The 57,671-nt window shown below is 37.2% G+C and carries 52 protein-coding genes and 1 tRNA gene (1 of these 53 running past the window's edge); 11 read left to right on the top strand and 42 right to left on the bottom strand.

Annotated features, from left to right (window positions below; genetic code table 11):
* The 27 genes from araA to glgA all read right to left on the bottom strand — a co-directional run.
* Positions 1 to 157: the beginning of an L-arabinose isomerase gene (araA, locus tag ACSSV9_RS10335; protein WP_437347180.1), read on the bottom strand. It extends 1,340 nt beyond the left edge of the window; the window shows 157 of its 1,497 coding nt (coding positions 1–157); it begins with the start codon at positions 155 to 157; the stop codon falls past the left edge of the window.
* A 12-nt stretch (positions 158 to 169) separates the two neighbouring features.
* Entirely contained in the window at positions 170 to 862 is a 693-nt protein-coding gene (locus tag ACSSV9_RS10330; RefSeq protein ID WP_437347179.1) for an L-ribulose-5-phosphate 4-epimerase, read from the bottom strand.
* Positions 862 to 2,562: a ribulokinase gene (locus tag ACSSV9_RS10325; protein WP_437347178.1), complete on the bottom strand. Its 1,701-nt coding sequence runs from the start codon at positions 2,560 to 2,562 to the stop codon at positions 862 to 864. Before ACSSV9_RS10325 ends, ACSSV9_RS10330 begins: the two co-directional genes overlap by 1 nt.
* Before the next feature lie 4 nt (positions 2,563 to 2,566).
* Positions 2,567 to 4,336: a sodium:solute symporter gene (locus tag ACSSV9_RS10320; RefSeq protein ID WP_437347177.1), complete on the bottom strand. Its 1,770-nt coding sequence runs from the start codon at positions 4,334 to 4,336 to the stop codon at positions 2,567 to 2,569.
* Positions 4,337 to 4,355: 19 nt separating this feature from the next.
* Positions 4,356 to 5,468 (bottom strand): aldose epimerase family protein, encoded by a 1,113-nt coding sequence (locus ACSSV9_RS10315; RefSeq protein WP_437347176.1) that lies wholly within the window; start codon positions 5,466 to 5,468, stop codon positions 4,356 to 4,358.
* Between the two features lie 191 nt (positions 5,469 to 5,659).
* Positions 5,660 to 7,000, bottom strand: a complete 1,341-nt coding sequence (locus ACSSV9_RS10310; protein WP_437347175.1) for a c-type cytochrome — start codon at positions 6,998 to 7,000, stop codon at positions 5,660 to 5,662.
* A gap of 10 nt (positions 7,001 to 7,010) precedes the next feature.
* A complete protein-coding gene (locus ACSSV9_RS10305; protein WP_437347174.1) occupies positions 7,011 to 7,958 on the bottom strand; it encodes a protoheme IX farnesyltransferase in 948 nt (315 codons plus the stop codon).
* A gap of 3 nt (positions 7,959 to 7,961) precedes the next feature.
* The gene (gene coxB, locus ACSSV9_RS10300; RefSeq protein WP_437347173.1) at positions 7,962 to 8,582 is read right to left on the bottom strand and encodes a cytochrome c oxidase subunit II; all 621 of its coding nucleotides are present in this window, start codon (positions 8,580 to 8,582) and stop codon (positions 7,962 to 7,964) included.
* Positions 8,583 to 8,591: 9 nt separating this feature from the next.
* Complete coding sequence (locus tag ACSSV9_RS10295) at positions 8,592 to 8,873, bottom strand: cytochrome C oxidase subunit IV family protein (RefSeq protein WP_437347172.1); 282 nt, start codon at positions 8,871 to 8,873, stop codon at positions 8,592 to 8,594.
* 9 nt (positions 8,874 to 8,882) lie between these two features.
* Positions 8,883 to 9,524 (bottom strand): cytochrome c oxidase subunit 3 family protein, encoded by a 642-nt coding sequence (locus ACSSV9_RS10290; protein WP_437347171.1) that lies wholly within the window; start codon positions 9,522 to 9,524, stop codon positions 8,883 to 8,885.
* The gene (gene ctaD, locus ACSSV9_RS10285; RefSeq protein ID WP_437347170.1) at positions 9,514 to 11,154 is read right to left on the bottom strand and encodes a cytochrome c oxidase subunit I; all 1,641 of its coding nucleotides are present in this window, start codon (positions 11,152 to 11,154) and stop codon (positions 9,514 to 9,516) included. The genes ACSSV9_RS10290 and ctaD overlap by 11 nt, the downstream gene beginning before the upstream one ends.
* A 6-nt stretch (positions 11,155 to 11,160) precedes the next feature.
* The gene (locus ACSSV9_RS10280) at positions 11,161 to 11,931 is read right to left on the bottom strand and encodes an SCO family protein (RefSeq protein ID WP_437347169.1); all 771 of its coding nucleotides are present in this window, start codon (positions 11,929 to 11,931) and stop codon (positions 11,161 to 11,163) included.
* A 4-nt stretch (positions 11,932 to 11,935) separates the two neighbouring features.
* A complete protein-coding gene (locus tag ACSSV9_RS10275) occupies positions 11,936 to 12,862 on the bottom strand; it encodes a c-type cytochrome (protein ID WP_437347168.1) in 927 nt (308 codons plus the stop codon).
* 2 nt (positions 12,863 to 12,864) lie between these two features.
* A complete protein-coding gene (locus ACSSV9_RS10270) occupies positions 12,865 to 14,040 on the bottom strand; it encodes a quinol:cytochrome C oxidoreductase (protein WP_437347167.1) in 1,176 nt (391 codons plus the stop codon).
* Positions 14,041 to 14,060: 20 nt separating this feature from the next.
* On the bottom strand, positions 14,061 to 15,200 hold the full coding sequence (locus ACSSV9_RS10265; protein ID WP_437347166.1) for a quinol:electron acceptor oxidoreductase subunit ActD: 1,140 nt from the start codon (positions 15,198 to 15,200) through the stop codon (positions 14,061 to 14,063).
* 3 nt (positions 15,201 to 15,203) lie between these two features.
* Complete coding sequence (gene nrfD / locus ACSSV9_RS10260; protein WP_437347165.1) at positions 15,204 to 16,571, bottom strand: NrfD/PsrC family molybdoenzyme membrane anchor subunit; 1,368 nt, start codon at positions 16,569 to 16,571, stop codon at positions 15,204 to 15,206.
* Entirely contained in the window at positions 16,568 to 19,609 is a 3,042-nt protein-coding gene (locus tag ACSSV9_RS10255) for a TAT-variant-translocated molybdopterin oxidoreductase (RefSeq protein WP_437347164.1), read from the bottom strand. The genes nrfD and ACSSV9_RS10255 overlap by 4 nt, the downstream gene beginning before the upstream one ends.
* Positions 19,610 to 19,620: 11 nt before the next feature.
* Complete coding sequence (locus ACSSV9_RS10250) at positions 19,621 to 19,782, bottom strand: hypothetical protein (RefSeq protein ID WP_437347163.1); 162 nt, start codon at positions 19,780 to 19,782, stop codon at positions 19,621 to 19,623.
* An 11-nt stretch (positions 19,783 to 19,793) separates the two neighbouring features.
* Positions 19,794 to 20,363 (bottom strand): cytochrome c3 family protein, encoded by a 570-nt coding sequence (locus tag ACSSV9_RS10245; RefSeq protein WP_437347162.1) that lies wholly within the window; start codon positions 20,361 to 20,363, stop codon positions 19,794 to 19,796.
* A gap of 97 nt (positions 20,364 to 20,460) precedes the next feature.
* The gene (locus ACSSV9_RS10240; protein WP_437347161.1) at positions 20,461 to 21,441 is read right to left on the bottom strand and encodes a polyprenyl synthetase family protein; all 981 of its coding nucleotides are present in this window, start codon (positions 21,439 to 21,441) and stop codon (positions 20,461 to 20,463) included.
* The gene (tatC, locus tag ACSSV9_RS10235; protein ID WP_437347160.1) at positions 21,438 to 22,193 is read right to left on the bottom strand and encodes a twin-arginine translocase subunit TatC; all 756 of its coding nucleotides are present in this window, start codon (positions 22,191 to 22,193) and stop codon (positions 21,438 to 21,440) included. The genes ACSSV9_RS10240 and tatC overlap by 4 nt, the downstream gene beginning before the upstream one ends.
* Positions 22,194 to 22,197: 4 nt before the next feature.
* The gene (gene glyA / locus ACSSV9_RS10230; protein WP_437347159.1) at positions 22,198 to 23,499 is read right to left on the bottom strand and encodes a serine hydroxymethyltransferase; all 1,302 of its coding nucleotides are present in this window, start codon (positions 23,497 to 23,499) and stop codon (positions 22,198 to 22,200) included.
* A 162-nt stretch (positions 23,500 to 23,661) separates the two neighbouring features.
* Positions 23,662 to 24,897, bottom strand: a complete 1,236-nt coding sequence (locus tag ACSSV9_RS10225; RefSeq protein WP_437347158.1) for a tetratricopeptide repeat protein — start codon at positions 24,895 to 24,897, stop codon at positions 23,662 to 23,664.
* A 27-nt stretch (positions 24,898 to 24,924) separates the two neighbouring features.
* Positions 24,925 to 26,169, bottom strand: a complete 1,245-nt coding sequence (locus tag ACSSV9_RS10220; RefSeq protein WP_437347157.1) for a BamG-related protein — start codon at positions 26,167 to 26,169, stop codon at positions 24,925 to 24,927.
* 3 nt (positions 26,170 to 26,172) lie between these two features.
* Positions 26,173 to 27,363 (bottom strand): hypothetical protein, encoded by a 1,191-nt coding sequence (locus tag ACSSV9_RS10215; RefSeq protein WP_437347156.1) that lies wholly within the window; start codon positions 27,361 to 27,363, stop codon positions 26,173 to 26,175.
* The gene (locus ACSSV9_RS10210; protein WP_437347155.1) at positions 27,357 to 27,935 is read right to left on the bottom strand and encodes a D-glycero-alpha-D-manno-heptose-1,7-bisphosphate 7-phosphatase; all 579 of its coding nucleotides are present in this window, start codon (positions 27,933 to 27,935) and stop codon (positions 27,357 to 27,359) included. The genes ACSSV9_RS10215 and ACSSV9_RS10210 overlap by 7 nt, the downstream gene beginning before the upstream one ends.
* Positions 27,935 to 29,422 carry a glycogen synthase GlgA gene (gene glgA, locus ACSSV9_RS10205; RefSeq protein ID WP_437347154.1) on the bottom strand — a complete coding sequence of 496 codons (1,488 nt, stop codon included), beginning with the start codon at positions 29,420 to 29,422 and terminating at the stop codon, positions 27,935 to 27,937. The genes ACSSV9_RS10210 and glgA overlap by 1 nt, the downstream gene beginning before the upstream one ends.
* A 120-nt stretch (positions 29,423 to 29,542) precedes the next feature.
* Between glgA and hutI the strand changes: the two genes are divergently transcribed.
* The 4 genes from hutI to ACSSV9_RS10185 are packed head-to-tail and all read left to right on the top strand — an operon-like array spanning position 29,543 to position 33,682.
* A complete protein-coding gene (hutI, locus tag ACSSV9_RS10200) occupies positions 29,543 to 30,793 on the top strand; it encodes an imidazolonepropionase (RefSeq protein ID WP_437347153.1) in 1,251 nt (416 codons plus the stop codon).
* Between the two features lie 2 nt (positions 30,794 to 30,795).
* Positions 30,796 to 31,812 (top strand): glutamate formimidoyltransferase, encoded by a 1,017-nt coding sequence (gene ftcD / locus ACSSV9_RS10195; RefSeq protein ID WP_437347152.1) that lies wholly within the window; start codon positions 30,796 to 30,798, stop codon positions 31,810 to 31,812.
* 17 nt (positions 31,813 to 31,829) lie between these two features.
* Positions 31,830 to 32,459, top strand: coding sequence for a cyclodeaminase/cyclohydrolase family protein (locus ACSSV9_RS10190; RefSeq protein ID WP_437347151.1), 630 nt, complete (start codon positions 31,830 to 31,832; stop codon positions 32,457 to 32,459).
* Entirely contained in the window at positions 32,456 to 33,682 is a 1,227-nt protein-coding gene (locus tag ACSSV9_RS10185) for an exo-beta-N-acetylmuramidase NamZ family protein (RefSeq protein ID WP_437347150.1), read from the top strand. Before ACSSV9_RS10190 ends, ACSSV9_RS10185 begins: the two co-directional genes overlap by 4 nt.
* Here ACSSV9_RS10185 and ACSSV9_RS10180 read toward each other — a convergent pair whose 3' ends face one another.
* The 14 genes from ACSSV9_RS10180 to thrS all read right to left on the bottom strand — a co-directional run bounded on the left by ACSSV9_RS10180 (position 33,683) and on the right by thrS (position 47,962).
* Positions 33,683 to 35,347 (bottom strand): Ig-like domain-containing domain, encoded by a 1,665-nt coding sequence (locus tag ACSSV9_RS10180; RefSeq protein WP_437347149.1) that lies wholly within the window; start codon positions 35,345 to 35,347, stop codon positions 33,683 to 33,685.
* Positions 35,323 to 36,369 carry an endolytic transglycosylase MltG gene (gene mltG / locus ACSSV9_RS10175; protein ID WP_437347148.1) on the bottom strand — a complete coding sequence of 349 codons (1,047 nt, stop codon included), beginning with the start codon at positions 36,367 to 36,369 and terminating at the stop codon, positions 35,323 to 35,325. Before mltG ends, ACSSV9_RS10180 begins: the two co-directional genes overlap by 25 nt.
* The gene (tsaD, locus tag ACSSV9_RS10170) at positions 36,369 to 37,403 is read right to left on the bottom strand and encodes a tRNA (adenosine(37)-N6)-threonylcarbamoyltransferase complex transferase subunit TsaD (RefSeq protein ID WP_437347147.1); all 1,035 of its coding nucleotides are present in this window, start codon (positions 37,401 to 37,403) and stop codon (positions 36,369 to 36,371) included. Before tsaD ends, mltG begins: the two co-directional genes overlap by 1 nt.
* On the bottom strand, positions 37,400 to 38,311 hold the full coding sequence (locus ACSSV9_RS10165; protein ID WP_437347146.1) for a proline dehydrogenase family protein: 912 nt from the start codon (positions 38,309 to 38,311) through the stop codon (positions 37,400 to 37,402). The genes tsaD and ACSSV9_RS10165 overlap by 4 nt, the downstream gene beginning before the upstream one ends.
* 10 nt (positions 38,312 to 38,321) lie before the next feature.
* Positions 38,322 to 38,924 (bottom strand): dephospho-CoA kinase, encoded by a 603-nt coding sequence (coaE, locus tag ACSSV9_RS10160; RefSeq protein WP_437347145.1) that lies wholly within the window; start codon positions 38,922 to 38,924, stop codon positions 38,322 to 38,324.
* A 77-nt stretch (positions 38,925 to 39,001) separates the two neighbouring features.
* Entirely contained in the window at positions 39,002 to 40,567 is a 1,566-nt protein-coding gene (rny, locus tag ACSSV9_RS10155) for a ribonuclease Y (RefSeq protein WP_437347144.1), read from the bottom strand.
* 245 nt (positions 40,568 to 40,812) lie between these two features.
* The gene (gene zapA, locus ACSSV9_RS10150; RefSeq protein ID WP_437347143.1) at positions 40,813 to 41,112 is read right to left on the bottom strand and encodes a cell division protein ZapA; all 300 of its coding nucleotides are present in this window, start codon (positions 41,110 to 41,112) and stop codon (positions 40,813 to 40,815) included.
* Positions 41,113 to 41,143: 31 nt separating this feature from the next.
* Positions 41,144 to 41,452, bottom strand: coding sequence for a hypothetical protein (locus ACSSV9_RS10145; RefSeq protein WP_437347142.1), 309 nt, complete (start codon positions 41,450 to 41,452; stop codon positions 41,144 to 41,146).
* Positions 41,452 to 43,845 (bottom strand): phenylalanine--tRNA ligase subunit beta, encoded by a 2,394-nt coding sequence (gene pheT, locus ACSSV9_RS10140; protein WP_437347141.1) that lies wholly within the window; start codon positions 43,843 to 43,845, stop codon positions 41,452 to 41,454. The genes ACSSV9_RS10145 and pheT overlap by 1 nt, the downstream gene beginning before the upstream one ends.
* A gap of 13 nt (positions 43,846 to 43,858) precedes the next feature.
* Positions 43,859 to 44,848 carry a phenylalanine--tRNA ligase subunit alpha gene (gene pheS / locus ACSSV9_RS10135; protein WP_437347140.1) on the bottom strand — a complete coding sequence of 330 codons (990 nt, stop codon included), beginning with the start codon at positions 44,846 to 44,848 and terminating at the stop codon, positions 43,859 to 43,861.
* A 70-nt stretch (positions 44,849 to 44,918) separates the two neighbouring features.
* Positions 44,919 to 45,266 (bottom strand): 50S ribosomal protein L20, encoded by a 348-nt coding sequence (rplT, locus tag ACSSV9_RS10130; protein ID WP_437347139.1) that lies wholly within the window; start codon positions 45,264 to 45,266, stop codon positions 44,919 to 44,921.
* A gap of 13 nt (positions 45,267 to 45,279) precedes the next feature.
* Positions 45,280 to 45,474 (bottom strand): 50S ribosomal protein L35, encoded by a 195-nt coding sequence (gene rpmI / locus ACSSV9_RS10125; protein ID WP_437347138.1) that lies wholly within the window; start codon positions 45,472 to 45,474, stop codon positions 45,280 to 45,282.
* A gap of 12 nt (positions 45,475 to 45,486) precedes the next feature.
* Positions 45,487 to 45,993 (bottom strand): translation initiation factor IF-3, encoded by a 507-nt coding sequence (gene infC, locus ACSSV9_RS10120; protein ID WP_437347137.1) that lies wholly within the window; start codon positions 45,991 to 45,993, stop codon positions 45,487 to 45,489.
* A gap of 31 nt (positions 45,994 to 46,024) precedes the next feature.
* Complete coding sequence (gene thrS / locus ACSSV9_RS10115; RefSeq protein ID WP_437347136.1) at positions 46,025 to 47,962, bottom strand: threonine--tRNA ligase; 1,938 nt, start codon at positions 47,960 to 47,962, stop codon at positions 46,025 to 46,027.
* A 959-nt stretch (positions 47,963 to 48,921) separates the two neighbouring features.
* On the opposite strand from thrS, the gene ACSSV9_RS10110 reads away from it, so the two are divergent.
* The 7 genes from ACSSV9_RS10110 to ACSSV9_RS10080 are packed head-to-tail and all read left to right on the top strand — an operon-like array spanning position 48,922 to position 56,835.
* Positions 48,922 to 49,599 (top strand): PTS sugar transporter subunit IIA, encoded by a 678-nt coding sequence (locus tag ACSSV9_RS10110; protein ID WP_437347135.1) that lies wholly within the window; start codon positions 48,922 to 48,924, stop codon positions 49,597 to 49,599.
* A gap of 1 nt (position 49,600) precedes the next feature.
* Positions 49,601 to 51,586, top strand: coding sequence for a proton-conducting transporter transmembrane domain-containing protein (locus tag ACSSV9_RS10105; RefSeq protein WP_437347134.1), 1,986 nt, complete (start codon positions 49,601 to 49,603; stop codon positions 51,584 to 51,586).
* On the top strand, positions 51,583 to 52,503 hold the full coding sequence (locus ACSSV9_RS10100; protein WP_437347133.1) for a respiratory chain complex I subunit 1 family protein: 921 nt from the start codon (positions 51,583 to 51,585) through the stop codon (positions 52,501 to 52,503). Before ACSSV9_RS10105 ends, ACSSV9_RS10100 begins: the two co-directional genes overlap by 4 nt.
* Positions 52,500 to 53,135: a hypothetical protein gene (locus ACSSV9_RS10095; RefSeq protein WP_437347132.1), complete on the top strand. Its 636-nt coding sequence runs from the start codon at positions 52,500 to 52,502 to the stop codon at positions 53,133 to 53,135. The genes ACSSV9_RS10100 and ACSSV9_RS10095 overlap by 4 nt, the downstream gene beginning before the upstream one ends.
* A gap of 2 nt (positions 53,136 to 53,137) precedes the next feature.
* Complete coding sequence (locus tag ACSSV9_RS10090; RefSeq protein ID WP_437347131.1) at positions 53,138 to 54,571, top strand: proton-conducting transporter transmembrane domain-containing protein; 1,434 nt, start codon at positions 53,138 to 53,140, stop codon at positions 54,569 to 54,571.
* 11 nt (positions 54,572 to 54,582) lie between these two features.
* Complete coding sequence (locus tag ACSSV9_RS10085) at positions 54,583 to 56,067, top strand: hydrogenase large subunit (protein ID WP_437347130.1); 1,485 nt, start codon at positions 54,583 to 54,585, stop codon at positions 56,065 to 56,067.
* A gap of 9 nt (positions 56,068 to 56,076) precedes the next feature.
* The gene (locus ACSSV9_RS10080; protein ID WP_437347129.1) at positions 56,077 to 56,835 is read left to right on the top strand and encodes an NADH-quinone oxidoreductase subunit B family protein; all 759 of its coding nucleotides are present in this window, start codon (positions 56,077 to 56,079) and stop codon (positions 56,833 to 56,835) included.
* 394 nt (positions 56,836 to 57,229) lie between these two features.
* Here the strand turns inward: ACSSV9_RS10080 and ACSSV9_RS10075 are convergent.
* Positions 57,230 to 57,303, bottom strand: a tRNA-Val gene (locus tag ACSSV9_RS10075).
* Positions 57,304 to 57,671 lie beyond the last annotated feature (368 nt).

The raw sequence follows: 57,671 nt of genomic DNA, 5'->3' as shown, positions 1-57,671 counted from the left end.
CATCTTTAAAAACAATTTTGATCGGAATTTTTTTATCAGCATTTAATTCATTTACAATTTTTGTCGAATTCTCTTTTACCTTTGCAAGTGTTTCTTGACCATACAAATGTTGACTGCCAGTGGCAAACCATATTTCGTATTTATTAATATCAACCATAAATCCCCCCTTTTATTTCTTTTGTCCGTAGTAAGCCTTAGGACCATGTTTTCTTAAAAAATGTTTATCTAATATGTAATCGGGCAAATTTTTTATGTCTTTGTTCAATGAAAGAGTTTTAAAGGCAATTTCGGCAATTTTTTCGAGAATCAAATTTTTTTCTACAGAATCGGCAGCGGATTTTCCCCAGCAGAAAGGTCCATGCCCGGCAACCAAAATACCCGGTACCGATTCTATTTTCATATCTGCCAGTCTTTCGATTATTACCAGTCCTGTATTCTTTTCATAATTGTCTTTTACCTCATCTTCTGTTAAAAATCTCGTGAGTGGAACGGGACCATAAAAATTATCTGCGTGAGTAGTTCCCAGGCACGGTATTTCCATTAACGCCTGAGCGAATACAGTGGCATAAGTACTGTGCGAATGAGTTACGCCTTTAATTTCCGGGAAAGCCTTATAGAGCTCAAGGTGAGTGGGAGTATCGGAAGATGGTTTTAATTCGCCTTCAACAACATTACCATCCAGATCGACTACCACCATATCGTCCGCAGATAATTCATCGTAGTCGACGCCGCTTGGTTTTATAACGATCAGGTTATTATTTCTATCGATACCGCTTACATTTCCCCATGTTGAAATTACCAGATTATAATCGACCAGACGAAGATTGGCATCGAATACTTCTCTTTTTAGATTTTCGAGCATTATTCACCACTCCTCACTTTATCTCTAATTTTTAATAAATCTTTCATTACGTTATAAAGATTTTCTCTATAATCTTTAGTTCCGAAACTATCATGCAGCTGTGAATAAAGCCGATAGAGCTCTTTATATATTTCGTGATTTTCAGGATTCGGATTGTAAACCTTACTAATTCCTGTCATTGCATTTTGTGCATCGATAATGTAATCGTAACCGCCAGCTGACTTTCCTGCCGCCACGGCAGCAAAGATAGCGGCTCCGAGTGCGGGAGTCTGTTCGCTTCTCGAAACTTTCATTGTTCGATTGGTAATGTCGGCATATATTTGCATTAATAATTTATTTTTGACAGCGAGTCCTCCGCAATTAACAACCTCTTCAACGTGAACGCCATATTCTTCTAACCTGTCGATAATTTTCAAAGCGCCGAAGCCGGTAGCTTCTATTAATGCTCTATAAATTTCCGGCGCTGTTGTATGAAGCGTCTGACCGATTAAAAGTCCGGTTAACCGAACATCAACAAGAATTGTTCTATTGCCGTTATTCCAATCGAGAGCCAGTAAACCACTTTCACCTGGTTTTAATTTTTCAGCTTCTTCACCTAATATTTTAAATTTTTCGTCGAGTGTTTTGCCGAATTTATCGGGTACGAGGTTATTGACAAACCAGAGGAAAATATCACCCACGCCCGATTGACCAGCTTCGATTCCAAAATAGTCCTCCATAACCGAGCCATCAACAATTCCGCACACACCTTCAATATCGTTCAATTTTTCTTTACAAGGATGTATCATGATGTCGCAGGTACTCGTACCAATTATTTTCACCAACGTACCTTTTTTAATTCCTGCTCCGACAGCTCCCATGTGGGCGTCGAATGCACCTACGGCAATTGCAGTATTCCTGCTCAAGCCCAACTTCTCTGCCCATTCGGAAGAAAGACTTCCTATTTTCACGTTAGAAGGGTATGCCGTGTCGTAGAGTCTATCCCTTAAATTTTCCAGACCGGGTGACAACCTTTTCAAAAACTCTTTGTCGGGTAGACCTCCCCATAGTTTGCTGAACATTGCTTTATGACCTGCTGCACAAACGCTTCTTTTAATTTGTAACGGATTTGTATTTCCTGCAAGAGCAGCCGGAATCCAATCACAAATTTCCACCCAGCTGAAAGCTGCTTCGTAAACTTCGGGATCAATATTTTTACAATGAAGTATTTTACTCCAGAACCATTCCGAAGAATAAACTCCTCCAATTTTGGATAGATATTGAGGACGTATTTCCTGAGCAACTTTTGTGATGTAAGCTGCTTCTTCATAACTTGTGTGATCTTTCCAGAGCCAGACATATGCGTTAGGATTGTCCTTGAATTTTTCGTAGGTGCTCAATGGTCGTCCATTTTCATCTACGGGCATTGGACTGCTACCTGTGGTATCAACTCCAATTCCGATTACATCTTCATTTCTAAATTCAGGATTTTTTTCTTTTGCGATACGTAGAGCTTCTTTTATTGTAACTTCAATGCCCGTTAAATAATCGGCTGCGTTTTGTCTTGCCAGTTCGGGATTTTTGTGGTCTACAATCACTCCGTTTTCCCCTGTGGGGTACGGGAACACATAACTGGCTAATTCCGTACCGTTCCCTAATTCAACAATAAGGGAACGGCAGGAATTAGTACCAAAATCTAATCCTATTGTATATTTGGCCATAATTTTATCCGCTGAAATAGATATAGGCTCCCAGAATCATCAGTATAACAATAAGGGAAGCAATAACATCCATTGCGTTCCAGCTTGCACGCGATTCCTGTCTCTGTTCATCTGTAATAGTACCAAAAGTCAATCCTTTTATTCTTTCATATTCCGGTTCTTCTGTAGCATAACTTACCACATACATAACTACGAGACTAACCAGGAAGATCAAGAGGCTATAATATTGGAAGAAAATATTATTAACAATCCACAAGAATGAGCCCTGCTCGTAATGGAATCCGGAGACAAGTTTAACAGGAGTATCAATAGCAAGTCTGAATATACCGAGCGCAAAACCGCTGAATAATGCAGCCAGTGCACCTTTAGCATTAAGGCGTTTATTAAATATGCCTGCGAAGAATACAACAAATATCGGAGGTGCAAGATAAGCCTGAACACCCTGCAGATAGTCATACAAACCTTTGCCTCCACGAATTACAGGCAGCCATAACAATCCAATAATTACCATTACAGTCGTAGCAACTCTACCTACCCAGACAAGTTTTTCCTGAGTAACGTGAGGTTTTAATCTTGAGTAAAAGTCGATTGTAAAAAGAGTTGAACAAGCATTAAAAACGCCGGCCAAAGAACTCATTAATGCAGCCAGAAGACCTGCCACTACCAATCCTCTGACACCGATCGGTAAAATATTAGCAACCATCAGTGGGAATGCCTGTTGCGCATTGTCGCGAATAATCTTTCCGTCCGGACCGATTAATTGTTCTTGAAAAACAGGTACCTTCCCACTTACAGCCAGAGCATAAAAAATTATACCCGGGATAATGAAAATGAAAACAGGCAATAATTTAAAGAAAGCTGCAGCAATCGACCCTCTTCTGGCTTCTCGTTCGTTAGGTGCCGATAAAACGCGTTGAACGATGTATTGATCGGTCGTCCAGTACCAGAGCCCGATTATAGGAGCACAAAAGAGCATTCCAATCCAGGGATAATTATCGTTAAAATACCAGGCCATTTTGCCTGCTTCTTTTACAGGCGCCCATGTAGCTTCTACGCCAGCGGGTACAAGGGGTTTCCACAAGTTGAACATTTCCGAGCCAGCAATAGCTTTAAGCTCGCTCCAGCCACCCAGATAATGCAATCCAAATGCAGTAACAAGCAACGATCCGATGATAAGAATAATCGTTTGTAAAGCTTCTGTATAAGCTACCGCAGCCATTCCTCCCAAAACCGTATAGATACCAGTAATTACAATTACGAGTATCGAACCGATCCAGAAACTATCGAGTCCAAGAAAATTTATATCCGGAAGGAGTACAGAAAAAACAATGCCTCCTGCAAATACACCAACAGCAATTTTAGTTAAAACATAGGCTACCAATGAGATTCCTGAAAGGACTGTACGTGCAGTTGGAGAGAATCTACGTTCAAGAAACTCAGGCATTGTATAAACTCTGGAACGAAGATAGAAAGGCACCATTACCCAACCTAAAACAAGTAAACACCATGCGTGGAGTTCATAGTGAGCCATTGCAACTCCGTCGGTTGCACCTGAACCAGCCAACCCAACAATATGCTCCGACCCAATATTCGATGCAAAAATCGAAGCTCCTACAATAAACCATCCCAAATGCCTGCCCGCCAAAAAATAATCGTCGGTGGTCTTTTTCTGTTTCTTGATTACCCACCAGGCAAGGCCCAGTATGATAGCAAAATAAAGAAATATTATTATCCAGTCGAGTGTGTATAGTGCGCTCATAGCTGTACCATCCATTTTTTTTGTGAAATATTGGTTATTTCATAATATCGAAGTGATATACAGTTTTTTGGCGATAGATATCACCAGGTTTTAAAATAGGCGAAGCAAAGTTTTCTTTATTTGGAGAATCAGGGAAAAATTGTGGTTCTAAGCATAGAGCCGTACGGTATTTATATTTTATGCCGCCTTTACCAGCAATTGTGCCGTTCAAAAAATTACCTGAATAAAACTGTATACCAGGCTGGTCGGTATAAATTTCGAGTACTCTTCCACTTTGCGGATCGGTCAGCGTAACTGCTTTTCTCACTTTCCCATTATAATTATTTAAAGCCCAGTTGTGGTCATATCCTTTTCCATATTTCAGCTGAAGATAATCGTCGTTAATTTTCGAACCAATGGGTATTGGTTTTCTAAAATCCATCGGTGTATTTTCAACCGGTGCAATTTCGCCTGTTGGAATCAACTCCGAATCGATCGGCGTAAAATTATCAGCATTAATACTTAGAACATGATTTAATATTGTGTTTTCGAAATTACCCGATAAATTATAATAGGCATGATTGGTAAGGTTTAATATGGTAGGTTTATCTGTTGTACCTGTGTATTCAATAATCAAATCGTTATTATCTGTCAAAGAAAATTTTACTTCGACATTTACGTTACCAGGAAAACCTTCGTAACCGTCTGGACTTTGCAGTTTCATAACCACACACGAAAGGGTGTCGTTGGAGACAATTTCAGAATCCCATACCAATTTATGAAATCCTTTCATACCTCCGTGGAGATGGTTTTTGCCATCGTTAATTGTCAATTGGTATTCTCGATCATCGATTTTAAATTTTCCCCTGCCAATACGATTTGCATACCGTCCTACTGTAACACCGATAAAGGCATTATCATTAATATAGCCGCTCAATGAATCGAATCCAGCTATAACGTCGGCAAATTTTCCCTCTTTATCGGGCGTTACAATCGATACCAATGAAGCGCCGTAATTTGTAAGTTTGACCGTCATTCCATTCGAATTTTTCATTGTGTAGAGATAGACGGGAGAACCGTCAGGTGCAGAACCAAAATTTTCTTTGGTTATTTTGCTTTCATTTGCAGAAGTGCAAGCAACTACCATTGCAGCCAGCAGAATAATCATTATTTCCCCCATAATAATTCCTCATTAATTTAATAAAACAATTAAAGATTACTTAAAGAGTTAAAATAAATCGAAAATTTTGATATGAATAATAAAATTATAATTACTTTTTTCAAAATTATTTTTAGAAGCCAGGAATGATATGGGAGAACAAAAAGGTACTCTCGAATTATAAGAGTACCTAAGAAAATTTACTTTTTGTATGTACTCAACAAAAAGTCGGCTACAGCTTCTGCTTCCGCAGGCTTAAGTCCCTGATTTGGCATTGCGGGATAGTCGGGATTGATTTTTACTGGGTTCAAAATAAATTTTACCAACTCTTCTTTTTTGCCTTCGTATTTAGGAAGAGTTTCATTGTAAGGCGGTCCAACCAATTTTTTGTCGAACTGATGACATGCAATACATTTTCCATTGTAAATATCTGCACCGTTTATTACAACTTTCTTCAATCCATACTCCTCTTCCAATGAAGATTTATATTCTTCATAATTTGCGGCTAAAATTGCAAATTGTTTTTTTGTAGCCGTGTCCAGAGAAGAATATTCCTGCAGTACAATAAAGAATAGAGCGAGAACAAATAAATAGATCAAAGACGATGCGTATTTAATTTGTGCGTCACGAATCATTAAATAAAACATCAGACTGATAAACATTACAACAAAGAGCGCTAACAATGTATAAGCAAACAGATTGTATGACAATGCATAACTTGATTTAGCCAGAATCGAAAGAATAATAAATAACGGCAGAATAACAGAAATAACCAGACCGGTCTTCAATCCAATATTCTTAATAAAATTGTAATAACTTTCATCTGTCTTGAAGTTGTCGGAAGAATACAATTTATAAATGATAAAAGCGGCAGTTAATCCGAATGAGAACAAGACAATCTCAATGAATCCAATTATAGTCTGCAATGAAAAAATAATTTTAATAAAATGAGTTTCAGTATTCCAGTATTCCGGACTTGACGCCAGATGCAAAGAGGAAACAAACAGGTATACTGAAAAAAGCAGCAATGCTAATCCAACCACACCCGACTTTTTCAAAAGTTTATTTGCACGTACTAAATAAAAAGAAGATTCTTTTTTAATTTCTTCGTCAATATTGTTGCCTTGCGAAACTGCCCCAAGTATATCTTTAATATGGAAACTATATTTGTATGTATAGATAAATAAAAGCGCCAAAACATAAATTAATGAAGCAATCAGCAGGTAGCCGGCCGCAGGAACATTTGATAGATGCAAAAGCTGTGCTAAACTGAATGTTATACTCAAAAGAGGTATAAGTCCCAGACCGAAAGCAGAAACCTTATTGAAGGTTACCATATCAATCAGGAACTTTGAAAATTTATAATAAGTTTTACTATCGTTCTTAACACTTTTATTCTTAAAGAAAAGAGATAAAGTCATCGACCCAATCAGCAAACTGATGTATGGAATAAAAATCAGCAATGTTAGAACAAAAAGATATTTCAGTAGAACCAGATGGTGTGCAGACTGGGGTAAAACATATTTGTCTAAGAATTCCATATACGAACCATTATATTTCTGTTAGGAATAATTTACTTATAGAAATTATTACGGAGACCACAAGAACGAACAGGTTAATTTTTATAAACGCTTCTTTGAATAATACTTTTTTTGTGCCAATAGTTTTATTGTATAAGAAGGATTTAAGCATACATCTTGTATCGAAAATAAGCCAGCCACTGAGTAATAGAAAAGCTATAAAAGTGTAAATTCTGAAATTGACAGAATAGAAAGGAATAAATAAGCTGCTAACAGCAAGTGCTACAATCCAGACATAAGTTATTCTGCCTAACTGAGACTCGGAAAAGTTTGTCGTAAGTACAGGGAAACCTGCTTTTTCGTAATCTTTGCTATAAAGCAGTAATAGAAGCCAGAAATGTGGAATTTGCCAGATAAAGAAAAACAGAGCAAGCGACAAAATTTGCAAATCGATGGGGCTACCACCTGCGGCAGTATAACCAATAACAGGAGGGATTGCTCCTATAAGCGAACCTGGAATTATTGCCAGAGCATTTACCCGTTTCAAAGGTGTGTATATAATGTTATACCAAATCAACGCAATGAATGAAAAAATCAATGCGGTTAAGTTTGCGCTGTAAAAAATTATTATTCCAGCTGCGATTATCAAGAGGATTGCAATAGTACTGGCAGCTTGAACCGAAATTCTTCCTGAGGGCAGAGGTCTTCCTTTTGTCCTGTCCATCAATTTATCTTTTTCCCTCTCCTGAATTTCGTTAATAATCGATGAACCGCAAGCCATTAAAAATACACCGAATGTAACTATTAACATTTGCCAGCTAATTGTTTCAGCATAAAGGATATACCCGACTGAAGTGGACATCGCGACAAAAGCAGTTATCCTGACCTTTGCCAGTTCAAAAAATACTTCCCACATATTTTTCAAACTGGCAATTACTAATGTTTTCATATCAGTCAATCCGTAAGATAATCCTGCCATATACTACTTACTTTCTTCCGATGATTGATTATTGTACCACTTTTCAAAATTGGATTTTTCCATTGCAACAACTTTAGTATACATCATCGAATGGTTTAATCCGCAATACTCAGCGCATGCGACGTCGTAATTCCCTGGTTTTATTGCCGTAAAAGAGAGGTAGTTAATTTTATTTGGTATCGCATCTTCCTTGATTCGGAAAGCTGGAATATAAAATGAATGATTTACATCCATCGATTTTAATTTCAGAACAATTGGCTCGTTAACAGGTACATAGAGTGTATCTGACCGTAGTCCATTCTTATAATTAAATTCCCACGCCCACATTCTTGCCGTGACATCAACCTCAAAAGCATTTTCAGGTATTTTTCTAATTTCACTGAATCCAGTATATCCGTAATAGAACATCGACAGAACAATAATAGTAGGAATGGCAATCCAAACAATTTCAAGCCAGATGTTCCCGTGAATATCAACCGGCTTACTTCCTTTTTTTCTGTTATACTTGATAACAAAATAAATCATTGTAATTGTAATGCCGAGAAGAAGAACAACTGAAATCCCGACAATATATAACATTACAAAATCAACAGTTTCCGTATGTACTGACGGTACAGGCGACATGTTTTAACCTCAACGATAAATGAAATCGAAAAATGTTAACACAAAAATTACCAGTAATGTAAATCCACTAAGACCCAGAAATACCTTAAATATTGGTTCGTCGAATTTTATGTGCATAAAAATATTAATTACTAATGTCGATTTAATTGCAGCGATGAACATTGCAATCAGTAATGTATAATCACCTAAATGGATACCGGCAATTGATACAGTAATAGTAGTCAGAGCCAGCAGGGAAATCCATACTAAAATATAAGTGTTGTAACCAATTATATGTTTTTTGTTTTCCATTTCGATGCCTCACTGTATGAGATAAAAAAGCGGAAAAAGAAAAATCCAGATTAAGTCAACCAGATGCCAGTAAAGACCTGCATTTTCAAGTTTGTTATAATTTTCGTGGGTTATGTTATTTCTTATAAGAAAATAGAGCATAAACATCAAAACTACAACACCAATTATAACATGAAGCCCATGTAACCCAGTCATAACATAATAAAGACCGAAGAAGAGAATTTGACCGTTAGGTCTTCCCAACAATTCTTCGGAACCGGGGAAAATACCATGGTCTATTTTTGCCATCCACTCAAAATATTTATTTACCATAAACATTAATGCAAAGACAATTGTCATAGTTAACATCAGTATCGATAAGAATTTATTTTTTTTCTGAATAGCAGCAATTGAAAGCGCAACAGTAAGACTGCTGGTAAGTAGAATTACAGTATTGAGTGTACCTATACCAGTGTTAAGTTCCATAGCCGCCAAACGAAACTGTTCAGAATATTGATATCGATAGACTGCATAAGCTAGGAACATACCTCCAAATAAAAGTACCTCTGTAAAGAGAAAGAGCCACATGCCCATTTTAGCACCCACATCGTCACGGTGGACGTGCTCTACTGAATGGTTATATTCGTTGCCTACAATGGTGTTATGATTCATTCTTCATCTCCTTGAGCTGGCTGAAATCGTAAGGTTCATGTGTAATGGTTGGGATTTCCTTAAAATTTTCCAGTGGCGGAGGAGAAGGAATATGCCATTCAAGAGTAACACCGCCCCATGGATTTGCCGTAGCTTTTGGACCTTTTCGTAAAGAGTAGATTAAATTTCCAGCCATTAAAAAGATTGCAAGTGCAAGAATCCATGAACCGACAGTTGAGATTTCCTGTAAAGTAGCAAATTGCGGCAGATAATCGTAATATCTTCTTGGCATTCCCATATATCCCATAATAAATTTTGTAAAATAGAGCATGTTGAATCCAATAAAGAAAAGCAAGACAGCTATATTTGCGACTTTTTTGAAATACATTTTACCAAACATTTTTGGGAACCAGTAATGAAGGGCAGCAAAAAAGATTGTACCCGTTCCTCCGAACATTACATAGTGAAAATGAGCTACCACAAAATAAGTATCGTGTAAATGAACATCTGTTGCCAGAGAACCAAGAACCAAGCCAGTCAATCCTCCTATCGAGAAAAGAAAGATGAACGCCATGACCCACAGGAATGGAGTCTGAGGATCGATTGAACCTTTATACATTGTTGCAACCCAGTTAAAAACTTTTACACCGCTTGGAAGTGCTACAATAAAAGTAAGAAGAGAGAAGACCCAACGAGCCGTGTCGCTCATACCGCTTGTAAACATGTGGTGTGCCCAAACGAGATAACCGACAAATGCAATTGCCAGCGACGATATCGCTATTGCCTTGTAGCCAAAAATGGTACGCCGTGAAAATGTTGGAATTATTTCGGAAACCACACCCATTGCAGGCAGTATCATAATATAAACAGCCGGATGCGAATAAATCCAGAATAGATGCTGATATAATATCGGGTCACCACCCCGTGCCGGGTCGAATATTCCCACTCCAAATGTGCGTTCTATAATTACTAATAGTATTGTAATTCCGATGACTGGAGTTGCAATAATCTGTATCCACGCAGTTGCATATGTAGCCCATACAAAAAGTGGCATTTTGAAAAAAGTCATTCCAGGAGCTCTCAGACGATGAACAGTTGTAATAAAATTAATTCCTGTTAATATTGAAGAAAATCCCAGTACAAACGCAGCTAATATTGCCATCGAAACATTAGTTGAACTTCTGACACTATATGGAATGTAAAATGTCCACCCCGTATCAATCGGTCCTCCAGGTAAGAACAAAGAAATAAAGACAAGAATTGCGCCAACAACGTAGACATAATATGAAAGTAAATTCAATCGAGGGAATGCCACATCGCGTGCACCTATCTGGATAGGCAGGAAGAAGTTTCCAAATATGGCTGGTAAACCTGGAACAATAAAAAGAAAAATCATTATTACGCCGTGAAGAGTAAAGAGTGTATTATAAGTTTGTGCATCCACTATAGTCTTGCCAGGTGCAATCAGCTCCAGCCTCATCAATATTCCAATTATCACACCTACGAGAAAGAAAAACGAAATGGTGTATAAATACATCAAACCGATTCTTTTATGATCGGTTGTCAACAGCCAGGACAAAATTCCAGAATATCTATTTGTGCTCTGCTGATAAAAATTCTTCTCTTCTATTGCAATTACTCCGTTTGCCATGTTACTTTACTCCGTTGTCTTACTTCTTTTTTTAAATAATAGTATAACCGCAAATAGTCCTACTCCCAGCAGCATAACTGTACCGACAATTCTCGTTATGTTTAATGTATACGAGCGTCCTTCAGGGTCATAGCTATAACAGAACTGAAGTACTTTAGTTATAGTCGGATTGGCTTTGCCTGCTTTTGCTTCTAACATTGCCATTTTAACATCGAAAGGATTGAACGTAACTCCGAATAAATAACGTGTAATCTTCCCTTCAGGTGAAAGAGCAATAACAGTTGCAGGGTGAACATATTGATTATCTTTTGTAGGCTTATAGTAAAAACCTGCAGCATCTGTAACTTTTTTGATGTTAATGCTATCCCCCGTTAAAAAAATCCAATCTTCTGGTGCAATTTTCTTTTTAATCGAATTCAGGTAATTTACTTTCCACTTTGCTGCAACTGTAGGATTTTCTCGGTGGTCAAAACTGAGCGAAATTATTTTGTAATCTCTGCCAGGAATTAAGTCCATTTTATCGATTGTCCATGCTAATTCGTTAAGCATTGGACTACATATACCGGGACATTCATAATAGACTAATGCCAGAAGTACAGGTTTGTCAATCAGACTTTTTAGGTTGACACTATCTCCTTTCGATGTAACAAACCAGGTATCTTCTGGTATATATTTGCCGAGCTGTTCGTCAACTCCAATTTCCACATGCTTTTGTGCAGAAGCAGAACCGGCAACTAATACAATTGTGAAGAATATATTTAAAAGCAACTTTACCATTTTATCAACTCATCGATTTTAAGTAATCATAAATCTTTTTCAAGTCGTCTTCACCTACTTTCCCAATTCCGGGTTTTAATCCAATCGAGAGCGGGTAGTTATTTATAATTGTCTTGAATTTTTCATATGAAATATTCCTGTCCGATAAAAATAGATAAACCAGTTTATTCAGGTCAGATGCTTGTTCAACGATCATTTCAGCAATATAATTATTCGTTTTTGAGTCTTTTATTCTTTTTGCTAATTGCGTAGTTCTATCGACGAATGTTTGATTCTCTTTAGAGAGAATATCAATAGCTTTGCTTACAGGAATTTTATTCGGGATTTCGATGCCAGCTGTTACCTTATAAATGTTATCGATATTATTTAATTCTTCGTCTGTTACGGGTGGAAATTCTGAAAAAGTTCGGATATAATGGATAATTGCAAATCTATCTTCAGGCGGAAGGTATTCGTATGCTGCCATTCCGTTTTTAATTATCCCCTCCTGCAATGTCTTATACATCATATCGATTGTTCGGCCGTTTGTCCAGCCATCTTTCTGATGGAAATTACGAGGTTTCGGATTAAGGGCTACACCTGCTGGACCGTCACCACGACCTTCGGATCCGTGGCACGATTGACAATTAGCGTCATAAAGTTCTTTGCCACGCGCTATCAATTCATCCGAAGGCGATTTGACTTTGTTCAGATCGACTGCCGGCATTATTCCACCCTTTGTCTCAACAATCTCTTTTTTTACAATAGTGCTGTCTTTAAGTCCAGCTGGCATTTCGTTAAACGAAATATTTATTAGATTCTGACCGAAATAAATCCCACCGATTAAAAGAATCAATAAGAAATAAGGGAAGAACCAACCGAACAAACGCACAGGATTTTTCAGAAGTTCTCTGAATTTAAGTTCGTCTTCAAATTTTATCTTTTTTTCCATAACTATAATCTGAAATCTATTCCACGTTTTAATTTCGGGTCGCCTATTGCGACCATGTTGTGCTTATTTGCCATGAAACTGAAAATTGAAATTAACAGACCAGCTGCAAGTATTATAAATCCAATCTCTATCCAGCCAAAAACAAAACCGTGTTTTGAATATGTTGGCATAACCATCCAGTATAGATCGTAATAGTGTGCAAACAATATAATAAACGACATAATTACTAATCGTTTCGGATCTTTTTTAGAAGGCTGCGAAAGAAGACCAAAATAAGGTATTACAAACTTTATAAAAATCAGTCCTATACTAATAAACTTCCAGCTACCCTCCCATCTTGCCAGGAACCAAAAAGTTTCTTCAGGCAAATTTGCATACCAGATCAACAGGTACTGTGAAAAAGCAATATATGCCCAGAAGTTTGTAAAGGCAAATAGTAAAGCTCCCAAACTGTAATAATTATCCTTCGAAATGCCTTTTACCAGATAGCCTTTTTCAGATAATAATATTATTGCAATTGTAGCGGTTGCTAATCCTGCAAGGACAGAACCTGAGAAATAATAGACGCCGAAGATAGTCGAAAACCAGTGCGGTTCTAAGCTCATCAGCCAGTCAATTGCAGTAAACGTAATTGTAATTGCGAAGAATGGCATAAATGCAGCTGATAATCGTGTATTTGCTTTTGTTAATTTTTGATCTTTTGTCTGGTCCTGCTTTAAAGAATTTCGAGTAAAAAGAAAATAGAACAGCCACCAGATTGCAATAAAAGCAGCCACTCTTATAATAAAAAATTCAACATTGAGATATGGGGCTTTACTTTTCAAAAGTTCGTCCATTTTCACAACTTCTGGATGCATCCAGTGAAACAACTGTTCCATATTTGCAAGTACGGGCAAAGCAATAAATGGAACGAGCAGGATTGAAGCAGCCACAAACTCAACAATTCTTCTAAATGGTACGCTCCAAACTGCACCTGAAAGGTATTCTGTTCCAATAAAAAACAGAGCTCCCATACCTACACTTATAATGAATGTCAACAAGATAATATTATTAAATGCGCTTCTTTGCAGGTCAGTTAAATATCCGAAAAGAGAGAGTAGAATTCCTGCCACCAGCAGAATATATCCCGTTCTGGTAATCTTAGACGGTACATATTTTTTCTGATAAACTATATCCATAATTTTTCCGAATTTTTTACTCAATTTAGATCAGCATCTCTGGCATTCAAAGCTTTTTGCAACGCTCTGATATAATTTATAACCGCCCATCTTTCTTCTTCGTTCAATTGTGTTGAATAGGACGGCATAGCGTTTTGACCTTCTGTAATAACATGGAAAATTCTACCGTCACTCCAGTTCCTTACTTTTTCTGAATGAAGCGAAGGTGGATTAGGAAATTGACCTCGTAATCTGCTGTCTCCCTCTGCATGATAACCATGACAGGGACTACAATAAATGTCATACTTCTTTTCGCCGAGTTTAAGAACTTTCATCGACATAGGGAGAGGATTTATTAATTTTTCAGCTGCCTCTTCAGGCATATTTTTATAAGGATAAAATGCCTCGCCTCTTGCGACCACCCCTTCGACAGGGGTTCTCATTCCAAACCCGTCGGCGAAAATTGCACTCGTCGATTGAGGCGTTAATTTTTCCTGCTCCATCATCCAGTTAAATGGTACCATATACAATAATTTATTGAGCGTAAAATATGTTGCGCCCGATGTAATTATAGCGGTAGCAAACAAAAACATGATAAATTTGGGCTCAAACAATCTCGGTTTGTATGCAACTTCATTTTCGTCATAAAATATTGGAATGATTTCTTTTGCACCTATCGAAAGGAGGAAACTATTTACTTCCTCTTCATTAAATTTTTCATCCTCTGCTTGAATAAACAAACCATATTTATCGGATGAAACTTGCTTCATGTAGCTGGTGCCATGCAGTGGATGAGCATTGTTCGGAAGTTTGAAAAAGATAAAGAGCATTGTAAGCACTGTTGCAATTGAAGCCGAAAGGACAGTCACCTCGAAAATTACCGGCACGTATGCGGGAAAAGAAAAGAGCGGTTTCCCACCAATCATAATCGGATAGTCGACGGCGGAAATCCAGTACATCAATAGTAATGCTGTCAATGCTCCTGAAAGTCCAACGACAAGAGCAACATATCCAAGCTTCGACGGCGGCAATTTCATGGCTTCTGGCATTCCGTGAATTGGATACGGAGAATGAACGTCGTATTTTTTATAGCCTGTTTCGGCTGCCTTTTCTGCTGCATTAATTATATCATCAGGATTATCAAACAGTGCTGCATATCCGTATAAAATTTTATCTTTCATCTATCAATGCTCCTTATGAGAAGGTTGAGAACCATCGACAACCGCTTTTACTTCTGCGATTGAAACGACTGGCAGGGCTTTCGTAAAGAGTAATATCCAGGTAAAAAAGAATCCAAAGCTTCCAATTAAGATCATAAAGTCAACCAAACTCGGTGTAAAATACTGCCAGCTCGAAGGCAAATAATCTCTCGACAAAGATGTAACAACAATTACAAATCGCTCAAACCACATGCCGATATTTACAAAAACAGCTATAACAAACATCACTGGAATAGTTCTTCTTATTTTTTTGAACCAGAATAATTGAGGTGCCAGAACATTACATGATACCATAATCCAGTAAGCCCATGCGTAAGGTCCAAAAGCTCTATTTATAAACGTGAACTGTTCAGGCTGAACTCCGCTGTACCATGCAATAAAAAACTCCATCGAATATGCATACCCGACCATCGAACCTGTAAGCAAAATTATTTTATTCATTCTTTCGAGTGTATCAATTGTAATAATATGCTCGTAATTGAAAATTTTTCTGACGAAGATCAGAACGTTCTGAACCATAGCAAAACCAGAGAAAACCGCACCGGCTACGAAATATGGCGGGAATATTGTAGTATGCCAGCCGGGTAAAATCGATACCGCAAAGTCGAAACTTACGATCGTGTGAACAGAGAGGACAAGTGGCGTAGCAAATCCGGCTAAAATTAAATAAACCATTTCGTAATGCTGCCAATGCCGGTTTGAAAATCTCCAACCAAGACTAAATATTGAATAAACTATTTTTTTTATTTTATTCGAAGTCTTTTCTCTTAAAGTGGCAAAATCCGGGATTAAGCCTACGTACCAGAAAATTAAAGAGACAGTGAAATAAGTTGAGACTGCAAAGACATCCCAGAGGAGTGGTGAAGTAAAATTAACCCAGATTGAGTGTTGATTTGGATAAGGGAAGAGATACCCAGCCAGCCAGGGTCTTCCTGTATGGATAAGAGGAAAGATTCCTGCAGTCATTACGGCAAATATGGTCATCCCTTCTGCAAAGCGAGCAATTCCTGTACGCCATTTCTGCCTGAGCAAAAAAAGAATTGCCGAAATTAATGTGCCTGCATGACCAATACCAACCCAAAAAACGAAATTCACAATTCCAAATCCCCACGCTACTGGAATTTGATTGCCCCAGGTTCCAATACCGTAATAAAAAGTCATAAAGAGACCAATAACAAACAGTCCAAGCATCGACAGCGTAATTGAAAGAGCAATATAAAACTTTTTATCTGGTCTGGTCTCCAGCGGTTTTGAAATTAAGTCGTCAAGGGACCTGAGCGGCGGTCTTCCTTCTATAACCGAAACTTCATGCGTATAGTCGACTGAACTCACTGAATTTCCTCCGTATGGATATTCCTTATTTTTGCTAAATATGAAATATTCGGTTTGACATTCAATATTTCCAGCACATGGTATGCAAGTTCGTGCTTTCTTAATTTTGCGATTTCAGAATTCGGATCATTTACATTACCAAATACGATTGCCTCGGAAGGACATGCTTGTTGACAAGCTGTTTGAATATCCTTTCCGTAGAATTCCTCGCCTCTGGCTATTGCATCGGAACGCGCTTCCATTATTCTTTGAATACAGAAAGTACATTTTTCCATTACACCTCTGGAACGCACTGTTACTTCAGGATTATTGACCAGAGAAGTTAATTCGTTTTCGTAATATGAATCGGCGAAATGATCTCTGTAGTTATAAAAATTAAATCTTCTTACTTTATAAGGACAGTTATTTGAGCAATACCTTGTACCAACGCAACGATTGTATACCATCTGATTCAAGCCATCAGGGCTATGATTTGTTGCATTAACAGGACATACATTTTCGCACGGCGCATTGTCGCAATGTTGACATAACATAGGCTGATTACTTACAATTGGCTCATCTGGTGTTCCGGAATAGTACCTGTCAATTCGAATCCATTGCATTTCTCTCCCTTTTGCAACCTGATCTTTTCCAACAACAGGCACATTGTTCTCGACACTACACGATGCTACACATACATTACAACCTGTACATTTATTAAGATCGATTGCCATAGCCCATTTTACACCGTCGTATTTATACTCTTCGGTAATGTTAAAGAGTTCGTGTTTTTCTTCATGCAAGAAATGATGATTTTTTTGGTACTGAGGTAGCGTCCCTTCCTGAATAATTTTTCTGATACGATGAAAATCTTTTACAAATGTATCGTCAAGTGAATGATGTTCCTGAGTTGAAGCTAAAGTGTATTTACCTTCAGCTTTCTTAATACTCACCCCCGTCAGTATGAAAGGTGAATTGTTTGAATTTTTTGTAAGGAATACCAATGGATTAAACCCAATTCCTTCACCTACAACTCCCACACTTTTTCTGCCATAACCTGCTTCGATGTGAAAAGTATCGTCACTCATGCCAGGTTGAATAAATATTGGCAGCTTAAGGCTCGTACCATTGTACGCAACTTCTGCCATATCGTTCATATCAAGATTCATTTTCTTAGCTGTTGCAGGAGATATCGATAAATAATTGTCCCAGGTTACTTTTGTTACCGGATGAGGTAACTCCTGCAACCAGCCGTTGTTGGCATATCTTCCATCGCCTACGAAATAACTTTCGGTAATAATTAATGTGTATTCCCCCTCCAGAATTTTAGCCTTCATGAGCTCATCGAGAGAACGAGTGTTATATTCAGGTTTATCAAAAATTTCATTAAATTCGACAAATCCATCGTGGAGAGCTGCATACCAGAATGCTTTGAAATCTGATGCAGGTTTAATTTTGTTATAAATTTCTTCTCTGCACGTTTCAGCAATAAAATCGCGGTACCTGCTGTCATTAAATTTATCTTTTATTCCTTCCGTCCATCTTAAAAGGATAGCCTCCTTCTGGCGTGTATCAAATATTGGTGCAATAACTGGTTGTTGTAATCCATAAACACCCTTACGCACATAGAAATCGCCCCAGCTTTCGAATTGAGTACTTTCAGGTAGCACATAATTACTCAGATCTGCAGTTTCACTTTTTGTACTTGTAATTGTAATTACTGTCGGAACAGATTTCAGAGCTTCATAGTAACCATAATCTAAGGGCAGATGAAAAACAGGATTTGTATCTAAATGAATAACCACACCGACATTCCCTGCCTTCATTTTGTCACATAATTCCTGTATGTCATTCATTCCCGATAGAGGCAGTAAATTTACAAACGAATATTTAGAGTCATATAAATCTGTATTATCCAAAATTTCATTCAATAAATTCACAGCCAGATGGATTTCGACAGCTAAATTACTTCCTGCATAGACGATAGATTTACCTCTATTGCTGTCCAGATCATCGATCAGTAGTTTTACCTTCTCATTATTCTTAAACTCTGCGAGGTCAAATTTATTGAGATACGATTCGAAGTAGGGAGGTAATTTAATTTTACTCCCCTTTTTATAGAGATTATTTACCAATCCCATTAAAAATTTGAATTGTTTAGTTGGGCTCAATCTCAATCTGTAATCGGCCATCATTCCGGTTACACTCATTCTGCTTTCAGCTACATACAACCTGTTAAGTTTACCGGTATTAACGATATTTCTACCCTGCGAAAATTTTCTTGTATTCTCGATGTAATTACCTTCATTGCCCAAAAAGTCGCCTTCGATACTTAAAATCACATCTGCCTTTTCCCAGAGAATTGCTGGATATTCATTCGTGCCGTAAGTAATTTCCCATGCCTTTTGGCGTGTCGTTTCATTGAAAAGTTGATAAGAATAAATTTTAGTAACAGGATATCTATTTTTAAAATTTTCCAGAACTCTTAAAGTGGAAGGGGATTTAATACTTCCAACAAAAAGAGCAATTTCTTTATTTTCATCCGAAGCTTTTTTCAAAGCATCAACTATTTCCGAATCGACTCTATTCCAGCTCGATTTTTTTCTATTAATCAGTGGATACTGAAGTCTTTCGGGATCGTATAAATTGTAAATCGAAGCCTGACCTTTAGCACAAACTTTACCGCGATTAATTGGATGTTCTGGATTTCCGTCCACTTTTATTGGTCTTCCTTCTCTTGTCTTAATCAACAAGCCGCATGCATTTGAGCAGCCTGCGCAGGAAGACGCATAGTAGTTTGCCTTTCCGAGAAGAAGATATTCTGGCTTTTTGTTATAGGGAACAATTTCCCCTTTATCGCGATAATCCGTACACGCAGTTGTGCCTATAGCAGCCGTTGCAGAAACGAGTGCAAGAAATTTTCTGCGTGATAGTTTCGTTAATTTACTAAGTTCAAAATCGTCCGTAACTCCTTCCATAAATTCGTTCTCTTTAATCTTACGTATATCGTCACTATCGTTATAGTCTTTTAAGCTTTTCCAGAAATCTTTTTTGTTCATGATTGAAAACCTTATTTTACTCTTTTAACAGCGTCTTTATGAATACTTACTTCTATTTTATTTTTACGCATAAACTTTAATAACTTTTTAGGTAGCAGACCGGCAACTAATCCTGCCAACGACAAAATGCCGAACGTTTCAAAAAATTTTCTTCTTTTATAAATTTTTTCCATTTGCTCTCCATTTATCTATGACATGCATAGCAATTTTCCGGACCGTTGTTCACCACTTTAAGATATGGTAAATTTTCATGTGGATTTCGATGGCAATCAAGACAGGCCGCCATGGTAAACTGCCTTACCTGGGAAATTTTTTCCATCTGAGTAACATCTCCGTGACAGCTTTCGCATTGAATTCCTTTGTTAACATGTACGCTATGGTTGAAATAAGCGTAATCGGGTACTTTATGAATTCTTTTCCACGGAATTGGTTTGTTTTCTTCGTAGTATTTTGTGAGTTTAATTATTTCGGGACTATCCTTGCGGGCATAAGTGTGGCAATTCATACAAATATTGACCGAAGGAATAGAAGCATATCTTGATTTCTCGACGCTAATATGACAATACTGACAATCGATTGCCATATCGCCTGCGTGTAGTTTGTGCGAAAAGTTGATCGGTTGTTCGGGTTTGTACCCAAGTCCGTCCCGTTCAGGACGAGAAACGTAATAGGTAATGATAAATGTTGAAATAATTACAAATAATGTCAGAGGCAACCGAACTTTTAGAAGATAATCCAAATATTTTTTTTTCATCAATGTCTCTGAAAGTAATAAGATATTGAGTATATTTATCTGAATTCAAGATTCAAATATACACAACAACAAGATTCCAACAAAAATTCATTTAAAATTATTTTTTTCGTTCAACTACAAAATGAACGAGCCCTGAGAGAGAATGCTTGGCGTTTGAGTCCTCGAAAATATCGAGACAGCTCAATGCCTTACGCGCGTATTCATTAGCTTTTTCTTCTGCGTAATTAATACCGTCGTATTTTTTTACAAATTCTATTACAGTATCGACGTCTAAATTTTTGCCTCCGTTTTTAATTAAGTTCAAAACGGATTTAGATTCATCTTTGTCGGCTTTACTTAATGCATATATCAAAGGCAAAGTAAGCTTTCTTTCTCGAATGTCGCCTGCAAGTGGCTTCCCAAGTATACTCGATTTGCCGATAAAGTCGAGAATGTCGTCGCGTATTTGAAAAGCAATGCCGAGGTATTCACCAAATTCATGCATGGCTTTTATTTTATTTTCGTCCTTCGTAGCAGCCATAGCCCCTATTTCACAACACGTCGACAATAGAGAGGCCGTTTTATCAGATATAATCCTGAAATAAGTAGCCTCGTCGTTATTGAGTTTTCTTGTCTTCCTGATCTGGAGCAATTCACCTTCCGACATTCTTTTTACAGTATTGGTAATTACTTTTAGAAAATCGTGGTCTTCATACTCAACTGCTAACATTAGTCCCTTTGCCAGCAGATAGTCTCCCATTAAAACTGCAATTTTATTTTTCCATATAGCATTGATCGACGGGAAATTTCGTCTCGTATCGGCGTTATCCACAACATCATCGTGCACCAATGTAGCCGTATGCAGTAATTCAACAAGTCCGGCACCTCTGTAGCTTCGTTCTGTAATACCTCCAGATATTTTGCTGGAAAGTAATACCAGAAGGGGTCGAATTTTTTTGCCCTTTTGTTTAAGGATATATTTTGTTACAAGGTCTACAATGCCAACATTCGATTTTAATGACTTTTTAAATACGGCATTGAATTCTTTTAGTTCTTTATCGACGCTGTGTATTATATCGGAAAGCGTATTTATGCTCAATTTTTCTTTTGGAATATTTTTGAGACTAAAATACTTATTTCATATAAGAAAACCAATGGAACTGCCAGAATAATCTGAGATACGGGATCGGTACCAGGAGTTAAAACTGCTGCGAGTATTAAAATTGCTACTATTGAATGTCGACGATAACGTCTCATTATGCCTGGATTTAGTATGCCAATTTTGGTCAGGAAAAATGAAAGCATTGGAAGTTCGAAAACCAATCCGGCACCTATAATTACGCTCAGGATAATCGAGAAGTACTCGTCAATTGCAAAATTATTTTCAATCGCCTCGGAGCCAAATTCCGCTGCAAATTTCAGCGTCAATGGCAGCATTACAAAATATGCAAATACGACGCCCGCAAGAAAACAAAATGTGGTAAAGAGAACTATCGATGTAATATATCTTTTTTCATTTTCCTTTAATGCCGGAGCAATGAATTTCCAGAATTGGTAAACAACGTTCGGAAAACTGATTATCAAGCCAACGATTATCGCTACCTGAAAATATAAAAATAATTGTCCGAACGGTTTTAAATTCTGGAGTTTTATATTTGACTGACGCGCGGGCAACAAAAGAATGCCGTCAATAATAAAATCAATAAATACCCACGCGATTATTGTTCCAATTAATATTCCAATCAAAGAGTAAATTATTCTCCACCTCAATTCTTCGAGGTGTTCCAGAAAAGTCATTTCGACTTCGCCAGACGCGTATTCATCATTCCGGAGTTTTGTATCTTCTGCCACTTAACTAACCGTTTATTAATTCCGGATAGAGCGGAAATTTCGAGCAAAGTTCTTTAACTTCTGAGTTAATGCGATTTAATTCATCTTCGTTATCCGCATTTTTAATTGCCCTGTCGATAAACGAAGCAATCATCTTCATTTCATTTTCTTTCATACCTCGCGTAGTAACAGCTGGTGTGCCAATTCTAATTCCGCTGGTCACAAATGGACTTTTCGTATCGAAAGGAATCATATTTTTATTGACCGTCATGCCAGCTATTCCAAGGGCATTCTCAGCTTTTTTGCCGCTGATATTTTTACTGGATAGATCGATAAGCATCAGATGATTATCCGTTCCGCCCGATACAACTTCGTATCCTAAACTCTTTAATTCTGCGGCAAGAGTTTTTGCATTCGAGATTACCTGTCGAGCATAGATTCCAAACGAATCCTGAAGAGCCTCGCCAAATGCAACCGCTTTTGCCATAATAACGTGCATTAGAGGTCCGCCTTGAATGCCTGGCATCACCATACCGTCGAATATTTCGGACATCATTTTTAGCCGATCGCCTTTGAGAGTTTTAATACCCATTGGATTTTCTCTGTCTTTTCCGATCAGTATGACGCCACCGCGAGGCCCTCTTAAAGTCTTATGAGTAGTCGAAGTAACAACGTCGCAGTAAGGAAGTGGATTGTTGAGCAAACCCTTTGCAATAAGACCTGCCGGATGCGCCATGTCGCACATTAAAAATGCACCCACTTTATCTGCAATTTCCCGGAATTTTTTGTAGTCCCAATCCCGCGAGTAAGCACTTGCACCTGCAACAATCAATTTTGGTTTCTCTTTTTTTGCAATATCTTCAATAATGTTATAGTCGAGAAGTTTAGTTTCCTTACTTAAAGTATATGAAACAGCATTATAAATTTGTCCGGAAAAATTGACCGGGGATCCGTGCGTAAGATGCCCGCCCTGGTCGAGGCTTAAACCAAGAATTTTATCTCCAGGCTTAAGAAGAGCCATAAATACCGCCATATTTGCCTGAGAACCGCTATGAGGTTGAATGTTAACATATTCAGCACTGAACAACTTTTTCAACCTTTCACGCGCTAAGTCTTCTGCCATATCGACATATTCACAGCCACCGTAATATCTTTTACCGGGATAACCTTCTGCATATTTATTAGTCAGAACAGATCCCGTAGCTGCTAAAACTGCCAGACTGACAAAGTTTTCAGAGGCAATTAATTCGAGATTATTTACCTGTCTTCCAATTTCTAGATTTAATATTTTTGAAATCTCTGGGTCATTAGTAAGATAATTAAGCATAAATTTTTCCTAACTTTTTTTTAACACACAAATATAAAGCTTTCCTTTCGGTTAAACTAACATTAATTTGAACTGCGTTAGAAACAGTAGAATTGCTTAAGAATAAAAAAAATGCCGCCCCATTTTACGAGGCGGCAATTAATTTTTTAGTTTGTGAATATTTTACGGAACCTGAATTGACCTATCGATCCAAGCATAGCAGGGACCTTCAATTTTGATAACGTCGCCAGATTTAAGTTTTCTGAAGAAATAGTCCTCTTTTGTGGGGACTGAATTTTGTAAAGCTTTAATACGATCTACTGCTATGGTAGCGTATTGCCCGCCTAAAGAAGCTGCTTTTCTATAAGTATCGACTGCTAATTGATAAACACACTTAGCCATAAAATCGTAGTCGCATGAACGAGCAGCTTGTTCATACAATTGAGCTTCGATAAGATAAGGATAGTCCCATTGAGGATCGATTTTCAACGCTCTCTGCAGATAAGTTCTGGCTACAGAAAGCTGGTCCAATCTTTTATAAATCAAAGCAAGATTAACATAATTTTCTTTTCCGTCGGGTTGAAGTTCAATTACCTTTTTATAAGCGTTAATTGCTTTGTCGGTCTTATCGAGTTTATCATAAACGCTTGCAAGTTGTTTCCAGTAATTAATTACATCAGGAGATTTTTGTGTTAAAAATTCAAGCGGCTCAACAGCTTTTTCGTAATTCTGTGCTCTCATGCAGGTTGAAGCATATTTCCAGGCTTTTTCAAGATTTTCCTTGTCGAGTTCCCACGACTTTTTAGTAATTTCAACCAGTTCATCAATATTTTCAGCAATCGATTCTAATTTCTGTATCCAGACAGGATTATCAGGCTCAGCTTCAGAAAGTTTGGAATAAAGGTCTAATGCTTTCAACTTATATCCATTTTCATCAGTTGCATTTTTGATATAAAGTACTCCGAGTCGATCTTTATAAAACGCAGGTAATTCAGGGTCTTTAGCAATCGCTTCTTCGTAGATTGGGATAATCTTGTCGCTGGATTCGTTTGCCCATACTTCCATAACGTAAGCTTTACGGGCTAAATAATACCCTGCAAGATCCGTTTCATATTGAATAGCTTTATCGTAGAAGTAATAGATTGTGTCTGTAAGCGCTCTCTTTTCTTCATCGGTAGCATTTGTACTATCGTGCAAGTACCAGAGTGTTTCTTCCATTTTGGGAAATATTTTGTATTTAAGAAATTGCGTTGGGTCTTCATTGATCACCTTCCACCCGAAAGGTGCAGCGCTGACATAATCTTTATTCTTGTGGTATTCGTAGAATAAGGAAAAATTAGCCATCAATTGATTCTGGGCATATAATGAAGAAACGCCTAAAAGATAGGTCATTATCAGCAAATATTTTAAGTGTTTCAATTTGTAAATCCCCTAATTTGTTTTCTATTATCTATCTTGTCTAATAAACCAGATTTCTCCGATACTTAAACTTACTGAAAATTTATAAATATTTTCGAGTAATAAATTATTATCTTTAGTACCCCGTCGACCATACTGGAACGCAAAGTCAAGTCTGTTTGCTACATCCAGAGGGATCGAAAATCCAGTATAAATTGAAATCTGATTGATTCCTTCTCCGTTAATTTTATATTGAGATTGTTCGTAGCTTAAACCAAGACGGAGCATTACCAGTTCCCAGAAGCGGCTTGATCGAACGTCGGATTTTCTGTATTCAAATCCGAGACTGTATTTATTTATGTCCTGCATCACATCGGATCTGAGATTGTTATGCGTAAAATCGCTAAATGATTGATGAAAATAATCGACAAGTATACGGTAATCGTTTTTCAGTAAAAAAGAAATACCTGCGCCGTAACGGACGGGAAATTTTTCCGATATTGTTCCTTCAGAAGAAGTTACTGTCCCGATTACGGTAGTGGCACTATTGACACTATCAACTTTAACATTGACTGGACTGGAGTAAAAAGCTCCCAATCGCAGGTCGCTGAAAATATTCATTCCCAAAACTTTCGATAAATTTTGCGAAATTGCACCTATTGTTAATCCAGCTGCAATATAACTATACTCGTCCGAAAAAGAACCATTTATTAAGTCTTCGTTTGATGTAAAATCAATTGAAGTTGTTCTTGAGATCTTTCCATTATAATAATCGAGCGAAAAACCTAAGGCAGTTCCAGATGGAAGCTGATAAGTTCCGCCTATCATTACTTTCGAAATTCCGCCTTTGCCTTCATAATCGGTCGTATATCCGCCTACAATTGAAGAGTCGGTTACCACTCTAAGCTTGTAATCGACGTTCGAATACGGAACAATTCCAGCAACGAGGCTCATTCCATATTTCTGATAAACCGGGAATCCAAGCATGAATCCCGGAATGATTAAATCAGAGTGATAAACTGATGAACTATTCGAAGCAATATTGTTGCCGTGATAAACAACACCGGTTTCGAAGCGCGTAAATTTGAGGGCAGACCATCCTGCTGGATTTATAGAGCTGAGATAATCAATATCTTTCAGGGCTATTCCGAGTTCACCAATTGACATTCTACGTGCATCATAGCTAAAAAATAAATCACCTATTCCAAACCGTGAATAAACCGAACCACCTGATGCATGTGAAATAAACGGCAAAATTAATATTATAAAAAAGCCAATGAATATTCTTTTCATAAACTATCTACTCTTTAAATAAGTAATTTTTAGTTTCGGACGGGTGTCGGCATTCACTGAGTGGGTGCCATGAATCCAGATTGTTGCAAGCGATTCTTTTTCGTCCGCAAGATATAATTCGAGTCCCTGATTTGTGTAAGAAGTATCGGAAATCCATTTCTGAACAATCCAGGCAATATCTCCCGAGAATTTATTGCCACTCCTCGATAGAATTGTCGTGATTGTACTGTCGGATGTATAAGTTTTTTTAGTACTGTCCCCCAGCACTTTAACTATAATTGAATCGGAAGCCGGTTCGCCATCAAAAGTTTTTAATTCATCTACATATAACTCAAGTTCTGCTTTGTTAATAATTATATTCTTAGGCAATACAGCAAGGTCAAAATAGAGGAAGCCTCTATTGAACAAACCGCCCTGTAATACGATGTCGTTGTCCGACGTTTCCGGTTCGCCCTTAATGGCATGTAGATCCATAGATGGAAGCGTCGATAGAGTATCCGTTACTTCATTTCTACCATACATAATTGTCAAAGATGGCAGGTCGGAATCCGTAAAAAGTTGATATGCATTAAAACCTACAATCCTCTGAGTATCATGAGTGGGCTTTATCAGAATTCCATAATTAGGTTCGGCAGAGTTTGAATCCACACTGAACTTAATCCATTCGAGAACTACGGAAGGGTCAATTTTAAAGGCAATCGATGTATCGTCGATTGCTTTTTCGTATGCAATATCCCGGGATTCATACTGTAACAAGTTGAGACTGTCGGTATTAAAACTTGCAGTACTCCAGCTGCTGGTTATACGGTGAACAGTAAAGTTGAATGGCAGGGATTTACCGCCGAGATAATACTTCAACTTTACGTAAATTGAAGCTTCGGCGATGTTCAGATTATTCTCCTTTACCAAAGTAATAACGGAGTCGGGCAGTGAAAATTCATATCTCAGCAGTGCCTGAGCTTCATATTTATCGTTCTTACCCAAAAGTAATTTGCTGGCTACACCCAGCGACAAATTGCGCTGAAATGTATATGAATTCAGTCTCACATTAACGGAATCGGTGTCAAACTGGTGAAATGAAAGAGTGGCATCATCTTTTATTAAATCGTATCCCACGGAGGTCGGATCCTGATTACATGAAACCAACAAAAATCCGAAGATAACTGGAATAATCAGTTTAATTTTACTTAGCAATTATTATCCTCCTCAAAACTTTGGGTAATAAATTTGTTGATTTCATAAAAATCAGTGGCTACAAAATTGGGTTTTTTACCGTCATTAATCAAGTTTTCAATCTCCGTCTTACAGTTTTCATTTGCAATCAATATTGTTTTAATTTTGGCATTGATACCGGCTTCAATATCGCTTGCTCTGTCGCCAATCATAAAAGATTTCGAAAGATCAATATTATGATCTTTAGCAGCTTGTAAAATCATAAACGGAGAAGGTTTCCGACAATTTGATTTTTCTGGTGGGTCAAAATCGGGATGATAAGGACAATAGTAGATGGCATCAATAACCACACCGCATTGTTCGAGTAAATCTTTCACTCTTTTGTTAACCGCTTCGACCTCTTCAATGGTCATCAGTCCCTTTGCCACACCAGCTTGATTTGAAATTATAATCAGTTTGAAACCAAATCTCTCTTTGAGATTTTTCAGGTTCTCGGCAACACCTTCAATCAAACGGACTACATCCGGGTCGCGTATGTAACCCGGATCATGATTTATTGTTCCATCTCGATCCAGAAATAAAGCAGGTCGCATTAATCAATTAACTTTTTATAAAGTTCAACATATTTTTTAGCCGAACTCAGCCAGCTGTAATCCCCTCTCATCCCAATCTTCATCAATTCCGTCCACAATTCTTTGTTTTCATTATAAAGTTTAAGAGCTCTCTTTACGGCTCCGAGTAAATCGGTTACAGTATATTTTTCAAATACAAACCCGTTTCCGGTTTTTGTCTTTTCATCAAATTGAATAATTGTATCTGCCAGACCACCGGTTTTGTGCACAATCGGAACTGTGCCATACTTAAGACTATAAAGTTGATTGAGTCCACATGGCTCGATTTTCGACGGCATTAGGAACATATCGGCGCCAGCTTCGATTAAATGAGCAAGGTCTTCGTCGAATCCGACGAAACACGAAAATTTACCTCGGTATTTTGTCGCAACATCACTGAAAAATTTTGTATATTTTTTATCGCCTGTTCCCAGTAATACCATCTTAATATTTAGTTTCATCAATTGAGGAAGAGCTTTCTGAAGTAGATCCATTCCTTTTTCATCCGTCAGACGCGAGATTACTCCAATGATTGGAACGCTTTCTTCATATTCAAAGCCGAAATTTTCCGACAATATTCTTTTATTTTCTTTCTTATTGTCGAGTTTTTTGATAGAGTACTTCTGGGGTATTTTTGTGTCTTTTTCCGGGTCCCAGATCAATCTGTCGATACCATTTACGATTCCCAATAAATCTTTACTTCTTTTTTTAAGATAGTGATTCAAACCTGCACTGTTGATCTTTGACGTTGTCAATTCCCTGGCATAAGTTTCACTTACTGTATTTATTTTGTCTGCAAATAAGATACCGCCTTTTAGAAAATTAACTTTGTTATTGTGGAACAATCCCTCTTCGGAAGCCAATTTTTCAGGTAATCCTGTTTTTTCGAATGAGGAGAGAGGAAATTCCCCCTGCTGAAATATATTGTGGATTGTAAGTAAAGTTTTAGTAGATGAAAATTGCGGCTCGTCTTTATAAATTGTTTTCATATAAACAGGCACCAGACCACTCTGCCAGTCGTTACAATGGATCACGTCAGGAGTCCATCCGAGCTTGAGCATCAGTTCGAATACAGCTTTTGCAAATAATATAAAACGCTCGTCATTGTCAGGAAATTCTTCGCCGGTAATCGGATCGGCATAAAGACTGTGACGATTCCCGAAATATTCGGGATTATCAAGAAAATAAATTTGTACGCGTGCCTTTGGTCCCACTAAAAATGAAGATCTCAGCGAAAAAACGACATCTTTATCGGCAATCTTAACCGTAATATCCTTTAATCTAACCACCTCGTGAATCTTAAATTTTCGTTCGTCAATTGCACCGTATTTGGGCAATATAATACGAACGTCGTGACCCATTTCCTGTAAACGCTGGGGGAGCGCAGAAGATACATCGGCCACACCACCAGTTTTAACAAATGGGACTGCCTCAGGGGTTACAAAAAGGATTTTAAACGTTGAAGGCATTTTGGTAAGATCCTTTTTTTTATTTTCGAAAAATACGAAATATTATGCCCTTTAACAAAAATTAGAAATAGACGACTTTATTCTATATATTAATTCAAACAAAAATTAAGGTATTTTTTGGTGAATCTTTTAATCAAAAATCCAGATCAGATTGTTACTGTTAATACATCTGGACAAAACTCAAAATCGGGCAAGCGAATGAATGATCTGGATATTTTGACAGGACATTCGATTTATATTGAAGACGGATGGATAAAAGATATACTGCCGAACTCATCGCTCTCTCGAATTAATGCAGACGAAATAATCGACGCCGAAGGTTTATTGGTTTTGCCCGGTTTTGTTGAATGCCATACGCACAGCGCTTTTGCCGGAAATCGTTCAAAAGAATTCTTGATGCGATTATTGGGCAAATCCTATGAAATAATTGCCGAAGAAGGTGGAGGTATTATTTCAACTGTAAATTCAGTAAGACGGGCTTCGCACGATGAATTAATTCGACTCCTTTCTCCCCGAATAAAAAAATTTATTTCTCAGGGAATTACAACCCTCGAAATAAAAAGCGGATACGGCTTGAGCTATTACGACGAAATTAAACTTTTGCAGGTAATAAATTACTTCAAAAAAAATTCACAGATTGATATTATTCCCACATTTCTCGGAGCTCATACTTATCCACCTGAATACAAAAACGATCATTCGGCGTACTTGAAATTAATCACCGATGAACTTTTACCTTATATCAGCAAAAATGCTCTGGCGGATTTTACAGATGTATTTTGCGAAAAAACAGCTTTCAGTCCAGAAGAAACTGATTTAATTTTTAAAAAGGCAAAAGAGCTGGGATTTAAACTGAGACTTCATACCAATCAATTTCACAGCATAGGTGGAATCGAAGTGGCTCTTAAACATTCGGCCTATTCGGTTGATCATCTCGAAATAGTTGATGATAATGAGATCGATAAAATTGCAAATTCAGAATTAACGGCTGTTTTGCTGCCTGGAGTATCTTTTTTTCTTGACTATAATTACGCTCCCGCCAGGAAATTAATCGATCGTAACGCTACGGTTGCATTATCAACGGATTTTAATCCAGGCAGTTCGCATATTGCCGATTTTCATTTTATTATGAGTCTGGCGGCATTAAAAATGAAAATGTCAGTCGAAGAGATAATTTCTGCCACTACAATTAATGCAGCAAAAGCAATTGGAATGAACAACCTTCTCGGTAGTATTGAAATTGGAAAACAGGCTGACTTTGCCTTATTGAAAGCAAAAGAAATTTCTGAAATAATTTATAGTATCGGCAATAATCTAAACGTAATGACCATTAAGAAAGGGAAAATAATATATAAACGCGAAATGGAGTAATCATGAAAATTATTGAATGCGTTCCCAATTTCAGCGAAGGGAAAAACCAGATAACTTTTGAAGCAATAAAATCGGCAATCGATTCGACAAAAGGAGTAAAGTTATTGAATCTCGAGCCGGATGAAGATTATAATCGGGTAGTTGTAACCATGGCAGGCACAGACGAGGGAATTCTCGAAGGAGCAGTCAATGCGAGTATAGCTGCAGCAGAACATATTGATATGAGATATCACAAAGGCGAACATCCAAGAATCGGAGCTATCGATGTCGTGCCGTTTATTCCCATTTCCGACAGTACTATGGAAGAATGTGTAAAAATATCTGAAAAGTATGCTGAAATTATTTCAGAAAAACTAAACGTCCCGGTCTATCTCTACGAATATTCAGCACGCAAACCTGAAAGACAAAATCTTGCTAACATTCGAAAAGGTGAATATGAAGGACTCGAAGAAAAATTAAAAGACCCTGAATGGCAGCCTGACTACGGACCAGCAGTCTTTAATCCAAAATTGGGAGCAATTGTAACGGGTGCTCGCTTTTTCCTTATTGCTTATAATGTAAACATCGATTCCACTGATTTATCTTATGCAAAAGAAATAGCCGAAGTATTGAGAGAAAGCGGCTATCCAAAACGCGACAAAAATGGCAACATACTCAAAAAAGATGGCAAAACCATTAAAGTTCCTGGCAGATTAAAATCAGTTAAAGGGATGGGTGTTGCACTCGAAAAATTTAATTTGACTCAGGTTTCTATGAATCTTACTAATTACAAGGTTACCCCTCTCCATGTAGCTTTTGAAGAAGTTAAAAAGGAAGCAAACCGCTTAGGAGTCAAAGTAAAAGGGAGTGAAATTGTCGGTCTTGTTCCTAAAGAAGCTCTCTTAATGGCAGGAAAATTTTATACAAAGGACAAAACCAATAACGAAAGAGATCTAATCAATGCGGCAATTGAAAATCTCGGTCTGAATTATTTAGCCCCCTTCAAGCCCGAAGAAAAAATTATCGAATACATGATATAAAAAAAGGAAATTTTAATATGGATATTAAAAAAACAATTGAACAATACCTTGATGAAATTGCATCTTCATCTCCAACTCCTGGTGGAGGAAACGTAGCTGCATTTTGTGGAGCCCTCGCTTCGAGTCTCGGCATTATGGTTTGCAATTTAACAATCGGGAAGAAAAAATATGCCGACGTAGAGAAAGAAATCGAAGAGACAAAAGATAAGCTCAGCACTTACCAGAAAAACTTTTTAATTCTGGCTGAGAAGGACAACGAAGCATTTAACAAAGTTATGGAATCTTATAAACTTCCCAAAGAAAATGAAGAACAGGCTGAGACAAGAAAAAAAGAAATTCAGAATGCAACACTCGAAGCAGCTGCTATTCCGATGGAAGTTTTAAAAAACTGCTCAGCTGTTTTTATTCATATTAAGACCGTGGCCGAGAAAGGGAACCGGAATTCAATATCGGATGCGGGCGTTGCAGCTACACTTATAGGCGCAGCAGCCAATGGAGCTTATTTAAATATTTTGATCAATTTAGGCTCGCTCGATAATAAGACAATTGCACACGAAATTCTTAAAAGTGCCAATGCTTTACTCGACGATGTTAATCATAACGTAAGATTAATAACCAACATTATTAAAGACTCACTCACTCTATGAGAAAAATTTCTGTTTTACTCATAATACTATTTATAAACTATGGGTATACAGCTCAAACGGTTTTACCGGGAATCGATGTGTTGGTCAGAGACAATTTTCGCGAGCTATCGGGAAAACGCATCGGCCTGATTACTAATTCCACAGGAGTCAATAAAGACTTAATCTCTACTGTAGATATTTTTCTCAATACAGAAAAGATTAATCTAAAGGCAATTTTTACACCCGAACACGGACTACGTGGCAGTAAAAGTGCAGGGGAATATATCAGCTCGGAGGAGTATAAAAATATAAAAGTATTCTCGCTCTACGGCGAGACCAAAAAACCGACCAAAGAAATGATGGAAGAAATTGATATCCTTGTTTATGACATTCAGGATGTAGGTCTGCGTTCTTACACTTACATTACTACACTTGGAATGGCGATGGAAGCAGCGGCAGAAAATAATATCGAATTTGTAATTCTCGACCGCCCAAATCCGATTAATGGTCATAAAGTCGAAGGCCCACCGCTCGATACACTCTTCCAATCATTTGTTGGATATTTCCCGATACCCTATGTATACGGACTGACACCAGGTGAACTTGGGAGTTTTATAAACGAGGAAATCCTTAAACCGAAAGGTAAAAAATGCAATCTGAAAATAATTCCAATGGAAGGCTGGAAGCGAACAATGAATTATAACGAAACAGGATTATTATGGGTCCCCACTTCAAATCACGTCCCCGATTCCGATACCCCATTTTATATGGCTGCTTCAGGCATACTGGGAGAACTCAACGTAGTTTCGATCGGAGTTGGCTATACGCTCCCTTTCAGGACATTTGCAGCTGAATGGATTGATCCAGATCTACTCGCCGATAAGATGAATGCCCTCAACTTAAAGGGAGTTAAATTTCGGCCTATTTCTTACAAACCCTATTATGGTAAATGGAAAGATGTGGTACTCAACGGTGTACAATTTTATATTACTAATAAAGACGCAGCGAATTTATTGTTAGTCCAGTTCTATTTTATGCAAGTTCATAACGAACTGTATCCCGATAAAAATCTTTTCGCTCTCGCCGATTCTTCACGAATTAAAATGTTCGACCTGGTTATGGGTACCGACAAAATAAGAAAAGCATTTATAAAAAATTATAAGGTGGAAGACATTAAAGAGTTATTAACTGAAGGATTGGATAGATATAAGAGTGTAATTAAGAAATACTGGATTTATAAATAATTATTTACAATATAAATTAATACCTCCAACAGGCCAACGTGCTCTCAGATTTAATGTATCCGGATAATAACTGAATTTCTCAGCATATCTATACGGCTTAATACTTCCATAAGAATAGCTACCGTTACCGTCTGAATCGACAAAGTTCCACATTACGTATTTACCAGGTATTACTTTGTTTATTTCGAATTTATTAGCTACAGCTTTTTTAATATAATTTTTTCCCGTGTCGACACTTTTTAACACGATATAAATATTCGAACTGTCTCTATTAGATATGACGTTTCCAGATACAGCAGAAAATTCAAGTTCATTTGCCGTTGTAAAATTTACCGAGAGAACTGAATCGGCTTTATTTCCTTGCAGATCGGTTATTTTACTCAGATTGATTTTCAATTCATATTCGGATGCCTGACGAAGTCTCGATTTGAGGATTATATTGAAAGCCGCATCGTCTATTTTTTCGAGTCGATATGAGAAACTATTACCTTTTTTATCGGAGACAACAATAAAACTATCGGGGAAAGCAAAACCTTCGTCGAAAGTGCATCTAATTACAGGATTTTCATAATCGATTTTATTTTCCGGATAAACGCCTTCGATACCGATAAATGCGGGGGCTGAGGTATCTTCCTTAGAAATTGGCGTTATTGGAATAATATCACGTGTATTCAAATTGCCATTTAAATCGGGAATATTTTCCGCTACGAGAAAAGTTTTACCACTTTTAGGCAATGTGTCCTGCAAGGAAATATAAAATTGATTTTTCTTCCCTTTCCCTTTATAAAAGAAGCGCGGATCAAATCTCTTTTCTGTCAGCGAATCGACTAAATAAAAATTAGTGGAGTTTATCTTAGTGCTATCAACTGATTCGTTAAATTCTATTAAATACCGATAACTATCTATAGCTCTGGCATCGGATAATTTGGGAGGGATTGTGTCGCCCAAAGTTAACATAAAATCGAGATCGTTAATTTCCTTATTCCCCTCGTCGATTATAACTCTTTTAAATTGTACGCCGTAATAATCATCATTAATTTGATATTTCAGGTCGTTCAGTTTATCTTTAATCGCTATTACATCATATTCACCATTACTCAGTCCGAGTAGCATGTAACGCCCATTCTTGCCAACTTGAGAAATATAATCGGGTTCTTTCATAGAAAGATCTTCCGTCCCTGCGTTGTGTTTAAATGCTAAAATCATAACGCCGGAGGGATTGTCATCGTAGACTTTCCCGGCAACTTTTCCAACATCAATTGTATTGCCAGTTGAGAAAGCAAACGTATAAGGCTCGAGCATTTTATTTCGGCTATTATAGTCCTCAACTTCAGCTCCAATTGTAATCGTATAGGTCGTATTCCTCCTAAGTGTATCCCTCAATTCGAGTCGTAATGTTGTACCACTCCACCTGTATTTAATGGGATATTTCAGAGGTGGGGAAACAAAGATGGCATTACGCACAGAACTTTTATTAATGTATTCGCTAAAAGTAACCTCGATTGAATTTCCATTAAAATTTGTGGAGCCTGGTGGAGGATTGACTTCGACTACAGACGGCGGCATTGTGTCTTCGGGTCCACCTCCTGGAGGTAGTTGATTGGCGCAGCTTTGCAAGAAGATGAAGATCAGTAATACTATTAATTGTTCTGACTTCTTCGCCATTGTCTGTATTCCAGTACGTTTTGTTCGTGTTCACTTGGAGTGGAAGCAAATTTATGACCACCATTGCCATCTGCTACAAAATAATAATAATTATGCTTCTCCGGATAAAGTGCAGCCATTATTGCATCTTTGCCGGGATTATTAATGGGTCCTGGCGGTAAACCAGGATATTTATATGTGTTATATCTCGAATCGATTTCCAGATCTTTATAATAAACTTTTTTATTTTTTCTGTGGCGTATTAAAAATTGAACTGTCGGGTCGGCTTGCAGCAGCATTCCTCTTTTCAAACGGTTATGATAAACTCCCGAAATTGTTTTGAACTCTGAGAAATTATTAGACTCTGCATCGATTATCGAAGCGAGTGTAAGAATTTCATGTTTATTCATTCCTAATTCTTTCATCCGTTTTTGAACTTCAGGTTTATTGAACAAAGTGTCCATTTCCGATTTTAATTTTCTTAATATTTCTTCTGCCTCGCTCGCAGGATAAAAATAGTATGTTTCAGGTAAAAGATAACCCTGGAGAGAATTAATATTTTCATCAAGTCCAAGTGACCTCAAAAACGACCTGCTCCTGCTGAGTTCCATCACTTTTGCCGAATCAATATTCAATTCCTTTTGTAGAAGTGATGCCAGATCTTTCATCCATATTCCTTCTGGAATAGTAACCCTTATCTGCGTAGCTTGACTGGCATCGATAAAAAGTTCAATCAGGTCGAGATAACTTAACCCGTTGGGAATTTTATATTTACCGGCTTTAATTTTCTTATCGGCTCCATAAATAAATGCCGCCACTTTTATGTTGAATTTACCCTTAATAACTTTTTTTGAATAGAGCGAATCGATAACTTGATTAAGGGTAGCACCTCTGGGAATTATTAATTCTATAGGTTCATCTGATTCGTAATAATTTGGCGAAAAGAATGTGAAAATAAACACAGAGAGCACAAAAGCAAAAACGCCGGCGATAAGATAAATTTCATTGTTCGAAAAGTATTTATTCAGGTTTATTTTTTGCATTAATCTGCACTCTTGTATTCTTTAATGAAAGGATTTTCTTTTAAACCGGGATAAGCATTAAAGTCAAAGTTGAAACGGTAGCCACCTTCATAAAGCTTCATACCTCTGTAAGCAATCATGGCGGCGTTATCCCCACAAAAATCTATCGACGGAACAATAAATTTTTTATTGTATTTCTTAGCCATTTCATTCAATGTATTCCTCAAATGGATGTTTGCTGCAACACCTCCCACTAGTGAAAGTGATTTAGGATTAAATTCACTTATTGCCACTTCCGTCTTTTCTGCTAGTGCTCTAACTGCTGCACTCTGAAATGAAGCTGCAAGTAATGGTAACTCTTCAATCGGTACGCGCCCGACACCGCCGTATTGTTTTTCGATAAACCGTAATACAGCAGTTTTCAATCCACTAAACGAAAAATCGTATTTATTTTTACAGCGTGATACAGGGAAATCAATTAATTCGCCCTTATACATTTCCGCATACTTTTGAATCATTGGTCCTCCAGGATAACCAAGTCCCAGCATTTTCGATACTTTATCGAATGCTTCGCCTGCGGCATCATCAATTGTAGTGCCAAGTTTTATTATTTCATAATCGCTTTTAACTAGCAATAATAAAGTATGCCCACCCGAAACAACCAGACAAAGATACGGGAAGTCAGGTTTTTCCTCCATCAGGAATCCTGAAAAAATATGTCCTTCAATATGATTGACCGGAATAAAAGTTTTGCCCAGTGAATATGCCAGTCCTTTGCCAAAAGTAAGTCCCACCAATAGAGCTCCTATCAATCCAGGTCCCGCAGTTGCTGAGATAACATCCAGCTCATCGAGCTTCAAGCCTGTTTTATCGAGTGCTTTATTAATTAAAGGCATTAAAATTTGTAAGTGCGCGCGGCTCGACAGTTCAGGGACAACTCCACCGTAGTTAGTATGAAAATCTTGGGACGAAATTAAATTTGCCATTAGTCTCCCGTCGGAAATAACGGCAACCGATGTTTCGTCACAGGAAGTTTCGATTCCTAAGATATTCATCTTGATACCGTATTTGGCATAAAAATACTTTTTGTTATATACCAGGCAACCATCGGATTTTCCTGCAAACGTCTGATCGAATAGTTATACCAGTGTTTCCCGAACGGAACATATATTCTAATTGTGTCTCCATTGGAATTAATACGGTCTCTTAATTTTTCTTTAACTCCGTATAGCATCTGGAATTCATATTTTTCTTTTCCAATGTTTTTATTATTAATCATCTCATATGCTTTATTGACGAGGTAATCGTCGTGAGTAGCAATTCCTACATAATTTCCGTTGTCCAGTAAATATTCGAGTATTCTCAAATAATTATTGCGAATTTCTTCTTTGCCTTTATAAGCTATTTCATCCGGCTCGATATAAATTCCTTTACAAAGTCGATAATTAGCATCTTTCATCTCGGGTTGTTTGATATCATCCATTGTTCTTTTGAGATAAGCCTGGATAACAATACCAACATTGGAATATTTTTCTTTTAATTTTCTGTAGACATAAAAAGTATCGTCAGTAGTGGAAGAATCTTCCATATCGATTCTTAAAAAATTATTATAAAGTCGGGCTCTCTCGGCTAACTCGGCAATTTGTTCATAACAAAATTCCCTGTCGATATTGAGTCCCATCTGTGTCGGCTTAACTGATATATTCGATTTCAATTTGTGTTTTTCGATAGCATCCAGTACTTCGAGATATTCTTTTTTTGCCAGAATTGATTCTTCCTTGTTTGTAACCGATTCACCGAGTACGTCCATAGTTGCAACAATCCCTTTGGAGTTAAGTTCTTTAACGACTTTTACACCATCGACTAATGATTCGCCGGCGATATAGCGATTCGCAAATTTGCGTACTACTGCTTTTGGCAGCAGCTTTACAAATTCAACAATTGTACGATTAATGGGATTCACTTTTTCACCTTTATGATTGTGTCATTGAAATCAGTTTAAGAATAAAATTCAATTTCTCTTGTAAATCTTCAATCGTTGAATTGTTTTCAATCACAAAATCGGCTTTAGATTTTTTAATTTCGTCTTTCATTTGATAATTCATCCTTCTGATGATATCTTCTTTAGTCATTCCCTTTTGCATTGCCCTTTTTATTCTCAGTTTTTCTGGTGAATAAATAAGGATAACATAATCGAATAAATCCTCCATATTAGCTTCGTACAAAAGAGCAGATTCCACAAATACAATATCATGTTTATTAAAATATTTTTCAGCCAGATTTAAAGTTGCTTCGATGGTTGGTGGATGAACTATTGAGTTGACCTGGGACAGTAACTCATCTGAATTGAAGATTTTTTCAGCAAAAAATTTTGTATTTAATTCTCCATTTACATAAATATCGTTTCCCAACAGGCGTATTAATTTTTCTTTAATAGAGTGGTCATTTTTCATCAGGTCTTTGGCAAGTAAATCGGAGATAATAACGGGAAAGCCTTTCGATTCAAGAAATTTGCAGGCAACCGACTTGCCAGCTCCAAGTCCCCCGGTAATGCCAATCAGTAATTTATCTTTCACAAGAATTCCGGTGATAACTGTAACAATAAAGGCTGCATTATAATCCTCATACAAGGATTATAAAGCAGCCGTCTAATTTATTTAGCGTATGCAATTTTTCTTACTTCTCTTATAACAGTAACTTTAATTTGACCAGGATATTCCATTTCTTCTTGAATTTTTTGGGCAATTTCGTAAGAGAGCCGATCGGCAAGAGTATCGTCCACGTGGTCGGGTTCTACAACCACTCTTACCTCTCTGCCGGCTTGAATTGCATAAGTTTTGGCAACGCCTTCGAACGATTTAGCAAGTGCTTCGAGATTTTCGAGGCGTTTGACATAGCTTTCGAGAGGTTCGCGACGTGCACCCGGGCGTGCGCCGCTGATCGCATCGGCAGCCTGCACCAAAGCTGCAATCGGATGTTCCATTTCAATATCTTCATGATGACTGCCAACAGCATTTACAACGATTGGATGTTCGCGATATTTTTTTGTAAGTTCATAACCAAGCAGAGCATGAGGACCTTCAACGTCGCGATCGATTGTTTTTCCGATATCGTGAAGCAATCCAGCACGTTTAGCCAGATTAACATCGAACCCCAGTTCGGCAGCCATAATGCCCGTCAGATAAGCCACTTCGATGCTGTGCTGTAATAAATTCTGGCCATAGCTCGAACGATATTTCATTTTACCGATGTGTTTAACGAGTTCAGGATGGAAACCGTGCAATCCAAGCTGGATAATTGTATTTTCACCTTCTTTTTGGATTTCCTCTTCGAGTTCCTGTTCAACTTTTGCAACCACTTCTTCAATGCGAGCAGGATGAATTCGCCCGTCGGCAATTAAACGTTCGAGGGCAATACGGGCTACTTCTCGTCTGAATTGATCGAATGCAGACAATATTACCGCCTCTGGTGTATCATCGACAATTACATCGACGCCAGTTGCAGCTTCGAAGGAGCGAATGTTTCGTCCTTCACGACCTATAATACGACCTTTCATTTCGTCGTTCTGAATTTGAACGACCGAAACTGTCGATTCGACCGAGTGGTCGACTGCCGTCCTCTGGATAGCCTGAATAATTATTTTTTGAGCTTCTTTTTTAGCTTCAATTTTTGCCTGGTCTCTAATTTCTTTAATCATCTGAGAGGCGTCTGCTTTGGCTTTACTTATCATATTATCCATAAGCATTTTTTTAGCCTCTTCCGAAGTCAGACCGGCAATTTTTTCTAGTTTTGCATTCTGTTCTACGAGTAAACGCGAAAGCTCTTCCTGTTTCTTCTCAATTTCTTCTTTTTGAAGCTGAAGTTGTTTTTCTAAGTCCTTTAATGCTTTTTCTTTTTGATTAACGACGTCATATTTTTTTTCGAGATTTTCCTCTCGGGATTCGAGCTGCTTTTCGTAATTCTGAAGTTTCTGTTTTTTTGTGTTAACTTCGTTATCGAACTCTTGCTTTTTTTTAAGCCACTCGTCCTTAACCTCGAGAAGTTTTTCTCTTTTTATATGTTTGGCTTCTTTTTCAGCTTCTTCAACAATTTTTTGAGCTTTTTCTTTAGCAAGTGCAATATTATTCTTGCCGATTTTAGAATTAATAAACCAACCGAGCAAGAAAGCCAGCGCAAAGACTATTGCACCGATTAACACCAGATACAACTCCAATTGCATAATTCCTCCATAAATAAGAATATAATAATCCGCAGGAGCCGGAGTTGCTTTATAGGAAAAGAACCCTTTCCTAAGCAATGCGGGAAATTGCCCGACGCTTTTTACTTCCACTGTCCCGTCAAAAGACGAGATCCCGGTCGAAACCGGGCGAGGCCTGTAATACACGCCGTGAGTCAATAACCCTTTTAGTTATTATTTGTTAGTTCTTTTTTATAAATTCACCGGCTCTGCGGAAAAACCTTGGATTATGATGGTGAGGATATAAAACTGGACTCGTCTAAAAGAAGCTTTATTTTCTTTATTTTATCGGTAGCCTGGATACTAAATTCACGAAATTTATTCCTTTCAACGAATAAATCATATGCAATATTTAATGCTGCAATTATTGCTATCGTATCCTTCGGTTGATCGGGCAGCTCTTCCTGTGTCTCTTCCATCATTCTATTGACATACTCTGCCAGCTCAGCTGCTACTTCCTGATTTTCTACTAAAAGAGAATATTCTTTATCAAATATTTTTACTTTAAGCTTCTTTTTTTCGGCCATTTTATATCGTTTCCATCATCATACATTATTTTTAAGAACGCAAATGATAGTCAATCATTTCTATCAATTCGCTAATTTTACTTTTTAAAGCTTCCCTTTCCTCCTTATTTCCACTAACAATTAATTGAGTTCCACTTTCTGAAACTCTACTCAACCTGCTTTCAATATCGGAAATTTTTTTCTTTAATTCACTATTTTCTCTTTCGAGAAGATTTATTTTTTCGTTTAACAATCGATTTGCTTCTACGAGTTCCTGACCTTTTTGCAAAAAATAGTAGATTTCTTTTTCGAGCGAACCGAGCTCGTTGAGAAACATATCGTATTTGTTTAAGTCGGGCATCAAATGCCTCTTAATTTGGCATTAAATTTTTCTTCGACGGCTTTTATTGCTCGTCTGAATTCTTTGTCAACTTCTTCTTCTGTCAGTGTCCTATTTCGATCGTAATATTCGAGTCTAAATGCAAGACTCTTTTTATTCACCCCTAAACTTTCACTTTGAAAAATATCAAATAACTTAACATGATGCAACAAGTTACTGCTTTCATTCCTTATAACTTTAATTACTTCATCAGCTTCAATTTCGTTATCGAGAATAAATGCAAAATCCCTGAATACTTTGGGGAATTTCAATAATTCCTTGAATTCAGGAATTTTTTTCTCGATCGACTTAATTTTATCGAGATCAAAAACCGCTGCAAAAACATCCTGATCTATTTCAAAAGGTTTAAGTAATCGCTCCTCTAACTTACCACCCCAGGCAATCAACTGGCCAGATTGGAGTATTTGCATGCCGTATTGAAATTTGTCTGAATCGAGTCGTTTAAATTCAAATTCTGCGCCCGGCAAATATTTATTTAAAAATGTGGTTGTAAAACCCTTGAGATCATAAAAATCAAATTTCCTTTCTTTCTCGTACCACTCGTCCTCGACCGCATTTCCCGTCAAGCTGATGATCAGGTGCTCGTTCTCTTTAAAATCTTCAAATGTTTCAATTCGATCGTTGATTTTTTGGAATACCTTACCAATTTCAAAAAGCTGTAAATTTTTTTCATTTACCTTGATGTTATTCGAAATTGCCTGAAGCATACCCGGAATTAACGAGGGCCTCAAATGCGACATTTCTGCACTTTGTGGATTAAGCACTCCGAGTGGATTTCCATAATCACTTGCAATTTCTTCCTTGAGAAGTGAATTCGTTAAAATCTCGTAGAATCCGAGCGAGTTAAATATATTTCTGATACGGTCGTTATTTTCGGACTGATCAATTTTTTCTTCTAAAGTAACAGAAATTTTTTCTACCTCTGGAATTTTATCGTAACCATAAATTCTGGCAACTTCTTCAATTAGATCAATTTCCCTATCGATATCATGCCTGAAAGAGGGGATATCCAGCTTAAGTGATTTGTCCAGCTCTTTTAATCCGAAGCCGAGATTTGTAAATATTTTTTTCACTGTCTCTTTTTCGATGTCGTAACCAAGAATTTTTTTTATTCTTTCGTATCTCAATTCGACAGATTTTTTTTCGAATGGTCGGGGATAAATATCAATTTCGGATTTGCATACTTTTCCGCCAGCAGTCAGTGAAATCAACTGAGCTGCTCGTTTTGCTGCCCAGACGGTAATGTTGTAGTCAGCTCCGCGTTCGAAGCGATACGAAGCGTCTGTTTGAAGCCCCAACCTTTTAGCTGTTCTACGCACAGAAGACGGATTAAAGAATGCGCTTTCGATCAAGATGTTTTTAGTTTCATTTGTGACTTCTGAATTTTCACCACCCATAACGCCTGCGATTGCCACGGGTCTTTCGGCATCGCAAATCATTAAGTCGGACTCCGAAAGTATTCTATCCTTCGAATCGAGTGTCACAAATTTTTCGCCTTCACTTGCTTTTTTTACTATAATTTTTTTCCCCGCTAATTTATCAAGATCGAATGCGTGTAGAGGTTGACCAACTTCGTATAAAACAAAATTCGTTACATCAACAACGTTATTGATTGGACGTAAACCGATACTTTCGATTCTCTTTTTCAACCAGTCGGGTGACTCTTTAATTTCAACATTTAAGACAACTTTAGCAACGTAACGTGGACAATTTTCAGTGTCAATAATTTCGACAGAAGCATATTTAGCAGAATCCTCTTCAATTTCTTCAAGTTCAATCTGGGGCATTTTTAATTTTTTTTCAAACAATGCAGCTAAATCCCTGGCAATACCGATGTGACTTAGTGCATCTGCTCTGTTTGGAGTAATTGCAATATCGAGAATTACATCATCCAGATTCATTACTTTCGAGAAAGGTAAACCCGTCTCGAAAGACGAATCGAGCACCATTATACCCTCGTGATTGTCGCTTATGGAGAGTTCTTTTTCGGAACAAATCATTCCTTCCGACATTTCGCCGCGTAATTTAACTTTTTCAATTTTTAATCCGTTTGAAGGAATAACCGCTCCGATTTTTGCGAAAGGTACTTTTTGACCTTGCGCAACGTTTGGTGCGCCGCATATGACACTGTAGTCCCTGCTGCCGTCGTTTACAATACAAAGCGATAATTTGTCGGCATTGGGATGTTTTTTTCTTTCTTTAACATAACCAACCACAATATTTTCATACATTTTAGCCTGATCGATTACTTCTTCAATTTCCAATCCAGCGTATGTAAGCTTATCGACAATCTGTTCAATCGTAATGCCATCGAGGTCGATATAATCTTTGAGCCAGTTAAGAGAAACTTTCATTTAACCACCTTGATTAGAATTGATTTAAAAAGCGTAAATCGCTGTCGAATAAAATTCTGATATCGTCGATGCCGTATTTTCTCATTGCGGTTCTTTCGATGCCCATGCCGAAAGCATAACCAACAAATTCTTCCGGATCGATGCCGACATTTTTTAAAACATTCGGGTCGACCATACCGCAGCCGAGGACTTCGAGCCACCTCCCTTCTTTCCCTTTCGGTTGCCACCATACGTCCATTTCTGCACTCGGTTCTGTAAAGGGGAAGAAGCTGGTTCTAAAACGGTACCTTACGTCGTTGCCAAAGTATTGTTTTATAAACGATACCAGTGTTCCTTTCAATTCGGCAAAGGTTACATCTTTGTCAACATAGAGTCCTTCTACCTGATGAAAAAGGCAATAGCTTTTGGCGCTTATTGCTTCGTTACGAAATACTTTCCCGGGCATAATAGCTCTGATTGGCGGTTTCTTTTGACTCATCAATCTGATTTGTACGGGCGATGTATGAGTTCTAAGAAGAAACTTGTCGTTGATAAAGAAAGTATCTTGCATATCTCGTGCAGGATGGTCGTCTGGAAAATTCAGAGCTTCGAAGTTATTGTAATCCGATTCGAGCTCGGGCCCTTCGTAAACGGAAAAACCGAGTCCTTTAAAAATTGATTTAATTTCGTCGAGTGTTTGTGTTATCAAATGCTTGCTGCCGATTGGTCTTTTCCTGCCGGGCAATGTAATATCGACGAAGTTATCGGTCTTCTTTTTTTGAGATTCGAGTTTTTCTTTGAGTTCGTCGTAGACTGTCTGAGTGTAATTTTTCAGTTCGTTGAGAATTTTTCCGACGTTTCTTTTTTCATCGGGTGGAAGATTTTTGAATTCCTCGAAGAAATTCTGGATAATACCTTTTCGACTCAGGAATTTAAGGCGCAATTCTTCGAGGGTTTTAAGGTCGTGAACATTTGATACGAGCGAGTCGAATTCTTTTCTGGCTTCTGTAATTTTATCGATCATAGCCTTACCTGAGAATTTAAAAAAATCCCTTCTGAATCATTCTAATTCTGAAACAGAAGGGAGCGTAAAATTAATTAATCGCGAATTTAACTATTTCTGAAAAAGCTTGCGGATTTTCCACAGCCAGATTAGCTAATATTTTGCGATTGATAAGAATTCCTTTTTTGTTCAAAGCATCTATCAGTCTTGAATATGTAGTGCCGTTTTGACGGGCAGCTGCATTAATACGAATAATCCAGAGCGAACGGAATTCTCTTTTTTTGGCTTTACGATCTCTATAAGCATATTGCAGAGCTTTTTCGACATGGTGCTTTGCAACAGTATAAACTTTACTGCGGGCACCCCAATAACCTTTGGCTAACTTAAGAATCTTCTTACGTCTTTGTTTCGACGCAACGTGATTTACTGAGCGTGGCATTTCTTTTCCTCTCCTATTGTTGTATCAAAACTTTTATTCGTTTTGAATCGGCTTTAGAAACCAAAGTCGATTTACGCAAGTTTCTTTTTCTCTTTCTCGACTTTGTAGTTAGAATATGGGACTTGTAAGCTTTGTTACGTTTGATTTTACCGCTACCAGTAACTCTAAAAGTTTTAGCGGCTCCTCGATTACTTTTCATTTTTGGCATCTTGTCACCTATCTATTTTTTTCTTTTCCCTTTTTGCGGTGCTAATATGGCATGCATCGCTCTGCCTTCAAACTTTGGTTCTTGTTCAACTTTTGCCACATCTGACAATTTATCGATAAATTTCTTCAAGAGCTCTTCACCAATTTCAACATAAGCCAGTTCGCGACCTTTGAAAATTACCGATACCTTAACTTTGTTGCCATCTTCAATAAATTTTGTGGCATGTCGTGCCTTAAATTCAAAATCGTGAGTGTCCGTATTTGGATGTAATCGAATCTCTTTTAATACGCTAACTTGCTGTTTCTTCTTTTGCATTTTTTCCCGTTTCTGCTGCTCGTATACAAATTTACCGTAATCAATTATTTTGCAGACCGGCGGTTTAGCCTGCGGCGCTATTTCGACCAGATCCATTCCTACTTCACGAGCTCTGTTTAATGCTTCTTTGACAGAAACGATTCCTACTTGTTCACCTTTTTCGTCAATTAAACGAACTTCAGGTGCTCTGATTTCTTCGTTCACACGGTGTTGTACTTGTGCGATAATTACCTCTTTAATTGTGATTAATTCTGTTTTTTATTTCGTTTTGTAATTTTTCAATAAACTCATCCAATGATAGAGTGCCCAGGTCGCCCACTTTATGACGTCTTACAGAAATTAAACCGCTCTCTTTTTCTTTTTCACCTACTATTGCCATGTAAGGTACTTTATTAGTTTCCCAGTCTCGAATTTTGTAACCGATTTTTTCATTCCTCTCGTCGAGATGAGATATAATATCAGAATTGAGTAACTTTTTATGAACTTCAGCGGCATAGTCGAGATAATTCTGAGAAACAGGAATAACCGCAACCTGAATCGGAGCTAACCATGTTGGGAATGCACCTGCATAATGCTCAATCAAAATGCCCATAAATCTTTCGATTGAACCGAGCAATGCTCTGTGAACCATGAAAGGTCTATGTTCTTTTCCGTCTTCGCCGATATAACTCATATCGAAACGTTCAGGAAGGTTAAAATCGAACTGGACGGTGCTCAATTGCCACTGACGATTGAGAGCATCTTTAATTTTAATGTCGATCTTTGGTCCGTAAAATGCACCGCCGCCTTCGTCAATTTCGTAAGAAAGATTTTCTTTTTCGAGTGCATGTTTAAGAGAATTAGTTGCTTTTTCCCAGATTGCATCGTCTCCGATTGCGTCTTCGGGTTTTGTAGAAATGTAAAAATTCAGGTCATCAAATCCAAATGAACGCAACATATATATCGAGAAGCGAATAACCTCGATAATTTCATCTTCGATTTGTTCTTGAGTGCAAAAAATATGGGCGTCGTCTTGAGTAAATCCTCTGACGCGCAAAAGACCATGCAATACTCCACTCTTTTCATATCTGTAAACTGTACCGAGTTCTGCCCATCTAAGCGGCAGGTCCCTATAAGAACGGAGTTTCGACTTATAAATCATAATATGAAATGGGCAGTTCATCGGCTTAACATAATAATCCTGCTCATCAATACTCATCGGTGCGTACATATTCTCTTTGTAGAAAGAAAGATGACCACTGGTTTCCCAGAGCCATCCTTTACCCATGTGCGGGGTATATAATAAATCGTAACCGTTTTTAATATGCTCGGCACGCCAAAAAGTTTCGATTGTATTTCGTATGCGAGCACCTTTGGGATGCCAGTAAATTAATCCCGCTCCTGCTTCTTCATGAATACTAAAGAGGTCGAGTTGTTTGCCTAATTTTCTGTGATCTCTTTTTCTGGCTTCCTCGAGCAATGCAAGATGTTCTTCGAGCATTTTCTTTTTCGGAAACGAAATGCCGTAAATTCTCTGGAGTTGTTTGTTATTTTCGTCTCCGCGCCAGTAAGAGCCGGATACATTCAAAAGTTTGATATATTTTATTTTTCCAGTGCTCGGTAAATGTGGACCTGTACAGAGGTCGACGAAATCACCTTCTTTATAAATACTGATGACATCCTTCGAGTCGTCGAGCTCGCTTAATATTTCGAGTTTGTAATTGTCCCCTTTATTCTTAAAAAATTCTATAGCTTCATTTTTACTTAACTCGACTCTCTGAAATGGATTATCCTGTTTGGCGATTTCGAGCATTTTGCTTTCAATTTTTTCGAGGTCAGAATCGCTCAATTTCGAATTGATATCGATATCATAATAGAAGCCCGATTCAACAGCTGGGCCAACACCAAATTTGGCTTCTGGAAAAAGTAATTGAATGGCATGTGCCATCAAATGTGATGTAGAATGCCAGTATGTTTCCCGCCCTTCGGAGTCGTCAAAAGTCAATATCTGAACTTCGGCATCTTCGTATATAGGAGTCGATAAATCTTTTACGACACCATTAATTTTGGCTACGAGAGCTTCTTCTGCAAGACGTTTCGAGATACTCTCGGCAATCTGAATAGGTGTAATCCCCTTTGGGAATTCCTTGACCGAACCGTCGGGGAATTTAATATTGATTATTTCACTGTTCATAATTTTCCTAAATAAAAAAATCGGAGTCAACTCCGATACTTTATAGATCATACAAGGCTTAACCCGATGACCTTTTGCACGTCAATAATCGTTGTAAAGGTTTTTTATATTTTGCTATCTTAATTTACGATTATTTTTTACGATAAATGTTTTTTGTACTTTAGAAATTAATGTGCAAAAATAGCAAAAAATATTTCAATTTCATAAAAAACCCCGCTTTTGCGGGGATTTCTCCATCACACCCGCAAATATATATCCCCTGCTAATTTTTGTCAAGTTTTTAAATTCATTCTGTCGTAATAACATATAAATAGCAGTTTGCTGATTGCATCTTCAATGCACTTTGATTCTGAACTATTATTCTTAAAAATCAATCGCAAATATGAAGAATAATAACAACGCTTAAATTGTATTCATTATTTAACTCTAAAAGAATAATATTTTAGATCATAAGTGCTAATTCACAACGAAGAAAATTAAACCTGTCTGAATAAGCAAAGCCGAAGTTAAAGCCACTTTATTCAGTTAACATTACTCTCATCATAAAAATTATTAATTGTCCTCTTGACTTTACAGGGAAAAAGTTGAAAGTGAAAACTAATTCTATCAGAAGGTGCAACTGAAGTAATAGAAAATGCAAAGAAACATAATTTATGCTTATAAATTTGACAGAGGAGTTATAGATTAAAAAATCTTTTATCCTAATCGCCTACTGTTTTGTATTTCAAGAAAGTTATTCTATCTCCTTATTGGAACCTAAATTTGATATAAAAAAGAAATCACTGAGCACACATTCAAGAATTTACTCCTGCAAGTAGTACAGGGTTTATTAAAAGTTATAAGGCAATATCTAATGGATCTGATAATGAAATAAAATGATTGGACAAATATGGACATTCAGGTTGTTATTGTTTTAATAAGGTAGTTTCTATATATTTCAGCAACAATTTTAGAAAATTATGGACTTAAAAATTAAAGATATCGTCGAATTACTAAATGTTAACGAAAAAACTGTTTATAGATGGATAAAAGACAAAAAGATTCCCTGCTATAAGATCAATCATCAATATCGATTTAATCGGGCTGAAATAAATGAGTGGATTTTGCTCAATAAAATAGAAGTATCTTCTTCGCATTTTTTTGAAAATATAAGTAAAATCAGCATAGCACAATTAATTGAATCTAATGGAATTGTTGAAACAATTTCCGGTACGAATATAACGCAAGTATTAAAAAATGCTGTCGATAAAATTAAAACTCCCGAAGACTTATCAAAGGAGGAGATAACATCTGCGCTATTAAGTCGCGAAGAATTAATGCAAACTGCAATTGGAAGAGGGATAGCAATACCGCATCCGCGCAATCCGATAATAACAAATCCAAAATTTGCAAGCGTCTCAGTTTGTTATCTTGAAACGCCACTGGATTTTTCTGCTTTAGATAATCAAGATGTTCATACATTGTTTATCCTTCTTTCTGCGAGCCCCAAAATGCATCTTGAAATCTTATCCCGCATTTCATTCCTCTGTCAGAAAGACGAATTCTTGAATATGCTAAGAAACCGCGCATCCAAAGAAGAGGTTATCAAATTTATCGACACAGAAGAAAGCAAGTGGAATAAAAAGGAGAACAATTGATATGGATTTATTTCTCATTGGTTCTCTCTTTTTTCTACTTGGTGGGATCGCTGCCATATTAACTGGCGAAAACTACAAATCAAAAATTTATATTGTCTTTTCTGCTGCAGCAAATATTCTTGCACTGCCTGCTGTTTTTAACACGCTGCTTTCCGGAAACTCATATATCTGGAATTACACCTTTAGTTTCCCAATTGGCAAAGTGGATTTTGTACTGGATCCGCTTTCGGCATTTTTTGCATTGATAATTTTAATTGGTTCTTTTCTTGCGTCCTGCTATTCAGCTGGATATATGAAAATGTACATCGGGAAAAATTCACAACTTTCTGCATATCTTTTCTTCTTCGGTCTGATGAGTACCTCGATGATGTTAGTTATTGTAGTACAAAATGCTCTTATGTTTTTAATCAGCTGGGAATTGATGTCGATTGCTTCGTTCTTTCTTGTAACATTTGAACACGAAAAAAATGAAGTAAGGAAAGCCGGAATTTATTACTTCACGTCAATGCAAATTGGAGTTGCATTTTTAATTGCTGGATTCGCCTGGATATCTTCATTGTCCGGTTCGCTTGCTTTTAATTCCTTTCACGAAGTTTTTAGAAAGTATAATCACCTCACATTATTTTTCTTTTTGATGTTTTTTATTGGATTTGGAACAAAGGCAGGATATATACCGATGCACACATGGCTGCCACGTGCACACCCTGCAGCCCCTACAAGCATTTCGGCTCTAATGTCAGGCGTGATGATTAAAACAGGAATTTATGGAATCCTGAGAATTATTCTTCTGATGGACATTATACCGGTTTCACTTGCTTATTTTGTTCTCCTCATTGGATTGGTAACTGGAATTGTTGGTATTGCCAATGCAATTTCACAGCATGATTTCAAAAAACTTCTCGCCTACTCAAGTATAGAAAACATAGGAATTGTCGGGATAGCCATTGGTCTGGGAATGCTTGGAAGAGCTTATGGAAATGACTTGATTGCTGGTTTTGGTTTCCTCGGTGCTTTACTCCATACTTTTAATCATTTTACTTTCAAGAGCGTCTTGTTTTATGGTGCGGGTGTAGTTTATTCACAAACGCATACAAGAAATATTGATATGCTCGGCGGATTAGTAAAATATTTACCCAAAACAAGTATTATGTTTTTGTTTGCAACAGTTGCTATAAGTGGTTTTCCATTACTCAATGGATTCGTTGGGGAATTTTTTATATACACTGGTCTTGCAAAAAGTTTTTCAATACAAAATATTGGTGTTAGCATTGTTGCTGTGCTTGGCATTTCAGGGCTTGCATTTATTGGTTCTATGGCAATGATAACTTTTACTAAATTATTTGGGTTGACATTTTTGGGAATGAATCGCTCTGAATTTCATAATGCACCTCATGAAAAAAATTCCTTAATGCTTTTCCCCATGAGTGTTTTGACACTTCTAATGCTTGCAGTTGGACTTTTACCAATTACAATTATTTATTTACTGCTGAAAGTGCTGCCAATGTTTTCTAACCATTTCTCATTAAATGGTTATTTTGAATTGCTTTCATTAATAAATTCAATTTCAATATCGCTTGCAATTTTCTTACTGTTTATAGTTGTGATCTATAGTTTACGAAAGCTACTCATATCAAAAAGAAGTACTAAAAAGTTTAAGACATGGGATTGCGGTTATCAGGATGTAACGAGCAGAATGCAATATACAAGCGGCTCTTATGCACATCCTTTTATGCAGCTAATCTCAAAATTAGTTCCGATAGAAATTAATGTAGAAAAAGAAAGTGCACTTTTTCCAAAGGAAGCATCGTTAAAAAGCAGTTCGCGGGATGTGTCAGAAGGATTAATCATTCAACCAATAATTTCGGCGTTGAGAAAATTCATGGATCTTTTTTCATGGATACAAAGCGGAAGAATGCAGCAATATATCATCTATGGTTTGATTTTCTTACTTGCATTGCTGATCTGGATACTCGGAGTTGAATTATGATTAAAATAATGTTAACTCTTGTGGCAATTTTCTTTTCTCCTCTGTTTGTCGGCGTTATTAACAAAGTTAAAGCAATCTGGGCAGGAAGACACGGCGCTTCAGTATTTCAACCGTATTTTGATTTATTGAGATTGTTCCGCAAAGGCGAAGTAATCAGTACTACAACTTCATTCGTTTTTGAGATTGCACCTTCAATCAATCTGGCCGCTGTGATTTTTGCATTACTTTTTACTCCATTTCCTTATATCGGTTCAGTATTAAAGTTCAATGGTGACTTTGTGATTTTTGCATATTCACTTGGACTGGCTAAATTTTTTCTTGTAATTGCAGCGCTTGATACCGGCAGCAGTTTTGAAGGGATGGGTGCAAACCGCGAAGTTACTTTTTCAACCATTGTTGAAACTGCATTTTTCGTTCTGCTTGGAACGCTTGCATTTATAACAAACCAAACATCATTCGAGCAAATGTTTTTAATGCTGAATTCATCAGCCATTTATACATTGTTAATTAAATTATTATTCGTCGTCTCACTTTTTATTATGCTGCTTGCAGAAGGTAGCCGCGTCCCGATTGACGATCCGAATACTCACCTTGAATTAACTATGATTCACGAAGTAATGATCCTTGATTACTCGGGAGTGAATCTTGCATTCATGATTTTTGCATCTCAAATCAAAATGTTAGTGATTGCCCTTTTAATATCGAACTTTCTGATACCATTGAATTTCTCCATAGCCTTGACTCTATTATTTTGTTTAATGTCAATATTTCTAATTTATCTTTGTGTAGGATTGGTTGAATCGTTGATTGCGCGCTCAAGAATTTCACATGTGCCTCAGTTTTTGTTCCTGATGACGGCTTTAGCTCTTACCTCGTTTGCAATTGTTGCCTTCTTCACTCACGGAGGAATTAAATGAACGACATAATTATAATTTTATTAGGCACAACAATTCTTTATATCTTTCCGGTTAGCAGATTAGAAGCATATGTAAAGACTCTAGCTGTGCAGGGCATTTTGCTTTTCCTCCTTGTAATTATTGACATCAAAGAAATTAACTGGCTCAACATTCTTTTCCTCAGTTTTGAAACATTGATTCTCAAAGGAATCATTATCCCCTATTTTCTACTTTCAGTAATAAGAAAAAACGAAATCAGTCGTGAAATCGATCCTTATATTTCGCAATTCTATTCAATATTAATTGGAAGCCTAATTTTTATATTCGGATTTCTGGCCGCTTTCTGGGCGGCCCGCCTCGATGCTAATATCAAGCCACTTTATTTTGGAATTTCAATTGTCATGATAATTTCCAGCCTCTTTTTGATTATTAACAGAAAAAGAATTATCACACATATCCTCTGTTACATGATTCTGGAAAATGGAATTTTTCTACTGTCCTTATCTGTGGCTAATGAAATGCCGATGCTTGTTAATCTTGGTGTTCTACTCGATTTATTTGTCGGGATTTTTCTCTTCGCAATTTTCTTCAATAAAATTCAACAGATGTACGACGGAAACAAAATTGACATTTTGACGGAGCTAAAGGACTAATTATGATTGGATTAGTTTTAGTTTTTCCAGTTTTGTTAGCAATAATCGGATTAATCGTAAAAAATAAGTTGGTCAATAGAATCAATCTTGGACTGACTTCGGCTGCTTATCTATTTGTTTCCATTCAAAAGATAATTAACAACGAGTTTTATTTTCTCCCTGATTGGCTGCTGCAATATTTTGCGTTCGATGAAATTGGATTGTTTTTCCTCTTTGTAATGACCATCGTTTTTGGGGGAGTTAGTATATATCTTACTTTTTATTTCAAAGAACACAATCTAAGCGCTGCCAAAGAATCTGTGTTTGTTGCCGAACTTTTATTATTTCTTGCAGCAATGTCGGGTGTGATACTATCCACGCATTTAGCATTACTCTGGGTCTTTATTGAAGCAACTACATTGACAAGTGCATTGCTGATTTATTTTGAAAAGAAAAAATCTTCACTCGAAGCCACATGGAAATATATTTACATCTGTTCGATTGGAATTGCGCTTGCTTTCGTCGGAATTATTCTCTTAAGTATTGGCACCCGCCAGATTAATTCTCTTTATTTTGATGATTTATACAATAATGCAAATCTTATAAACATTTTCTGGCTCAAAATTGCTTTTGCATTTTTATTTGTAGGGCTCGGAACAAAAATCGGTATAGCACCCATACATGCCTGGCTACCAGATGCGCATTCAGAAGCTCCGTCACCCGTCTCGGCAATGCTGTCAGGAACATTATTGAATTCAGCATTCCTGGGATTGATTCGTGTTCATCAAATTTTTATTAAGACAAACTTAGAAGACTTTTCAAATTTCTTTTTTATGCTGACTGGATTTCTTTCTCTTTTCGTCAGCTCAGTTTTTATGCTCAGAACGAAAAACTATAAGCGTATGCTCGCTTATTCTTCGATCGAAAATATGGGAATTCTGTTTATCGGAATTTCAGCTGGTAAATATGGAATTTATGCGGCAATGCTTCATACATTGTCACATTCATTCGCCAAAGCTTCTTTGTTTCTTACTTCGGGAAACATTCTTTACTTATTCAAAAGTAAAAAAATTGACGACATAAAAGACTTAATTAAACTTGACCCCAAAACAGCCTGGCTCTGGATAATTTCTGCACTCGCTATTATTGGTCTGCCACCATTCCCGATTTTTATCAGCAAGTTTTTTATCATAAAAGCCTTGTGGGTACAGGGAGTCAGCTGGCTGGCAATCTTATTTTTCCTGTTTATAGTAATTATCGGCTTCGGTATTTTTTCTTCGATCTTCAATATGGCTTTCAGGAATGATGATTCAGCTTCATCTTATAAAAATTATAATCTCGGATGGCAAGCTTATACTCCACAGGTTGTTTTGCTAATAATACTATTTTTTATAGGCATCAATACTCCGGCATTTATCAACGAGTTAATTAACAATGCAGCGAACTTTTTAAGATGACAGGAGAAAATGTGAATTGGGTCGAAATTAAAAATCTGCAAACTCTGTCGTTAGATAAAATAAAGTGGGTTGATTTTTCTGAATTTCGTGAGAGTATAGTTATTAAAATTCATGAAGGGAAAAGACTGGTAAATTTATTTGGAATGCACGAGCAGGATCTTGTCAGAATCTTCTGCATTCTTGCCGATGACGAATTATCAAAGCTATTTGTTTTATCCTCTTCCCTTAGGTCGGGTGATGTTTATGACTCAATTACGAATGAAGTTCCTTCAGCTCATCTATTTGAAAGAGAACTCTGGGAGCAGTTTGGAGTTATTCCCAATGGACATCCGTGGCTAAAGCCAGTACGACACGGAATTGCAGGTGTTGATCAAACACAAAAACAATATGATTTCTTTAAAATGTCAGGCAGCGATGTCCATGAAGTAGCCGTCGGGCCTATTCATGCCGGGATTATCGAACCGGGGCATTTTCGATTTTCCGCTCACGGCGAAATAATTCATAATCTTGAAATTCAACTTGGATTCCAGCATCGTGGAGTTGAAAAACTTTTTTTACAGAATAGTAATTTGTTATATCAAACTAAACTTGCAGAGTCGATTGCCGGCGATTCAGTTATAGCTCATTCCGGCACATTTGTTCGAGCAGTTGAATCGTTGATGAATTTAAGCATTCCTAAGCGAGTTAAAATCATAAGATCAATCATGCTTGAATTGGAGAGAATTGCTGTACATCTTGGAGACTTAGCTGCAATATCTAATGACATTGCATATTTAACAGGTAATTCGATATTCGGTGCATTACGAACGTCAGTCATTAATACTACCATGTCGGTTTGCGGCAATCGATTCGGTAGAAACATGATGAAAATAGGTGGAGTAAATTTTGACATCGATTCCGCCAGAGCAAAAACTTTACTCGAAACAATCAACCGTGTTGAGAATGAAGCTACAACAGCGGCAGAAGCTATGTTTTCTTCGGCTTCAGTAATGGAACGACTTGAGAAAACAGGCATTGTATCGAAAGAAATTGCACAATCAATAGGAATGGTGGGAATGGCTGCACGTGCAAGTGGAGTTTCTTTAGATGCACGAGTTGATCATCCATTCGGTGCTTATGAATTTTTCCCAATTCATAAACTCACCTTAGATTCCGGTGATGTCTTTGCACGTGCATATATTCGTTTTATCGAAATTCAACAGTCAGTAAAAATTATAAATGACTTGATGGAAATTTATACTGATGGAAATTATGAAGAAAAAATCGGGGAGATGCAAAAAAATTCTTTCGTCGTTTCAATTACAGAAGGCTGGCGTGGTGAAATTGTTCATTGCATAATTACAGATGGAACCGGAAAAATTAAAAGGATAAAAATAAAAGACCCGTCGTTCAACAATTGGTTTGCACTTGCCCTTGCCGTAAGAGAGCAGGGAATTTCTGATTTCCCGCTATGCAACAAAAGTTTTAATCTTTCATATTGTGGTTTCGATTTATAAAGAGGAATTATGTTTGATTTAATCAAAGCACGAAAAAATCATGGCTATCAGGCAATAGAAAATATTACCGAAGCAAAAATATTGTCAACCCACAGAGGATTTCCAATTATTGATGAAACCAAATTTGCCGGTAATATCGACGACCTGATGCAAGCTTGCCCTGCAAAAGCTATTTCAAAAAATCCGCTTGCTATCAATCTTGGTAAATGTATTATTTGTGGTGAATGCGAAAAGATGTCAGGCGGTGCAATTAAGTTTTCAAGCAACTACAAAATTGGTTGTGATTCAGAGGCTAAGCTAATTATCAACTCAAAAGTCAGCTATGACGATTTCCAGAATTATGCTATTGAATATCGAAGAGAAATACATAAACTTTTTGGAAGGTCGTTGAAGTTGCGGCAGGTATCTGCAGGCGGTTGCAACGGATGCGAAATGGAATTGAATGCATGCGGTAATGTTAACTTTGACATGGGAAGATTTGGTATCGATTTCGTCGCTTCTCCGCGTCATGCAGATGGAATTGTGCTGACTGGCCCAATTACAAAAAATATGGCAAAAGCTCTCGAAGATGCTTATCAAAGCATTGGCGACCCAAAGATTGTGATCGCAACTGGCGCCTGTGCAATCAGTGGAGGAATTTTTGCTGACTCTACAGAAATCGATCGAACTTTCACTGAAAAAATAAAAATTGATTTGTTTATTCCAGGTTGCCCACCACATCCACTGGTGATTATTAACGCCATTCTGAAATTTTTAGGCAAAAAATAATTCGACGATTTCAATAAGATGTAAGATGCTATCAAAACTAAGATTCTTATAACGAGACTGGAAATTTTAACCTCAATTTGCCGCCCAAAACCTCAATTAACCAATTGAGAAAATTTTTGTGTTACAACTGAATATGTATAACTAATTTCTATTTGTACTGATGGTCTAAATAATATAATTAGTGGGAAGATTAAGTAAAATGAGCTTGATTAATAACTCGCAATTTTAGGATTAGAATAAATAATACAATGATTACTGTAGATGCATGCTTAAATATATTCGAAAACAAATTTTGAAATCGCTACTAAATAATTATTTCTTTTCGATTTTCAATAGTGTTTTTTTATCGGAGGTATTATTAGCGGATGGATTTGAATTATTGTGTGAGCCTTTGTGGGTTCTACAGGACTCGAACCTGTGACCTTCTGCACGTCAAGCAGACGCTCTAGCCAACTGAGCTAAGAACCCTTATTAAAAAATACCTATTTCAAAAACTTCGTTTAGAATTTCAAAATTAATTTGTTGTTGCCTTTTTATTCCGAACCTGTGACCTACCCGCCTCAGGCGGGTCGCTCTAGCCAACTGAGCTAAGAACCCTTATTAAAAAATACCTATTTCAAAAACTTTGTCTAGAATTTCAAAATTAATTTGTTGTTGCCTTTTTATTCCGAACCTGTGACCTACCCGCCTCAGGCGGGTCGCTCTAGCCAACTGAGCTAAGAACCCTTATTAAAAAATACCTATTTCAAAAACTTTGTCTAGAATTTCAAAATTAATTTGTTGTTGCCTTTTTATTCCGAACCTGTGACCTACCCGCCTCAGGCGGGTCGCTCTAG

It is taken from the genome of Melioribacter sulfuriphilus (assembly GCF_051488685.1).
Classification (GTDB): domain Bacteria; phylum Bacteroidota; class Ignavibacteria; order Ignavibacteriales; family Melioribacteraceae; genus Melioribacter.
This window is presented reverse-complemented; position numbering and strand designations above follow the sequence as displayed.

Bases quoted from the DNA above. Each gene is read 5' to 3' on its own strand.
- ACSSV9_RS10330 (WP_437347179.1), bottom strand. From the start codon at position 862: ATGCTCGAAAATCTAAAAAGAGAAGTATTCGATGCCAATCTTCGTCTG.
- ACSSV9_RS10325 (WP_437347178.1), bottom strand. From the start codon at position 2,562: ATGGCCAAATATACAATAGGATTAGATTTTGGTACTAATTCCTGCCGT.
- ACSSV9_RS10320 (WP_437347177.1), bottom strand. From the start codon at position 4,336: ATGGATGGTACAGCTATGAGCGCACTATACACACTCGACTGGATAATA.
- ACSSV9_RS10315 (WP_437347176.1), bottom strand. From the start codon at position 5,468: ATGATTATTCTGCTGGCTGCAATGGTAGTTGCTTGCACTTCTGCAAAT.
- ACSSV9_RS10310 (WP_437347175.1), bottom strand. From the start codon at position 7,000: ATGGAATTCTTAGACAAATATGTTTTACCCCAGTCTGCACACCATCTG.
- ACSSV9_RS10305 (WP_437347174.1), bottom strand. From the start codon at position 7,958: ATGGCAGGATTATCTTACGGATTGACTGATATGAAAACATTAGTAATT.
- coxB (WP_437347173.1), bottom strand. From the start codon at position 8,582: ATGTCGCCTGTACCGTCAGTACATACGGAAACTGTTGATTTTGTAATG.
- ACSSV9_RS10295 (WP_437347172.1), bottom strand. From the start codon at position 8,873: ATGGAAAACAAAAAACATATAATTGGTTACAACACTTATATTTTAGTA.
- ACSSV9_RS10290 (WP_437347171.1), bottom strand. From the start codon at position 9,524: ATGAATCATAACACCATTGTAGGCAACGAATATAACCATTCAGTAGAG.
- ctaD (WP_437347170.1), bottom strand. From the start codon at position 11,154: ATGGCAAACGGAGTAATTGCAATAGAAGAGAAGAATTTTTATCAGCAG.
- ACSSV9_RS10280 (WP_437347169.1), bottom strand. From the start codon at position 11,931: ATGGTAAAGTTGCTTTTAAATATATTCTTCACAATTGTATTAGTTGCC.
- ACSSV9_RS10275 (WP_437347168.1), bottom strand. From the start codon at position 12,862: ATGGAAAAAAAGATAAAATTTGAAGACGAACTTAAATTCAGAGAACTT.
- ACSSV9_RS10270 (WP_437347167.1), bottom strand. From the start codon at position 14,040: ATGGATATAGTTTATCAGAAAAAATATGTACCGTCTAAGATTACCAGA.
- ACSSV9_RS10265 (WP_437347166.1), bottom strand. From the start codon at position 15,200: ATGAAAGATAAAATTTTATACGGATATGCAGCACTGTTTGATAATCCT.
- ACSSV9_RS10255 (WP_437347164.1), bottom strand. From the start codon at position 19,609: ATGAACAAAAAAGATTTCTGGAAAAGCTTAAAAGACTATAACGATAGT.
- ACSSV9_RS10250 (WP_437347163.1), bottom strand. From the start codon at position 19,782: ATGGAAAAAATTTATAAAAGAAGAAAATTTTTTGAAACGTTCGGCATT.
- ACSSV9_RS10245 (WP_437347162.1), bottom strand. From the start codon at position 20,363: ATGAAAAAAAAATATTTGGATTATCTTCTAAAAGTTCGGTTGCCTCTG.
- glyA (WP_437347159.1), bottom strand. From the start codon at position 23,499: ATGCTTAATTATCTTACTAATGACCCAGAGATTTCAAAAATATTAAAT.
- ACSSV9_RS10220 (WP_437347157.1), bottom strand. From the start codon at position 26,169: ATGAAAAGAATATTCATTGGCTTTTTTATAATATTAATTTTGCCGTTT.
- ACSSV9_RS10210 (WP_437347155.1), bottom strand. From the start codon at position 27,935: ATGCGACCTGCTTTATTTCTGGATCGAGATGGAACAATAAATCATGAT.
- glgA (WP_437347154.1), bottom strand. From the start codon at position 29,422: ATGCCTTCAACGTTTAAAATCCTTTTTGTAACCCCTGAGGCAGTCCCA.
- ftcD (WP_437347152.1), top strand. From the start codon at position 30,796: ATGAAAATTATTGAATGCGTTCCCAATTTCAGCGAAGGGAAAAACCAG.
- ACSSV9_RS10190 (WP_437347151.1), top strand. From the start codon at position 31,830: ATGGATATTAAAAAAACAATTGAACAATACCTTGATGAAATTGCATCT.
- ACSSV9_RS10185 (WP_437347150.1), top strand. From the start codon at position 32,456: ATGAGAAAAATTTCTGTTTTACTCATAATACTATTTATAAACTATGGG.
- ACSSV9_RS10180 (WP_437347149.1), bottom strand. From the start codon at position 35,347: ATGGCGAAGAAGTCAGAACAATTAATAGTATTACTGATCTTCATCTTC.
- mltG (WP_437347148.1), bottom strand. From the start codon at position 36,369: ATGCAAAAAATAAACCTGAATAAATACTTTTCGAACAATGAAATTTAT.
- tsaD (WP_437347147.1), bottom strand. From the start codon at position 37,403: ATGAATATCTTAGGAATCGAAACTTCCTGTGACGAAACATCGGTTGCC.
- rny (WP_437347144.1), bottom strand. From the start codon at position 40,567: ATGCAATTGGAGTTGTATCTGGTGTTAATCGGTGCAATAGTCTTTGCG.
- zapA (WP_437347143.1), bottom strand. From the start codon at position 41,112: ATGGCCGAAAAAAAGAAGCTTAAAGTAAAAATATTTGATAAAGAATAT.
- ACSSV9_RS10145 (WP_437347142.1), bottom strand. From the start codon at position 41,452: ATGCCCGACTTAAACAAATACGATATGTTTCTCAACGAGCTCGGTTCG.
- pheT (WP_437347141.1), bottom strand. From the start codon at position 43,845: ATGAAAGTTTCTCTTAACTGGCTCAAAGATTATATCGACCTCGATGGC.
- pheS (WP_437347140.1), bottom strand. From the start codon at position 44,848: ATGATCGATAAAATTACAGAAGCCAGAAAAGAATTCGACTCGCTCGTA.
- rplT (WP_437347139.1), bottom strand. From the start codon at position 45,266: ATGCCACGCTCAGTAAATCACGTTGCGTCGAAACAAAGACGTAAGAAG.
- rpmI (WP_437347138.1), bottom strand. From the start codon at position 45,474: ATGCCAAAAATGAAAAGTAATCGAGGAGCCGCTAAAACTTTTAGAGTT.
- thrS (WP_437347136.1), bottom strand. From the start codon at position 47,962: ATGAACAGTGAAATAATCAATATTAAATTCCCCGACGGTTCGGTCAAG.
- ACSSV9_RS10110 (WP_437347135.1), top strand. From the start codon at position 48,922: ATGGACTTAAAAATTAAAGATATCGTCGAATTACTAAATGTTAACGAA.
- ACSSV9_RS10105 (WP_437347134.1), top strand. From the start codon at position 49,601: ATGGATTTATTTCTCATTGGTTCTCTCTTTTTTCTACTTGGTGGGATC.
- ACSSV9_RS10100 (WP_437347133.1), top strand. From the start codon at position 51,583: ATGATTAAAATAATGTTAACTCTTGTGGCAATTTTCTTTTCTCCTCTG.
- ACSSV9_RS10095 (WP_437347132.1), top strand. From the start codon at position 52,500: ATGAACGACATAATTATAATTTTATTAGGCACAACAATTCTTTATATC.
- ACSSV9_RS10090 (WP_437347131.1), top strand. From the start codon at position 53,138: ATGATTGGATTAGTTTTAGTTTTTCCAGTTTTGTTAGCAATAATCGGA.
- ACSSV9_RS10080 (WP_437347129.1), top strand. From the start codon at position 56,077: ATGTTTGATTTAATCAAAGCACGAAAAAATCATGGCTATCAGGCAATA.